The sequence below is a fragment of the Microbacterium deferens genome (assembly GCF_045517775.1).
Taxonomy (GTDB): domain Bacteria; phylum Actinomycetota; class Actinomycetes; order Actinomycetales; family Microbacteriaceae; genus Microbacterium.
Genome location: NZ_JBEUWT010000002.1, coordinates 1 through 57,671 on the forward strand (window position 1 = coordinate 1; position 57,671 = coordinate 57,671).

At 70.4% G+C, this 57,671-nt stretch carries 49 protein-coding genes and 1 rRNA gene (1 of these 50 running past the window's edge); 32 read left to right on the forward strand and 18 right to left on the reverse strand.

Translation table 11 applies throughout. The annotated features are described in order from the left end of the window. Window positions 1-85, forward strand: a 5S ribosomal RNA gene (rrf, locus tag ABTU82_RS10240); the annotation flags it as partial. A gap of 112 nt (window positions 86-197) precedes the next feature. Here the strand turns inward: rrf and ABTU82_RS10245 are convergent. Further along, window positions 198-944, reverse strand: coding sequence for a GNAT family N-acetyltransferase (locus ABTU82_RS10245; protein ID WP_240606882.1), 747 nt, complete (start codon window positions 942-944; stop codon window positions 198-200). A 187-nt stretch (window positions 945-1,131) separates the two neighbouring features. Between ABTU82_RS10245 and ABTU82_RS10250 the strand changes: the two genes are divergently transcribed. The 7 genes from ABTU82_RS10250 (at window position 1,132) to ABTU82_RS10280 (ending at window position 6,780) form a co-directional block, all read left to right on the forward strand. Beyond that, entirely contained in the window at window positions 1,132-1,965 is an 834-nt protein-coding gene (locus ABTU82_RS10250; protein WP_116647661.1) for a DUF4397 domain-containing protein, read from the forward strand. 227 nt (window positions 1,966-2,192) lie between these two features. After that, window positions 2,193-2,630 (forward strand): class F sortase, encoded by a 438-nt coding sequence (locus tag ABTU82_RS10255; RefSeq protein ID WP_240606883.1) that lies wholly within the window; start codon window positions 2,193-2,195, stop codon window positions 2,628-2,630. A gap of 23 nt (window positions 2,631-2,653) precedes the next feature. Further along, on the forward strand, window positions 2,654-3,217 hold the full coding sequence (locus ABTU82_RS10260; RefSeq protein ID WP_240606884.1) for an RNA polymerase sigma factor: 564 nt from the start codon (window positions 2,654-2,656) through the stop codon (window positions 3,215-3,217). Beyond that, window positions 3,198-3,953, forward strand: a complete 756-nt coding sequence (locus tag ABTU82_RS10265; RefSeq protein ID WP_407173337.1) for an anti-sigma factor — start codon at window positions 3,198-3,200, stop codon at window positions 3,951-3,953. The genes ABTU82_RS10260 and ABTU82_RS10265 overlap by 20 nt, the downstream gene beginning before the upstream one ends. 193 nt (window positions 3,954-4,146) lie before the next feature. After that, window positions 4,147-5,850 (forward strand): long-chain-fatty-acid--CoA ligase, encoded by a 1,704-nt coding sequence (locus ABTU82_RS10270; protein ID WP_407173338.1) that lies wholly within the window; start codon window positions 4,147-4,149, stop codon window positions 5,848-5,850. A 56-nt stretch (window positions 5,851-5,906) separates the two neighbouring features. Next, the gene (locus tag ABTU82_RS10275; protein ID WP_407173340.1) at window positions 5,907-6,443 is read left to right on the forward strand and encodes a MarR family winged helix-turn-helix transcriptional regulator; all 537 of its coding nucleotides are present in this window, start codon (window positions 5,907-5,909) and stop codon (window positions 6,441-6,443) included. A gap of 85 nt (window positions 6,444-6,528) precedes the next feature. Next, a complete protein-coding gene (locus tag ABTU82_RS10280) occupies window positions 6,529-6,780 on the forward strand; it encodes a hypothetical protein (RefSeq protein WP_116647667.1) in 252 nt (83 codons plus the stop codon). A 9-nt stretch (window positions 6,781-6,789) separates the two neighbouring features. On the opposite strand, the gene ABTU82_RS10285 is transcribed toward ABTU82_RS10280, so the two are convergent. Further along, a complete protein-coding gene (locus ABTU82_RS10285; protein ID WP_116647668.1) occupies window positions 6,790-7,110 on the reverse strand; it encodes a DUF7882 family protein in 321 nt (106 codons plus the stop codon). Between the two features lie 100 nt (window positions 7,111-7,210). Here ABTU82_RS10285 and ABTU82_RS10290 point away from each other — a divergent pair, with 100 nt between their 5' ends. After that, a complete protein-coding gene (locus tag ABTU82_RS10290; protein WP_116647669.1) occupies window positions 7,211-7,528 on the forward strand; it encodes a DUF7882 family protein in 318 nt (105 codons plus the stop codon). Between the two features lie 14 nt (window positions 7,529-7,542). Here the strand turns inward: ABTU82_RS10290 and ABTU82_RS10295 are convergent, their stop codons facing one another. Beyond that, window positions 7,543-7,884: a DUF7882 family protein gene (locus ABTU82_RS10295; RefSeq protein ID WP_407173344.1), complete on the reverse strand. Its 342-nt coding sequence runs from the start codon at window positions 7,882-7,884 to the stop codon at window positions 7,543-7,545. 120 nt (window positions 7,885-8,004) lie between these two features. Here ABTU82_RS10295 and ABTU82_RS10300 point away from each other — a divergent pair, with 120 nt between their 5' ends. After that, the gene (locus tag ABTU82_RS10300; RefSeq protein WP_165817959.1) at window positions 8,005-8,151 is read left to right on the forward strand and encodes a hypothetical protein; all 147 of its coding nucleotides are present in this window, start codon (window positions 8,005-8,007) and stop codon (window positions 8,149-8,151) included. A 9-nt stretch (window positions 8,152-8,160) separates the two neighbouring features. On the opposite strand, the gene ABTU82_RS10305 is transcribed toward ABTU82_RS10300, so the two are convergent. Then, window positions 8,161-9,186, reverse strand: a complete 1,026-nt coding sequence (locus ABTU82_RS10305) for a LacI family DNA-binding transcriptional regulator (RefSeq protein ID WP_116647671.1) — start codon at window positions 9,184-9,186, stop codon at window positions 8,161-8,163. 170 nt (window positions 9,187-9,356) lie between these two features. On the opposite strand from ABTU82_RS10305, the gene ABTU82_RS10310 reads away from it, so the two are divergent. Genes ABTU82_RS10310 through ABTU82_RS10325 form a run of 4 tightly spaced genes read left to right on the forward strand, consistent with a single transcriptional unit; the run spans window position 9,357 to window position 14,860 of the window. Beyond that, on the forward strand, window positions 9,357-10,643 hold the full coding sequence (locus tag ABTU82_RS10310) for an ABC transporter substrate-binding protein (RefSeq protein WP_116647672.1): 1,287 nt from the start codon (window positions 9,357-9,359) through the stop codon (window positions 10,641-10,643). 10 nt (window positions 10,644-10,653) lie between these two features. Then, the gene (locus ABTU82_RS10315; protein ID WP_116647673.1) at window positions 10,654-11,673 is read left to right on the forward strand and encodes a carbohydrate ABC transporter permease; all 1,020 of its coding nucleotides are present in this window, start codon (window positions 10,654-10,656) and stop codon (window positions 11,671-11,673) included. Further along, complete coding sequence (locus ABTU82_RS10320; protein WP_116647674.1) at window positions 11,670-12,551, forward strand: carbohydrate ABC transporter permease; 882 nt, start codon at window positions 11,670-11,672, stop codon at window positions 12,549-12,551. Before ABTU82_RS10315 ends, ABTU82_RS10320 begins: the two co-directional genes overlap by 4 nt. An 11-nt stretch (window positions 12,552-12,562) precedes the next feature. Then, a complete protein-coding gene (locus ABTU82_RS10325) occupies window positions 12,563-14,860 on the forward strand; it encodes a beta-xylosidase/alpha-l-arabinosidase (RefSeq protein ID WP_479724361.1) in 2,298 nt (765 codons plus the stop codon). A 7-nt stretch (window positions 14,861-14,867) separates the two neighbouring features. Here ABTU82_RS10325 and ABTU82_RS10330 read toward each other — a convergent pair whose 3' ends face one another. Further along, on the reverse strand, window positions 14,868-16,028 hold the full coding sequence (locus tag ABTU82_RS10330; RefSeq protein ID WP_116647675.1) for an ROK family transcriptional regulator: 1,161 nt from the start codon (window positions 16,026-16,028) through the stop codon (window positions 14,868-14,870). Window positions 16,029-16,137: 109 nt separating this feature from the next. Here ABTU82_RS10330 and xylA point away from each other — a divergent pair, with 109 nt between their 5' ends. Beyond that, window positions 16,138-17,328, forward strand: a complete 1,191-nt coding sequence (xylA, locus tag ABTU82_RS10335; RefSeq protein WP_116647676.1) for a xylose isomerase — start codon at window positions 16,138-16,140, stop codon at window positions 17,326-17,328. A 112-nt stretch (window positions 17,329-17,440) separates the two neighbouring features. Continuing rightward, window positions 17,441-18,838, forward strand: a complete 1,398-nt coding sequence (gene xylB, locus ABTU82_RS10340; protein ID WP_407173349.1) for a xylulokinase — start codon at window positions 17,441-17,443, stop codon at window positions 18,836-18,838. Between the two features lie 100 nt (window positions 18,839-18,938). On the opposite strand, the gene ABTU82_RS10345 is transcribed toward xylB, so the two are convergent. Then, window positions 18,939-19,511 (reverse strand): TetR/AcrR family transcriptional regulator, encoded by a 573-nt coding sequence (locus tag ABTU82_RS10345; protein ID WP_407173351.1) that lies wholly within the window; start codon window positions 19,509-19,511, stop codon window positions 18,939-18,941. Window positions 19,512-19,619: 108 nt separating this feature from the next. Here ABTU82_RS10345 and ABTU82_RS10350 point away from each other — a divergent pair, with 108 nt between their 5' ends. From ABTU82_RS10350 to ABTU82_RS10395, 10 genes are all read left to right on the forward strand, one after another. Next, complete coding sequence (locus ABTU82_RS10350) at window positions 19,620-22,130, forward strand: MMPL family transporter (RefSeq protein ID WP_407173353.1); 2,511 nt, start codon at window positions 19,620-19,622, stop codon at window positions 22,128-22,130. Between the two features lie 131 nt (window positions 22,131-22,261). Further along, a complete protein-coding gene (locus tag ABTU82_RS10355) occupies window positions 22,262-22,936 on the forward strand; it encodes a GTP pyrophosphokinase (protein ID WP_116647931.1) in 675 nt (224 codons plus the stop codon). Window positions 22,937-22,974: 38 nt separating this feature from the next. Then, window positions 22,975-23,865, forward strand: coding sequence for a transposase (locus ABTU82_RS10360; RefSeq protein WP_240606885.1), 891 nt, complete (start codon window positions 22,975-22,977; stop codon window positions 23,863-23,865). Window positions 23,866-23,874: 9 nt separating this feature from the next. Beyond that, a complete protein-coding gene (locus ABTU82_RS10365; protein ID WP_407173355.1) occupies window positions 23,875-25,137 on the forward strand; it encodes a cation:proton antiporter in 1,263 nt (420 codons plus the stop codon). Next, a complete protein-coding gene (locus ABTU82_RS10370) occupies window positions 25,134-25,610 on the forward strand; it encodes a glutaminase (RefSeq protein ID WP_407173357.1) in 477 nt (158 codons plus the stop codon). Before ABTU82_RS10365 ends, ABTU82_RS10370 begins: the two co-directional genes overlap by 4 nt. An 80-nt stretch (window positions 25,611-25,690) precedes the next feature. After that, a complete protein-coding gene (gene glgX, locus ABTU82_RS10375) occupies window positions 25,691-27,904 on the forward strand; it encodes a glycogen debranching protein GlgX (protein ID WP_240606886.1) in 2,214 nt (737 codons plus the stop codon). Window positions 27,905-27,907: 3 nt separating this feature from the next. Further along, the gene (treY, locus tag ABTU82_RS10380) at window positions 27,908-30,343 is read left to right on the forward strand and encodes a malto-oligosyltrehalose synthase (protein WP_407173358.1); all 2,436 of its coding nucleotides are present in this window, start codon (window positions 27,908-27,910) and stop codon (window positions 30,341-30,343) included. Further along, on the forward strand, window positions 30,340-32,076 hold the full coding sequence (gene treZ, locus ABTU82_RS10385; protein WP_407173360.1) for a malto-oligosyltrehalose trehalohydrolase: 1,737 nt from the start codon (window positions 30,340-30,342) through the stop codon (window positions 32,074-32,076). The genes treY and treZ overlap by 4 nt, the downstream gene beginning before the upstream one ends. A gap of 138 nt (window positions 32,077-32,214) precedes the next feature. Further along, window positions 32,215-33,258 (forward strand): isopenicillin N synthase family dioxygenase, encoded by a 1,044-nt coding sequence (locus ABTU82_RS10390; protein WP_407173361.1) that lies wholly within the window; start codon window positions 32,215-32,217, stop codon window positions 33,256-33,258. Between the two features lie 63 nt (window positions 33,259-33,321). Next, on the forward strand, window positions 33,322-34,137 hold the full coding sequence (locus ABTU82_RS10395; protein WP_407173362.1) for a tryptophan-rich sensory protein: 816 nt from the start codon (window positions 33,322-33,324) through the stop codon (window positions 34,135-34,137). A 6-nt stretch (window positions 34,138-34,143) separates the two neighbouring features. On the opposite strand, the gene ABTU82_RS10400 is transcribed toward ABTU82_RS10395, so the two are convergent. Together ABTU82_RS10400 and ABTU82_RS10405 are read right to left on the reverse strand one after the other, a co-directional pair. Continuing rightward, window positions 34,144-34,878, reverse strand: coding sequence for a glutamine amidotransferase-related protein (locus tag ABTU82_RS10400; RefSeq protein WP_240606887.1), 735 nt, complete (start codon window positions 34,876-34,878; stop codon window positions 34,144-34,146). 60 nt (window positions 34,879-34,938) lie between these two features. Further along, window positions 34,939-35,673, reverse strand: coding sequence for a LysR substrate-binding domain-containing protein (locus tag ABTU82_RS10405; protein WP_407173364.1), 735 nt, complete (start codon window positions 35,671-35,673; stop codon window positions 34,939-34,941). Window positions 35,674-35,706: 33 nt separating this feature from the next. On the opposite strand from ABTU82_RS10405, the gene ABTU82_RS10410 reads away from it, so the two are divergent. Further along, complete coding sequence (locus ABTU82_RS10410) at window positions 35,707-36,105, forward strand: DUF1304 domain-containing protein (RefSeq protein WP_407173365.1); 399 nt, start codon at window positions 35,707-35,709, stop codon at window positions 36,103-36,105. Window positions 36,106-36,122: 17 nt separating this feature from the next. Here the strand turns inward: ABTU82_RS10410 and ABTU82_RS10415 are convergent, their stop codons facing one another. Continuing rightward, window positions 36,123-36,530 (reverse strand): transferase, encoded by a 408-nt coding sequence (locus ABTU82_RS10415; RefSeq protein ID WP_116647934.1) that lies wholly within the window; start codon window positions 36,528-36,530, stop codon window positions 36,123-36,125. Window positions 36,531-36,681: 151 nt separating this feature from the next. Here ABTU82_RS10415 and ABTU82_RS10420 point away from each other — a divergent pair, with 151 nt between their 5' ends. Further along, entirely contained in the window at window positions 36,682-37,359 is a 678-nt protein-coding gene (locus ABTU82_RS10420; RefSeq protein ID WP_116647689.1) for a YitT family protein, read from the forward strand. Between the two features lie 233 nt (window positions 37,360-37,592). Here the strand turns inward: ABTU82_RS10420 and ABTU82_RS10425 are convergent, their stop codons facing one another. From ABTU82_RS10425 to ABTU82_RS10435, 3 genes are all read right to left on the reverse strand, one after another. Beyond that, window positions 37,593-38,369: a DNA-formamidopyrimidine glycosylase family protein gene (locus ABTU82_RS10425; protein ID WP_407173366.1), complete on the reverse strand. Its 777-nt coding sequence runs from the start codon at window positions 38,367-38,369 to the stop codon at window positions 37,593-37,595. Continuing rightward, on the reverse strand, window positions 38,362-43,131 hold the full coding sequence (locus ABTU82_RS10430; protein WP_407173368.1) for an ATP-dependent helicase: 4,770 nt from the start codon (window positions 43,129-43,131) through the stop codon (window positions 38,362-38,364). Before ABTU82_RS10430 ends, ABTU82_RS10425 begins: the two co-directional genes overlap by 8 nt. Window positions 43,132-43,225: 94 nt before the next feature. Further along, on the reverse strand, window positions 43,226-43,948 hold the full coding sequence (locus ABTU82_RS10435; protein WP_407173370.1) for an alpha/beta hydrolase: 723 nt from the start codon (window positions 43,946-43,948) through the stop codon (window positions 43,226-43,228). A gap of 89 nt (window positions 43,949-44,037) precedes the next feature. Here ABTU82_RS10435 and ABTU82_RS10440 point away from each other — a divergent pair, with 89 nt between their 5' ends. Further along, the gene (locus tag ABTU82_RS10440) at window positions 44,038-44,658 is read left to right on the forward strand and encodes an NUDIX hydrolase family protein (RefSeq protein WP_116647693.1); all 621 of its coding nucleotides are present in this window, start codon (window positions 44,038-44,040) and stop codon (window positions 44,656-44,658) included. Between the two features lie 3 nt (window positions 44,659-44,661). Here ABTU82_RS10440 and ABTU82_RS10445 read toward each other — a convergent pair whose 3' ends face one another. Beyond that, window positions 44,662-45,723: a threonine aldolase family protein gene (locus ABTU82_RS10445; protein ID WP_407173371.1), complete on the reverse strand. Its 1,062-nt coding sequence runs from the start codon at window positions 45,721-45,723 to the stop codon at window positions 44,662-44,664. Between the two features lie 85 nt (window positions 45,724-45,808). Here ABTU82_RS10445 and ABTU82_RS10450 point away from each other — a divergent pair, with 85 nt between their 5' ends. Beyond that, complete coding sequence (locus ABTU82_RS10450; protein ID WP_407173373.1) at window positions 45,809-47,272, forward strand: MFS transporter; 1,464 nt, start codon at window positions 45,809-45,811, stop codon at window positions 47,270-47,272. Here ABTU82_RS10450 and ABTU82_RS10455 read toward each other — a convergent pair whose 3' ends face one another. Then, window positions 47,273-47,989 (reverse strand): SDR family NAD(P)-dependent oxidoreductase, encoded by a 717-nt coding sequence (locus ABTU82_RS10455; RefSeq protein WP_407173374.1) that lies wholly within the window; start codon window positions 47,987-47,989, stop codon window positions 47,273-47,275. It abuts the gene before it with no gap. Window positions 47,990-48,044: 55 nt separating this feature from the next. Further along, window positions 48,045-48,764 (reverse strand): NRDE family protein, encoded by a 720-nt coding sequence (locus ABTU82_RS10460; protein WP_116647697.1) that lies wholly within the window; start codon window positions 48,762-48,764, stop codon window positions 48,045-48,047. 57 nt (window positions 48,765-48,821) lie between these two features. Between ABTU82_RS10460 and coaBC the strand changes: the two genes are divergently transcribed. Further along, window positions 48,822-50,036: a bifunctional phosphopantothenoylcysteine decarboxylase/phosphopantothenate--cysteine ligase CoaBC gene (coaBC, locus tag ABTU82_RS10465; RefSeq protein ID WP_407173376.1), complete on the forward strand. Its 1,215-nt coding sequence runs from the start codon at window positions 48,822-48,824 to the stop codon at window positions 50,034-50,036. A 54-nt stretch (window positions 50,037-50,090) separates the two neighbouring features. Here the strand turns inward: coaBC and ABTU82_RS10470 are convergent, their stop codons facing one another. Together ABTU82_RS10470 and ABTU82_RS10475 are read right to left on the reverse strand one after the other, a co-directional pair. Next, window positions 50,091-51,557 (reverse strand): DUF6421 family protein, encoded by a 1,467-nt coding sequence (locus ABTU82_RS10470; protein WP_407173378.1) that lies wholly within the window; start codon window positions 51,555-51,557, stop codon window positions 50,091-50,093. A gap of 109 nt (window positions 51,558-51,666) precedes the next feature. Next, on the reverse strand, window positions 51,667-52,107 hold the full coding sequence (locus ABTU82_RS10475) for a MarR family winged helix-turn-helix transcriptional regulator (RefSeq protein WP_116647700.1): 441 nt from the start codon (window positions 52,105-52,107) through the stop codon (window positions 51,667-51,669). 209 nt (window positions 52,108-52,316) lie between these two features. On the opposite strand from ABTU82_RS10475, the gene ABTU82_RS10480 reads away from it, so the two are divergent. Further along, window positions 52,317-57,509 (forward strand): lamin tail domain-containing protein, encoded by a 5,193-nt coding sequence (locus ABTU82_RS10480; RefSeq protein WP_407173380.1) that lies wholly within the window; start codon window positions 52,317-52,319, stop codon window positions 57,507-57,509. A 77-nt stretch (window positions 57,510-57,586) separates the two neighbouring features. Here ABTU82_RS10480 and ABTU82_RS10485 read toward each other — a convergent pair whose 3' ends face one another. Next, window positions 57,587-57,671 carry the final stretch of an HNH endonuclease signature motif containing protein gene (locus ABTU82_RS10485; protein WP_407173382.1) on the reverse strand. The gene runs 1,340 nt beyond the window's last position, so only the last 85 of its 1,425 coding nucleotides appear in the window; the start codon falls outside the window, past its right edge; the stop codon is at window positions 57,587-57,589.

A 57,671-nucleotide genomic window follows, 5' to 3' on the forward strand; every position in this document is an offset into this window, starting at 1 on the left:
TTACATTCCGAACCCGGAAGCTAAGCCTCACAGCGCCGATGGTACTGCAGGGGGGACCCTGTGGGAGAGTAGGACACCGCCGGACTTCTTTTCAGTGAAATGGCCACCCAAAGTTGGGTGGCCATTTCCATGTGCGGACTGCGTCGCAGTTCGTGAGAAAGGCCCCGCCGTTGGCGGGGCCTTTCTGCGTTAAGGCGCTACGTTCGCACGACCGATGAGTCGACGGGGGTACGAACGCCCGCGAAGGTGGTCGTGCGACGCAGCGCGAAACCCAATCGCTCGTACGTCGCGATGGCGTTCACGTTCGTCGCGGCGGCGTGCATCAGCGCACGGTCGCCGCGCTCGCGGATGTGGAACGCGACGTCGAGCACGAGACGCGACGCGAGCCCGCGCCGCCGGAATTCCGGGTCTGTCGACACGGCGCTGATCTCGGTCCACCCTGTGGGGTGCAGGCGTTCACCGGCCATCGCCACGAGGCGTCCTTCCCGTCGAATGCCGACGTAGCGGCCGAGTTCATACGTTCGAGGGCGGAAGGGGCCGGGCTGGTTCCGCTCCACGATCGCCAGCATCTCGTCGACGTCGGCAGTACCCAGCTCGACGGCCTCGTCATCGGGACGCGGGTCGAGTGCGGCTGTCTCGACCAGCTGCACCCCTTCGCCGCGCCAGAGCACGTCCCATCCCGGCGGGAGGTCGGGGTCGGCTCCCGAGAACCCGACCTCCCCACCCGGGCCGACCAGATCGATGAGCGCGTCCCATACCGCCGGGTCGTCCCACGAGCGCACCGCCAGAAAGGGCGCGACGTCGTCGGGGTACTTTCGGACGAGATCGTTGCCGATCGCGAAGTGCGCGTGGGGACCTGTGAGTGCGTGCCACGCCGGGTTGTCGAGGACGGTCGCGTCGGCGTCGGGGGATGCGTCGCCGGTTGCGGGAGAAGAATGTGTCACGGTCCCAGCATCCGTGCCCGCCGTGCGCCTGGCAAACCGGACGTGCTCGCCGCCGACCGCGACGCGATCGCGTCGAGCGTCCTCTCCTCCCCGGTCTGAGAAATCTTCTCCTTCCTGCATCCGCCGAGGCCCTTCGGACGGAAGAACTGGGTGCGGGTGTTCGGCCCGCTTCGACGAAGGAGGAAACGTGCGCAAGACACTCGCAACCGGCGCGATCGCCGGTCTCGCCCTCGCGGCGGGCTTCGCAGCCCCCGCGCAGGCCATCTCGGCCACGACGGCCGATCTCTCCGTACTCCACGCCATCCCCGACACACCCGTAGACGTGTACGTCAACGGTGCGTTGACACTCGATGACTTCCAGCCCGGCACCCTCGCGGGTCCGCTCGACCTCGCTGCGGGATCGTACGACATCGCCATCACGGCGCCGGATGCTGCGGACGCCAGCGCCCCGATCCTCGAGGCCGCCGTCGACCTGGCCGCCAACACGAGCTACACCGCCGTCGCTCACCTCAGCGAGGCCGGTGCTCCCACGGTCACCCCGTTCGTCAACGACACCAAGACGACGGCGGCGGGCGAAGGGCGCCTCACGGTGCGCCACGTCGCCGCAGCCCCCGCGGTGGACATCCTCGCCGGTGGATCGCCGGTCGTGGAAGGCCTCGTGAACCCAAAGGAGGCGACCCTCGACCTGCCCGTCGGAACCGTCTCGGCGGCGGTCGCCCTCGCCGGCACCACCGACCCCGTGATCGGCCCGGCAGACGTCGCCATTCAGGACGGCGTGCTGACGGTGGTCTACGCCTGGGGCAGCGCGGCGGACGGCAACCTCGCCCTCGCCACGCAGACCGTGACCGTCGGGCACACCGTCCCGGGCGCTGTCATCTCGGGTACCGCCGGGTATGCGGCACAGCGCGACGCGGGCACACAGGGTCTGTGGGCGATCGGATTCGCAGCGATCGCGGGTGCCGCAGTGGTGGCAACCACCGCGGTCGTCCGACGTTCGCGCGGTGCGAAGCACACCGTCTGACCAGCCATCGAGACCGGAGAGCCCTTCTTATGAACCTGCGACGTACAGCTCCCCTCGCAGTGGTTCTCGTGCTCTCCGCCTGTGCGCCCGCCCCGACCCCCCTCGGGGCGGGCGCACCCACTGCCTCCACGTCGACCCCGTCCGCAACTCCCCCAGCCCCGGTCGTCGACGTCCCCCGCGTCGACAGCTCACTGCACGCCCCTCGCGCTGCTGTGCCCCCGGTGCGGGTGAGCATCGCGGACGCGCGAGTCGACGTGGAGGTGGTCCCCGTCGGCATCGAGACCGGCGGCTTCATGGAGTTGCCCGTCGACCCGGCGATCGCCGGGTGGTACCGGTTCGGCTCAGACCCGTGGAGCCCGGACGGCAACACCGTGATCTCGGCGCACATCGATGCGCCGGACTATCCGATCGGTCCGTTCGCGGTGCTGCGCGACCTCGCGCCGGCGACGCAGATCGAGGTCGTCGGGCAGGACGGCCGGAGCGCTCTGTACGCCGTCGAGTCGGTGACCTACTATCCGAAGGACGCGCTTCCCACAGAGGACCTCTTCGCGCGGCGAGGCGCGAACGATCTCGTACTGATCACGTGCGGTGGAGAGTTCGACAGCCGGACGGGCCATTACGACGACAACGTCGTGGTCGTCGCCGCACCGGTGGCTGCAGGATGAACCGACAGGGAGGCCGGGACCCCGTGGCAGACCCCGAGGGCGAACTCTCGACAGAGGAGGCGTTCGTCGCGGGCGACGAAATCGCTCTGGCTCATGCCTACCGGCGGTGGTCACCCGTGGTCTACACCCTCGCGCTTCGCTCGCTCGGCGACCGCACCGATGCCGAGGACGTCACGCAGAAGACCTTCGTCTCGGCCTGGACGTCGAGAACCTCGTACGACCCGGCGCGAGCACGGCTGTCGACCTGGATCATCGCGATCGCCAAGCGTCGTATCGCCGACATGCATGAGGCCCGGCGCCGCATCCGTGCGCTGCAGGAGGAACTGCAGCGAGTGACGATCCCGGACGACCTGAGAGCGTCAGCGCCGGTCGATCTCGGAGACACGCTCTTGGTGGCACAGGAGATCGATCGTCTCGAACCCGATGCGCGGAAAGTCATGAGGTTGGCGTTCTTCGACGACCTCACCCACGACGAGATCTCACGCCGCATCGGCATGCCGCTGGGAACCGTCAAGAGCCATATCCGTCGCAGCCTGGAACGCATGCGCACTCGACTGGAGGTGACACATGGAGCACATCGATCCTGAGCTGCTCGCGCTCATAGCGCTCGGCGAGCCTGTCGCGACATCGGAGACCGAACGGCATCTCGACGAGTGCGACGAGTGCGCCGACAGCCTCGCCGGGCTCCGCCGTGCGGCGCTCGCCGGTAGAGCGACCCTCGACGCCGGCGATCTCGAGCGTCCGCGCGAGGTGGTCTGGGAGCGCATCGCCTCGGAGCTCGCGCTCGGGAGATCCGCTGCGCCGGCTGCGCCCGTCCCCGACGCGGTGCCTGCCACCTCCGCCCCGTTGTCGTCCCGTGCCGCTGCGCGCAGGCACGCTGCCAGGCGCCGGCGCCCCGGTCGCAGGTGGGGTCTCGCTGCCGCTGCACTCCTCGTCGCCGGCGCGGGCCTCGGAACCTGGGCGTGGACGAGTTCCACCACGCCCACGGAGATCGCGCAAGCATCCCTCGGGGCGTTCCCCGATCATCCCGGCGCCCAGGGCACCGCGGTCGTGGAGGAGAATTCGGACGGCTCACGGTTCGTGCGCGTCGAGGTCTCCGCGGATGCGGCGCCCGACACGTATCGGGAGGTGTGGCTCATCGCCGCCGACGCGTCGGAGCTGGTGAGCCTCGGCGTCCTCGACGACGACACGGGCACCCTGACCGTTCCCGCGGGTGTGGACCTCGCTCGTTTCCCGTTGGTCGACGTCTCGCAGGAACCCGTGGACGGCGGCCCCGACCATTCGGGCGACTCGATCGTGCGGGGCGAGCTTTCCTTCTCCTGAGGTCGCCCCCGCGGGAGCGACGTCAGGGGGCCTGCGGAGAGGATCCGCACCCGCCTCCTCCACGGTGTAGGTGCCGACCTCGGTCACGTGTGCGCCCGCACCCTGCACGTGTGAGCGCGAAGCGCAAGCGAATGCGACGTGCATCCGGGCCGCTTACCCTGGAAATCCGCTGCTATCCCAGGGAGGCCCGCCCGTGGCGACGTCCAATCCGCACGAGTCGAAGGTCTGGCTCTCCGCATATGCCCCGGGGGTTTCCCACGACATCGACGAGGTCGTCGAAACGCTCCCCGACATGATCGAGGCGAGCGTGAAGATGCACGGCAAGGCTCCGGCCCTGGAGTTCTTCGGTGCCGTCACCTCGTACCGCGATCTGGGCGAACAGATCGAACGGGCCGCCGAGGGGCTCTGTCGCCTGGGCGTCGTCGCGGGCGATCGGGTCGCCCTCATCCTCCCGAACTGCCCCCAGCACGTCGTCGCGTTCTACGCGGTGCTGCGCCTGGGCGCCATTGTCGTCGAGCACAATCCGCTCTACACCCCGCGGGAGCTGCGTCACCAGTTCGAGGATCACGAGGCGAAATTTGCCATCGTCTGGGACAAGGTCTACGACGTCGTCGATGACTTCCCGCAGGACGTCCGGCCGGAGCAGATCGTCGCCGTCGACATGACCGACGCCTTCCCCTGGTCCAAGCGCGTGGCGCTCCGCCTCCCGGTGGCGAAGGCCCGCGCGGCGCGAGCGAAGCTCACCGCGAAGCCGCGGGCGAAGCATCCGATCTCGTGGGACTCGCTCGTCGCGGGCCGTCGCCTTCCGCGGCGCACACCGCGCCCGTCCGTCGACGACATCGCGCTGCTGCAGTACACCAGCGGCACGACGGGATCGCCGAAGGGGGCGATCCTCACGCACGGCAACCTGCGGGCGAACGCCATGCAGGGGCGGGCGTGGGTGCCGGGCCTGCGCGAGGGCGAGGAGACCTTCTACGGCGTACTGCCGCTGTTCCACGCGTACGGCATGACGCTCTGCCTCACGTTCGCGATGAGCATCGGGGCCCGTCTCGTCCTGTTCCCCACCTTCGACGTGTCGTTGGTGTCGGATGCGGCGAAGAAGAGCCCGCCCACGTTCCTGCCCGCCGTGCCGCCCATCTACGACCAGCTCTCCCGGGCCTCCGCGCAGGGCTCGATCGACCTGACATCGGTGAGGTTCGCCATCTCGGGGGCGATGAGCCTGCCGGTCGCGACCGTCGAGAGGTGGGAGGAGGCCACCGGCGGTCTGCTCGTCGAGGGCTACGGCATGACCGAGACCTCGCCCGTCGCGCTCGGCAACCCCATAGGCCCCTCCCGACGCCCGGGGACGGTGGGGGTCCCGTTCCCGAGCACCGAGATCCGGGTGGTCGACCCCGACGATCCGTCGGTCGACGTGGAGCCCGGCGAACCGGGCGAACTGCTCATTCGGGGACCCCAGGTGTTCCAGGGCTACTGGCGTCGTCCGGGGGAGTCGGCAGACTCTCTCCTCGAGGGCGGGTGGGTGCGCTCCGGCGACATCGTCACCGTCGCGCCCGACGGTTTCGTCACGATCGTCGACCGCCTCAAGGAGCTGATCATCACGGGGGGCTTCAACGTGTCGCCGACCGAAGTCGAGGAGACGCTGCAACAGCACCCCGACGTCGCCGACGCCGCCGTTGTCGCCCTCCCGCGACCTGACGGCGGAGAGATCGTCGCTGCGGCGGTCGTGCTGCGACCCGGTGCGACGATCGACGTCACCACCCTGCGTGAGTTCTGCCGCACGCGCCTGGCGGCCTACAAGGTGCCCAAGCGCGTCTTCGTCGTCGAGGACCTGCCGCGTTCGCTCATCGGCAAGGTGCTGCGGCGCGAGGTGCGCACGCGACTGCTCGGCGAGGCCTAGGGCGGCGTCGGACTGCACCCGGCCCCGTCCGCGAGCGCTGACATAGGATTTCCTGCGTGGAACAGCGACAGACCGACTCGCGCTACTGGTACGGCGCGACCGAAGCGGAGCAGCGCCAGCGCGCCGTCGAGGTGCTCCAGGCCTTCCGCCTGTATCGCGCCGCCGAGGTCGCGATGCGTCGTCGCACCCGCGACTCGATGTCGATGGGCGAGAACGAACTGCTCGTCCTTCGATACCTCCTGAAAGCAGCACGCGAGGACCGCCAGGTCTCCCCGAGCGAACTGACCCGCTACCTCGGCGTCTCGACCGCCTCCACGACCGCCATCGTCGATCGCCTGGAGCGGTCGAACCACGTCGTCCGGGTGCCGCACCCCACCGATCGCCGCAGCGTCCGCGTCGTGGCCACAGCCCGCTCCGACGAAGAGGTGCGTGCGACGCTCGGCGACATGCACGAGCGCATGATGGCCGCCGTCATCGACATGACGCCGGAGGAGAGTGCCGCCGTGGTGTCGTGCCTCACCCGTCTGCAGGACGCCGTCGACCGTGTAGACGCGCACCCGGCCGGCGACGACGCATCCGACGTTCTGCCCTGAGGTCGTGAGGCGGGCAAGAAGCTTGCTTGACTAGGTATCGACATAACATTCGACCGCCCGGTTGCGCCGTGGAACCATGGCTCGTATGGAGACCAGGAGAGCGGATGCGGCGACGTCGGCCCCCTCGGACGACGACGGCCACGTCATCATCGAGGGCGTCGAGGTCATACCGTTCGCGACGGTCGTCTCACGCCTGTGCGTCGACTACCCGAACGTGTCGGTCACGAGGATCGAGACGATCCTCTTGCGCGAGTGGGAGGCGTTCACGGCCGGTCGGCCGCTCGTCGTGCCGGCAGCGCTCGAGGACGGCGTGCGCGAGATGCTCGACGAGCGCTGACGGCTCAACTCACGAGGAGCGGCTGCTGTCGTCGGTGGGTTCGGCGACGAGCATGAGGCCGCCGGAGGAGTTCGCCGATGCGGCGAGTTCCTCGATCCACGCCCGGCTCAGGAGCGCGGGTTCGGGGTCGTCGAAGACGAAGCGCAGGGGAATCGACGGGTGCAGCCAGACCGTGCTGCGCCCGGGCTCGGCGTCGTCGGCGTGCGTCCACGAGAGAGTGAAGCTCTCGCCCCTGCGCAGCTTGGTCGCGATGACCACCTTGAGGTGCGCGAGAGCGCGGTCCTCGATCTCGACCGGCGCCGAGGAGTCTCCGTAGTAGATCGTTCCCACCCCGCCACGCTACCTCGTCGTCTCCTCCTCGAAGGGGGCCTTGCGAGCGGTGCGTCGGGATGGCAAGGGGGACGCTCTCCGTGACGGGTAGGCTCGCCACATGGGCAGATTCATCTACGACACGATGGCGAACTCGGTCGACATCGATGACCGCACGCTGGCGCACCTCCGCATCGTGGTGATGAACAAGCTGCGTCGCTCGGAGTCGTTCATGTTCGACATCGAGGTGGGCGACGGCAGCGGGAGGCGGAGCTTCTGGATGCACCCTTCGGTGCCGATCCAGTTCCACTTCTTCGGCAGCCGCAGCCCGCGGATCAACCGGGCGTGGGTCGAGGAGCTGATGCTCGTCGCCAGCGGTCCCAACGGACTGGCGATCGTGCCGGAGCCGTCGGAAGACGCCTTCGTAGAAGAAGGCTGACGCCGCGGTCGCCCTCAGCTCGCCGTGGGCTCTGGCGCGGTCTCCGGCGTCGCGACATCGAAGAGCTCGGCGACGAGCATGATCCCGCCCGAAGAGCTGGCGGAATTGGCGAGCTCCTCCACCCATTCCCGACTCAGGAGCGCGGGTTCGGGGTCGTCGAAGACGAAGCGCAGGGGGATCGACGGGTGCAGCCACACTGTGCTGCGGCCGTGCGGCTGGTCATCGGGATGGCGCCACGAGACCGTGAAGCTCTCGCCACGGCGGAGCTTCGTGGCGATGACGACCTTCAGATGAGCGAGCGCACGATCTTCGATCTGGATGGGAGTCGCCGACCCGCCGTAGTAGATGGTGCCCATACGCCTCACCCTAACGGGCCATGTGGGCGGATGCGTATCGCCTCCGTGCTTGTCAAGGGGACCGGACGTGCGGGGGGCGGCTGTCATTGTGGGGTGATGACCGGAAGGGAGAACCTGGCTGTGACCACACATCCTGGCCCCACGGCGTCCGACAACGACGGACACCCGAACGACGCGACCGACCCCGCAGACGTCTTCGCGGGCCTGTTGGCCATCGACGTCATCGACGGCGAGCTCGTTCCCCGTCGCGCACGCGTACCCCGCTGAACCCGTCGATCAGACGATCGTCCGCGAAGCGATGGCGCCGCGCGGAGGCGCGGTCGTCGCGCGCGGAACCAAACGCGTCGGTAGCTCGACGTGCGTCTGCTCAGGGGCCTGTCCCGACATGAGTGCGACCAACATGGAGGCAGCCGTGGCGCCGAGCCGTTGCATCGGCTGGCGAACGGTCGTGAGGGGGATCGCGGACTGCGACGCGTCGGGGATGTCATCGAATCCGATCACCGACAGGTCGTCGGGAACGCGGATGCCGAGCTGCTCCGCCACGCGGATGAGCCCGAGTGCCGACACGTCGTTCGCTGCGAAGACGGCGGTCGGCGGCCGTGCGGTCTCCAGGAGAATGCGTGCCTCGACGGCCACCGCGTCGGCGAGGTAGCTGCCGACCCGCGTGAGACGTGGATCGTGGGGGAGACCGGCATCGGAGAGCGCTCGACGATACCCGGCTTCGCGCAGGATCGACGAGCGCAGGTCGGGGCGCCCGGCGAGGAATCCGATGCGCGTGTGGCCGAGCTCGGCGAGATAGCTGGTCGCCTGGTGGGCGCCGGCGAAGCTGTCGGACTCGACCGTCGGGAGATCGGCGTGACCGGTGTGCGGGTCGACCGCGACGATCGGCACCTCTGTGTTCACCTCGAGCACGGTGGGGGTGACCATGATCACGCCGTCGATCAGCGTGCCGCTGAGGCGGCTGAGCGAACGCCGCTCCCACCCCTGGTCGGAGTGCTGTCGGGAGCCGCTGTAGGCGAGGAGGTCGTAATGCGTCTCGCGCAGGCCCCAGCCCACACCTTTGAGGATCTCGGCGCTGAAGGGCTCGAAGTCGGCGACGAGGACCCCGATGACCCCGGTGCGCCTCGATCTCATGCTGCTGGCCACGAGGCTCGACTCGTATCCGAGATCGGACACAGCCTGGAGCACGCGCGCGGCGGTCTCTTCGGCGACGCCGTACCGGCCGTTCACAGCCTTCGACACCGTCGCGACCGACACGCCGGCCGCCGCGGCCACGTCGTGGATCGTCGCTCGTCTTGCCATGAGACCTGATCCTAGGACCTTTGAAAATGATTTCGAAAACGTTTGACGGTCTGGAGTTGCTGGGTGACACTGGACGCGTCCGCAGGCCCTCGCACCGCATCATCGGCCCGGATAGGACCCGGCGGCTCGTCGACAGAGCCCGCACTCAACGAAGAGAACAGGTGGATCACATGAAGCTCAGCAGAATCGGGGCAGGCGTCGCCGTCGCCCTCACCGGAGCGCTCGCGCTCGCCGGATGCTCCGGAGGCGGCTCGGAGTCCGCCGACGGCAGCGTCTCGATGACCCTCTGGCACAACTCCTCGACCGGCCCCGGCCAGGAGTTCTGGGAAACGACGGTCGCCGATTTCGAAGCGGCCAACCCCGGCGTGACGATCGAGATCCAGGCACTGCAGAACGAGGAGCTCGACGGCAAACTGCAGACGGCCCTCAACTCGGGCGATGCGCCCGACCTGTTCCTCCAGCGCGGCGGCGGGAAGATGGCGGCCATGGTCGAGGCCGGTCAGGTCAAGGACCTCACCGATCTGCTCTCGGACACCGCCACCAGCGAGATCCCCGAGGCATCCTTCGGGGCCAACACGCTCGACGGCAAGGTCTACGCCATGCCGGTCGCCGTTCTCCCCGGCGGCATCTTCTACAGCCAAGACCTCTTCGACGCCGCGGGAATCGAGGGCACGCCGGAGACGATCGACGACCTCGAAGCCGACGTCGAGGCACTCAAGGCCACCGGCGTCTCCCCGATCGCCCTCGGTGGGAAGGACGCCTGGCCGGCGGCGCACTGGTACTACTTCTTCGCGCTGCGTGCCTGCAGCCCTGAGGCAATGGCCGATGCGGCTTCGGAGATGAACTTCGACGACCCGTGCTGGCTGGATGCTGCGGAGAACCTCCAGAGCTTCGCCGACACCTCGCCGTACAACGAGGGCTTCCTCTCCACCTCCGCTCAGCAGGGCGCGGGCTCGTCGGCCGGTCTGCTGGCGAACCGCCAGGCGGGCATGGAGCTCATGGGCGCCTGGAACCCGGGTGTCATCAGCTCGCTCACGCCCGACCAGCAGCCGCTCGCGGACCTCGCCTGGTTCCCGTTCCCCGAGGTCTCCGGTGGTGACGGGGAACCCGGCTCGATCATGGGTGGTGTCGACGGGTACTCCTGCTCGGTCGATGCTCCCGACGCGTGCGTCGACTTCCTGAACTACCTCGCGACCTCCGACGTGCAGGAGGCCTACTACAAGGCCTTCAACGCCCCGCCGGTCAACACCGTCGCCCAGGAAGCGGTCACCGAGCCCTACCTGCAGCAGATCATCGAGGCCTACAGCGCCGCGCCGTACGTGTCGCAGTGGCTCGACACGGTCTACGGGCTGAACGTGGGTAACGCTCTCAACGTCGCCGTGGTCGACCTGCTGGCCGGACAGAGCGGACCGCAGGAGCTCGTCGACGCGGTCAACGCCGCCGCGGCGAAGGGCTAGGACGCGGCGAATGTACGTCCGCGACGCATCGACCACGGAGCCCCCGGCTCCCGTCGAGGTCGCGGGGCACGGCGGGGGCGACGTCACAACGTCGCTCCCGCCGGTCGGCCGACGCCGTAAGGGCATCGGCTGGGCGGGGCGCATCGAGATCGCGCTCCTCGTCGGTCCCGCGCTCCTCGTCTTCCTCGGCTTCGTCATCTTCCCCGTCGTCGCCGCCGCCTACTACGGCTTCTTCAACTGGAAGGGCTACGGGGCGCCGACCGACTTCGTCGGTTTCGACAACTACCTGATCATCCTGCAGGACACGAACTTCCACGAAGCCCTGGGGCACAACGCCTTCATCGTGGTCGCCTCCCTCGTCCTGCAGGGGCCGGTGGCGCTCATCCTCGCGCTTCTGCTGAACCGCCGGATGCGCGGGCAGTCCATCATCCGCGTGCTCATCTTCGTCCCCTACGTCATCGCTGAAGTCGTGGTCGGGGTCGGGTGGAGCCTCATGCTCCAGCAGAACGGCGCGTTGAACGGTCTGCTCGAGAACCTCGGTCTGAGCAGCCTGGAGCAGGACTGGCTCGCCAACCCGTCGATCGCCATCTGGACGCTGATGGTCATCATCACGTGGAAGTACGTCGGCTTCGCCGTCATCCTCTTCCTCGCCGGCCTCCAGGGCATCCCCGAGGAACTGTCGGAGGCGGCCGCGATCGACGGCGCGTCGTACTGGCAGATCCAGTGGCGCATCACGCTGCCGCTTCTCGGACCGACACTGCGCATCTGGGCGTTCCTGTCGATCATCGGCTCACTGCAGCTGTTCGATCTCGTCTACATCATCTGGGGCCAGTACGTGGCCTCCACGGCGGGCACGTCCACGATGGCGACCTACATGGTCTCCGAGGGGCGCAACGCCGGCAACTACGGCTACGGCAACGCCGTCGCCGTCGTCATCTTCGTGATCTCGCTCGTCGTCGCGCTGATCTATCAGCGCTTCGTACTGCGGCGCGACACGCAGGGCGCACTGACCGGAGGGAAACGCCGATGAGCACTGCGACAGCCGTTGTGACAACGCGCACCGGCGCGCGGAAGACCCGCGACCGCCCGAAGCTCCCCTGGGGAAACCCGCTCGTCTACTTCCTCGCGCTCGCGGTGATCGCGCTGCTCCTGGCACCCGTCGCCTACATCGTGCTCGGCGGATTCCGCTCGAACTCGCAGATCACCACCGACCCGGCGGGATTCCCCGGGCCGTGGCTCGTGGAGAACTATCTCAGCGTGCTGCAGGGCGGGATCTTCTGGCGACAGGTGCTCAACTCCGCCATCGCCGCGCTGGCGACGACGGCCGGCGCGGTGATCCTCGGCCTCATGGCGAGTTACGTGCTCGCACGGTACCGATTCCGCGGGCGCGGAGTGCTCTACGCGCTCTTCGCCGCCGGCCTGATGTTCCCGATCACGGTGGCGATCACGCCGCTGTACATCGTGGTGCGCAACCTCGGACTGATGAATTCGCTGCCCGGGGTGATCCTGCCGCAGATCGCGTTCGCGCTGCCGACGACGATCATCATCCTCGTGCCGTTCCTCCGGGCCATCCCCGACGAGATCGAGGAGGCCGCCTTCATCGACGGAGCGAGCCGCATCGGATTCTTCTGGCGCATGGTCATCCCGCTGTCGATGCCGGGCGTCATCACCACCGGCATCCTCGCGTTCATCGGCAGCTGGAACAGCTACCTGCTGCCGCTGTTCATCTTGAACAACGAGGCGACATTCACCCTGCCGTTGGGGGTACAGGCGTTCTCGTCGCAGTACTCCGTCGACACCGCCCGAGTGCTCGCCTTCACCTCGCTGTCGATGATCCCGGCGCTGGTGTTCTTCAGCCTGTTCGAGCGCCGCATCGTCGGCGGACTGACCGGCGCGGTCAAGGGCTGAGAGGGCTCGCAGTGATAGATCCGACGAATTCCGGCCCTTCGCCGCGCGTGCGCGCGCTGTGGGCGCAGATGACACTCGATGAGAAGCTCGCCCAGCTGGTGGGATTCTGGGTCGACCAGGGCGACGAGGTCGTCGCGCCGATGGCGGGCGAGATGGCCACGGCCACGACATACGCCGATGCCACCGTGCACGGCCTGGGGCACCTCACACGCGTCTACGGCACACGACCGGTCGACCCGGTCGAGCGCGCCGCGTGGCTGTGGGGGGAGCAGAGGCGGCTGAAGACCGAGACGCGCCTGGGGATCCCCGCACTCGTGCACGAGGAGTGCCTGACGGGGCTCGCGGCGTGGAAGGCCGCGACCTTCCCGACGCCGCTCGCGTGGGGTGCCGCGTTCGACCCCGACCTCGTCGAGGAGATGGGGCGCGCGATCGGTGAATCTATGCGGGAGCTGGGGATCCACCAGGGCCTCGCGCCCGTGCTCGACGTCGTGCGCGATCCCCGGTGGGGGCGGGTAGACGAGTGCATCGGCGAAGACCCCTACCTCGTCGGAACGGTGGGATCCGCGTACGTGCGCGGGCTGCAGAGCACCGGTGTGCATGCCACGCTCAAGCACTTCGTGGGGTACTCGGCGTCGCAGGCGGGGCGCAATCATGCCCCGGTGCACGCCGGTGCTCGGGAGATCGCCGACGTCTTCCTCCCGCCGTTCGAGATGGCGATCCGCGACGGCGGGGCGCGGTCGGTCATGAACTCCTACGCCGAGATCGATGGCGAGCCCGTCGGAGCCACCCCTCGTTACCTCGAGGGAATCCTTCGCGAGCAGTGGGGTTTCGACGGCGTCGTCGTGTCGGACTACTTCTCGGTGGCATTCCTGCACTCGATGCACGCGGTCGCCGCCGACCTCGGCGCTGCCGCCGAGCTCGCCCTCCGGGCCGGCATCGACGTCGAGCTGCCCACCGGCGACGCGTTCCTCGCGCCGCTCGCGGAGGGCGTGCGCTCGGGGCGGATCGATGAGGCGCTCGTCGACCGGGCGGTGATGCGCGTACTCACGCAGAAGGAGCAGCTCGGCCTGCTCGACGAGACCTTCGCCGATCCTCCGAGCTTTGTCGACCTCGACACCCCGGATCACCGCGACATCGCCCGACGCCTCGCCGAGGAGTCGGTCGTGCTGCTCGCCAATGACGGCACGCTACCCGTGACCGGGCCGCGGCGGGTCGCCGTCATCGGCCCGAACGCGGCAGCATCCGAACCCCTGATGGGCTGCTACTCGTTCGTCAACCACGTGCTCGCCCATCACCCGGGCACCCCTCTCGGCATCGAGATCCCGACCGTGCTCGACGCCCTGCGGCTCGAGTTCGCCGGCGCGGAGATCGCCTCGGCGGTCGGATGCGATGTCGAGGGCACCGATCGAGCGGGCTTCGCCGAGGCCGAGAAGATCGCGCGCGAGGCCGACATCGCGATCGTCGTCGTCGGCGACCGGGCCGGGCTCTTCGGCCGCGGAACCGTCGGTGAGGGCAACGATCGCGAGAGCCTCGACCTGCCGGGGCTGCAGCGAGAGCTGGTCGAGACGCTCGTCGCCACCGGAACGCCGGTGGTCGCGGTGCTGCTCACCGGCCGCCCGTATGCCATCGACTGGGCGTTCAGCGGCGACCGCCGCCCTGCCGCCGTGCTGCAGGCGTTCTTCCCCGGGGAGGCAGGAGGCGAGGCCATCGCCGCGGTTCTGTCGGGGCGTGTGAACCCGTCGGGGCATCTGCCGGTGTCGCTGCCGCGCTCAGCCGGTGCGCAGCCGTTCAGCTACCTGCATCCGATCCTCGGCGGAGACTCGGAGATCACCAGCGCCGCCAGCTCGCCGACGCTGCCGTTCGGTCACGGCCTCGGCTACACCACGTTCGAGCGACGCGATCTCAGCGTCGACGACGAGGTGCGGGCCGGGGCGTCGTTCTCGGCCGCGGTGACGGTGCGCAACACGGGGTCCGTCACGGGCACCGAGCTGGTGCAGCTCTACGCGCGCGATCTGTTCGCGAGCGTCACCCGTCCCGTGGCGCAGCTCATCGGCTACCGGCGCGTGGAGCTCGCCCCGGGAGAGGAGGTGCGGGTCGTGTTCGAGGTTCCCACGACGCGTCTCGCCTTCAGCGATGCGTCGATGCGCCGCATCGTCGAGCCCGGTGAGGTCGAGCTGTGGGTCGGGCCCTCGTGCGTCGAGAAGGAGGCGACCGCCCTGCTGGCCATCGTCGGCGACGTGCACGAGGTCGCGCCGACCGATGCGCGGCTGGTGGTCGCCCGCGTCGATCGGGTGTCGGTGTCGGTCTGAGCCGGATTCAGGCGGGCGAGGGGGCGCGCAGGAGCTCGGCGAAGGCGATCTCGGCGGCGCCGATGAGCAGGCGGTCCTCGGCGAGCACCGCGAGCCGCAGCTCGAGCGCATCGGCCACGCCGGGCATCGACTGCGCCCGCACACCCTCGACGAGGGAAGGAATCGCGTCGGCGGCGATCGTCGCCAGGAACCCGCCGAGCACCACCACGGCCGGGTTCAAGACGTTGACGGCGTTGGCGAGGGCGGTGACGAGGATGCGGCGTTGCCGCGCGACCTCTTCGGCCACGCCGGGCTCCGTCGCCGAGGCGAGGGCAGCGGCGAGCGTCGGCTCATCGGAGCTCTCCAGGCCCACCGCGGCGAGCAGCCGCGAACGGCTGACCTCGTCTTCGAGCACACCCTCCGTCGCGCGGCGGTCGGCACCGGCGGCGGGACGGTTCTGGCCGAACTCTCCCGCATAGCCGCCGGCGCCGCCGACGGGAACCCCGTGGACGATCAGGCCGCCGCCGATGCCGCTCGCTCCGCCGTTGAGGTAGATGACGTCGTCGGCCCCTCGGGCGGCGCCGAAGAGGTGCTCGGCCAGTGCTCCGAGGCTCGCGTCGTTGCCGACCGCGGTGTGCAGGCCCGTCGCTTCGGCGACGAGGTCGCGCAGCGGCGCGTCGGTCCAGCCGAGGTGCGGGGCGATCCGCACGAGTCCGTCGGCGGAGCGCACGAGCCCCGGCACGGCGAGCCCGATGCCCTCGATACGGCTGTCGCGGAGTGCGCCGGTGCGCCACCCGCCGAGGTGCGTGGCGACGAGGGCGGCGGTCTCCTCGGGCGTGGGAGGCCCCGCGGTCTCGATACGGTCGCGCGCGACGACGCGGCGGTCGAGACCGACGGCGGCGATCGTCGTCGCGTCGACCTCGGGGTGGACCGCGATCGCGACGACGCGGCCGTCGGGGGCCACGACGGGGGAGGGGCGCCCGACACGGCCGAGCGAGTCGGGAGCGCGCTCCTCGACGAGGCCCGCATCGACGAGTTCGCCGACGAGCGCGGCGATCGTGGAGCGGTTCAGCCCGGTCGCCTCGGTGAGCGCGGCACGCGATCGCGGCCCGTCGACGTGCACGAGGCGGAGGATGCGGGACAGATTGGCGCGCCGAACGCCGTCGCCCCTCGCTGCCGCTTCGCTCACGTCTCTACTGTGCCAGAGGACAGACGCCGCGCCGGCACTGGACGCGGTCGGTCGTATGGATTAGGTTGTTAAGGCCAACATATTTGTTCGAGGTCGAGCAGGAGCCCCCATGACCACCCCCACCCGCGCTGACAAGTTCTCCTTCGGTCTCTGGACCGTCGGCTACAACGGAACCGACCCCTTCGGCGGTCCCACCCGCCCTGCCCTCGACGTGGTGCACGCCGTGGAGAAGCTCGCCGAACTGGGCGCCTACGGCCTCACGTTCCACGACGACGACCTGTTCGCGTTCGGATCGACCGACGCCGAGCGCCAGACGCAGATCGACCGCCTCAAGGGCGCGCTCTCCGACACCGGCCTCATCGTCCCGATGGTCACGACCAACCTCTTCAGCGCCCCGGTCTTCAAGGACGGCGGCTTCACCTCCAACGACCGCGACGTGCGTCGCTACGCCCTGCGCAAGGTCTTCCGCCAGCTCGACCTCGGCGCCGAGCTCGGCGCGAAGACGTTCGTCATGTGGGGCGGCCGCGAGGGCGCCGAGTACGACTCGGCCAAGGACATCCGTGCCGCTCTCGAGCGCTACCGCGAGGCCGTGAACCTCCTCGGCGACTACGTCACCGACAAGGGGTACGACATCCGGTTCGCGATCGAGCCCAAGCCCAACGAGCCCCGCGGAGACATCCTTCTGCCGACGCTCGGCCACGCGATCGCCTTCATCGACTCGCTCGAGCGCCCCGAGCTGGTCGGCGTCAACCCCGAGGTCGGCCACGAGCAGATGGCCGGGCTCAACTTCTCCGCCGGCATCGCTCAGGCGCTGTACCACGGCAAGCTCTTCCACATCGACCTCAACGGCCAGCGCGGCATCAAGTACGACCAGGACCTCGTCTTCGGCCACGGCGACCTGCACAACGCGTTCGCGCTGGTCGACCTGCTCGAGAACGGCGGCCCGGGCGGCGTCCCCGCCTACGACGGCCCGCGCCACTTCGACTACAAGCCCAGCCGCACCGAGGACGAGACGGGCGTGTGGGACTCGGCCAAGGCGAACATGCACACCTACCTGCTGCTGAAGGAGCGCGCCGCGGCCTTCCGCGCCGACCCCGAAGTGCAGGAGGCGCTCGCCGCCGCGAAGGTCGCCGAGCTGTCGCAGCCCACCCTCAACGAGGGCGAGACCTACGACGACTTCCTCGCCGACCGCTCGGCGTACGAGGACTTCGACGCCGATGCGTACCTCGGCGGACACGGCTTCGGCTTCGTGCGCCTGCAGCAGCTCGCGACCGAGCACCTGCTCGGCGCCCGCGGCTGACGCAGCATCCGCCACCCATCGAGAGTCCAAGACACCCGGGCGCGACCATCGCGCCGCCCGGGTGTCTTGGACTTTCACTTGAGACGTTCGACATGAACAGAAGGAGAGCGCGATGACGCTCGTGGCAGGAGTCGATTCGTCGACGCAGTCGTGCAAGGTCGTCGTGGTGGATGCTGCCACCGGACTCATCGTGCGGGAGGGGCGGGCGTCTCACCCCGAGGGCACCGAGGTCGATCCCGAGGCGTGGTGGACGGCCCTGCAGTCGGCGATCGCGGTCGCCGGCGGCTTCGCCGACGTCGCTGCGGTGTCGGTCGCAGGACAGCAGCACGGCATGGTCGTGCTCGATGCGGACGGTCGGGTGATCCGGCCCGCGCTGCTGTGGAACGACACGCGTTCGGGGCAGGCGGCCGCCGACCTCGTCGCAGAGGTGGGCGCCGATGCGTACGCGCGCCGCACCGGGGTGGTGCCGGTGGCCTCGTTCACCGCAACGAAGCTCCGCTGGCTGCGCGACGCCGAGCCCGAGGCGGCCGCCCGGGTGGCCGCCGTCGCCCTGCCGCACGACTGGCTGACCTGGCGCCTCCGGGGCTACGGTCCCGAGCGACCCGACCTCGAGGCGCTGACGACCGACAGGTCGGATGCGTCGGGCACGGCCTACTGGGGAGCCGCGGGCTACGACCGCGATCTGCTCGTGCGGGCTCTCGGCCACGACGCGGTGCTGCCGCGCGTGCTCGACGCGCAGGAGAGCGCGGGGACCACCGCCGCGGGCGCCGTCGTCGCCGCGGGCGCCGGCGACAACGCGGGAGCTGCCCTCGGGCTCGACGCGAAGCCCGGCGACGTGGTCGTCTCGCTCGGCACGTCGGGCACGGTGTTCGCCGTGACCGAGGATCCGGTGATGGACGCGTCGGGCACCGTCGCCGGGTTCGCCGACGCCGCCGGTGGGTATCTGCCGCTGGTCGCCACGCTCAACGCGGCTCGCGTGCTCGACGCCACGTCGCGCCTGCTCGGCGTCACGCACGAGGAGCTGGGCGCCCTCGCCTTGGAGGCCCAGCCCGGCGCGGGGGGAATGGTGCTCGTCCCGTGGTTCGAGGGCGAGCGCACGCCGAACCTGCCGGGGGCGCGGGCGTCGATCTCGGGGCTGTCGCTGGCGAACACCACGCGATCCGACCTCGCGCGCGCGGCGATCGAGGGCATGCTCGCGGGACTGGCGACCGGGCTCGACGCGATCCGCTCGCTCGGCGTCGAGGCGCGACGCGTGCTGCTCGTGGGCGGCGCGGCGCGCAACGAGGGCGTCGCCGTGATCGCCGGGCAGGTCTTCGACGCGCCCGTGGCGGTGCCGTCGCCGGGGGAGTACGTGGCGCTCGGGGCCGCGCGTCAGGCGGCGTGGGCGCTCACGGGAGCACGCCCGGGCTGGCCGGTCGCCATCGACCGCGAACCTCCGCACGACACGCGTCGCAGCATCCGTTCCCGCTACGACGAGATCGCCGCACTGCGCGCCGCAGAGTCGCGCTGACGCTCCTTCGCCGCCGACGGTGCCCGTTTCGGCCGAACGTGCCCGCTTTTTCGGGCGCGGATGGCAGGAACGGGCACTCTCGGCGACGGCGCGCTGAGGCTCAGCGCCCGAGCACCGCGACAAGGAGGCGCTCGGCGTCGCCGGGGGCGACCGGCTCGCGGCTCAGGGCGCGCAGCAGTACCGCACCGATGAGCGCCTCGGCGAGCTCTTCGACGGGGGCGTCGGGTGGCAGGTTCGAGGTCGTGCCGATCGCCGCCGTGAGGCGCGCCGAGAGCGAGTCGGCGCGGAAGAGCGCGTCGCGAAGACGTCGACCGACGTCGGCGTTCTCGGCGGCGGCGCCGATCAGCGAGCGCAGGATGCTCTCGCCCTGCTCGCTGCCGAGATAGCCGAAGATCTCTCCCAGCCAGCTCGCGAGGTCGCGTCGGACGTCACCGGTGTGCGGCAGCTGGAATCGCCCGGGAGCGAGCATCCCCTCGAGGAGGCACTCCGCCGTCACGGCGCCCTTCGAGGGCCACCAGCGGTAGATCGTCTGCTTGCCGACACCCGCGCGAGCGGCGATGCCCTCCATCGTGAGGTGGTCGTAGCCGCGCTCGGCGATGAGGGCGGCGGTCGCCTCGAGGATCGACAGGCGCGCGGCTTCGCTGCGCACGGGTCCGCTGCGGGGAAGGGGCATACGGGCTCCTCTCACTGAAGACGAGACGGTCCGTGTTATCTTAGCCACGCTTATCGGAGTCGAGGCGCCTCCTCCGTGGGGTCTGCCCCGCGGATCTAGAGGATGACAATGGCCGAGCTGCTGCACCGTCTGGGAACCTTCGCCGCGCGCCGCGCGTGGACGGTGATCGTCGCGTGGGTCGTGATCCTCGGGATCGCCGGGGGCGGATTCCTCATCGGATACAAGGGCCTCAGTTCGAGCTTCGACATCCCCGGCACCGCATCGGGAGACGTCATCACGCAGCTCCAGGACGAGCTCCCCGGCTTCAGCGGCGCCTCCGGCCAGGTCGTCTTCCACGCCGCCGACGGGTCGGCGTTCACCGACGCGCAGCGCGCCGAGATCACGGCGCTCGCCGAGTCGGCCAGAGACCTCCCCGACGTCGCCGACGTCATCGATCCGTTCGCCGCCGCGCAGCAGCTCGCCGACCAGGCCGCCCAGGTCACCGACGGTCAGGCGCAGATCGACGACGCCCGCGCGCAAGCCGAGAACGGTCAGACCCAGCTCGATGCCGGCCGCGCCCAGCTCGAGGCCGGCCAGGCCCAGCTCGACGCGGCGAGGGCGCAGGCCGAAGCGGCCGGGTTCCCCACGACCGAGATCGACGCGCAGCAGGCGGCGCTCGACGCGCAGCGTGCGCAGCTCGACGCCCAGCAGCAGCAGTTGACCGACGGGCTCGCCACGATCGATGAGAACGAGGCCGCGCTCCAGCGCGGCGCGGAGCTGCTCTCTCTCGCCGACGGCATCGGCGTGTTGTCGGCCGACGGCGCCACGGCGCTGGTGAACGTCTCGTTCACCGAACCCCGGCTCGAGCTCTCCCAGGAGTCGAAGGATGCTGTGGTCGACCACTTCGCGTCCGCGCCCATCGACGGGGTCGAGGTCGCCTTCTCGACCGACATCTCGCAGGGCGTGCCGGAGATCCTCGGCGTCGGCGAGGTCGTCGGCGTCGCGATCGCCGCGATCGTGCTCGTCGTCGTGCTGGGCTCGCTCCTGGCGGCCGCCTTCCCGCTCGTCACTGCGATCGTGGGCGTGGCGATCGGCGCGATGGCGACGCTGGCGTTCTCCGGCGTCGTGCAGATGGCATCGGTCACCCCGATCCTCGGGGTGATGCTCGGCCTCGCGGTCGGCATCGACTACTCGCTGTTCATCCTCTACCGCCACCGCAAGCAGCTGCTGCAGGGTGCCCGCGTCGACGAGTCCATCGGCCTCGCCAACGGCACCGCCGGCAACGCCGTCGTGTTCGCCGGCACGACCGTCATCGTGGCGCTCCTGGCGCTCAACATCACGGGGGTCCCCTTCCTCGGACTCATGGGGACGGCTGGCGCGCTCAGCGTCGCGATCGCCGTTCTCATCGCGGTCTCGCTCACCCCCGCGCTCCTGAGCCTCGCCGGAACCCGTGTGCTGAGCCGCCGTGCGCGGGCCCGCGCTGCAGCCGCCGCCGCAGCATCCGACGCCGGTGAGGCCGAGACCACCCACACCCGCGTGCGCCCGATGTCGACCCTGCGGGCGGTCTTGACCTCCGTCGTCGCCGTCGTCGTGCTCCTGGTCGTCGCGATCCCCGCGCTGTCGATGCGCCTCGGTCTTCCCGATGGCGGCTCGGAGGCCGAGGACTCCACCGCGTACCGCGCCTACACGCTCACGCAGGACGCCTTCGGCGAGGGCGTGAACGGACCGCTGCTCGTGGTCGCGACCTTCCCCGACGGACTCGACGCCGACCAGGTGCTCGACGCTCAGCTGAGTGTCGCGCGCGAGCTCGGCGCACAGACCGACGTCGTCGCGGTCGCCCCGGTTGCCGTGTCGGACGATAACGGCCTCGGCGTCTTCCAGGTCGTGCCCGCCGAAGGCCCGAGCAGCGTCTCGACGGAGACGCTCGTACGCGACCTTCGCGAACTGCCCCCGATCGGCGGCGACATCACCCTCGGTGTCACGGGTCAGGCGGCTATCAACATCGACATCTCCGAGGGACTCGCCGACGCGCTGCCGGTCTACCTCGTCGTCGTGGTCGGCCTGTCGTTCCTCATCATGGTGATGGTGTTCCGTTCGCTCCTCGTGCCGCTCATCGCGACGGCGGGCTTCGTGCTCTCGCTGTTCGCGACGTATGGGGCGGTCACCGCCGTCTTCCAGTGGGGCTGGTTCGGTTCGCTCCTCGGGGTGCACAACCCCGGGCCGATCCTGAGCTTCCTGCCGGTGATCCTCGTCGGCATTCTCTTCGGGCTGGCGATGGACTACCAGCTCTTCCTCGCCACCGGCATGCGGGAGGCGTACGCCCACGGTGCACCCGCGAGGCTCGCGGTCGCCCAGGGGTTCCGTGCCGGGCGCACCGTCGTGATCGCCGCGGCGTTGATCATGATCGCGGTGTTCGGCGGCTTCATCACGAGCGAGTCGGTGATGATCAAGTCGATCGGCTTCGGCCTCGCACTCGGCGTCCTGTTCGACGCCTTCATCGTGCGGATGCTGCTGATGCCCGCGCTCATGCACCTGCTCGGCCGCTCGGCGTGGTGGCTGCCCCGCTGGCTCGACAGGATCACCCCGAACGTCGACGTCGAGGGCTCGGCGCTGGAGCGCCGCCACCCCGTGCACCACTGACCTGCGCGCCGAGAGTGCCCGTTTCCGCCGAGGGTGCCGCCGTTTTCGGGCACGAATGGCCGAAACGGGCACCCTCGGCGGTGGACGCATCTCACAGCCCCCTCGTAGCCCTCATCGATACCGTGGAGACCATGCCCGAGCGCGACGAGCAGCAGATCACCGTCTCGGCCACGGCTCTGCGCGCGATGCGCGACGAGTTCCAGCGCTTCCTCATGGAGTACCGCTTCGGACTCCAGGAGATCGAGACGAAGATCTCGATCCTCCGCGAGGAGTTCGAGGAGGTGCACGACTACAACCCGATCGAGCACGTCTCGGGCCGCGTGAAGTCGCCCGACAGCCTGGCGGAGAAGGTGCGGCGAAAGGGCGTCGACGCCGATTTCGAGAGCATCCGCGCATCGATCACCGACATCGCCGGCGTGCGCATCACGTGCAGCTTCACCACCGACGCCTACCGGTTGTTCGATCTCCTCACGCAGCAGGACGACATCACGGTCATCAGCGTCAAGGACTACATCGCAGAGCCCAAACCCAACGGATACAAGAGCCTGCACGCGATCGTCACGGTGCCGGTCTTCCTGTCGACGGGCCGCGTCGACGTTCCGGTGGAGGTGCAGTTCCGCACGATCGCGATGGATTTCTGGGCGAGCCTCGAGCACAAGATCTACTACAAGTACGACCGCCTCGTGCCCGACGAACTGCTCGCCGGACTCAAGGATGCTGCCGACACAGCCGCCGAGCTCGACCAGCGCATGGAGCGGCTGCATCGTGAGATCCGCGGCGGCGCACCCGGGGTCGTCTCGATCTGACCCGGCCGGCCCGGGCCGGGTGGGCGCACAATGGGGGCATGGTGAGCACCGCCGCGCCCGGCGACGTCGACGCGGTCGCCGATGACCTCTACGCCGTCACGCCCGGCGAGTTCACCTCCGCGCGCAACGCGCGGGCGGCCGCTGCCACCGGCCCGCTGGCCGCGCAGATCAAGGCCCTGCGCAAGCCCACGGTCGCCGCGTGGGCGGTGAACCTCCTCGTCCGCGACGGCCAGCTGGGGCAGGCGGTCGAGCTCTCGCAGGCGCTGCGCGAGGCACAGGACGACCTCGACGCCGCAGAACTCGCCCGCCTCGGGAAGCAGCGGCGGGCGCTCGTCGCAGGGCTCGCCCGGCGCGCGGCCGAGCTCGCCGGCGACGCCGGGACGACCCTCAGCCCGGCCGCGCGCGATGACGTGGAGAAGACGGTGAACGCAGCGGTGGTGGATGCTGCCGCCGCGGCCGTCGTGCTGACGGGCCGGCTCGTGCGCACCCTCGAGGCGAACGGGTTCGGCGGGGCGTCGCCGCCCGACGACCTGGTCGCAGGATCGGTGCCGGGCCTCGCGCCCGCGGCTCCGGCGCGCTCGCGCGACGACCTCGCCGAGCGCCGGCGGCGCAAGGCCGCGGAGGCTGCCGCGCGAGAGGCGCAGCGCGCCGCCGCCGACGCCGACCGCGAGCTCGCGCGGGCGCAGGAGCGCCGGGCGAAGCGGCGCGAGCGAGCCGACCGCCTGCACGAGCGCGTGGAGGATCTGCGCGGCGAACTGGCGCGGATGACCGAGGACGCACGGGCCGCCGACGAGGAGGTCGCCCGCATCGACGAAGAGCACGCCCGGCTCCTGGAGCGCTCGAAGAAGGCCGCGAAGGAGGCCGAGCGGGCGGCAGCGGCCGTTCCCGACGCGGACGGAACACGTGTCCGGCGCTCGCGCCCTCGCTAAGGTGTGCCCATGGCGCTCCTCGACGCGGGATTCTTCCTCCTCCCGCTGCTCGCGGTGCTCGCCCCGCTCGCCGCACGGGGTCTCGGCCGATGGGTGCGCGTACCCATCGTCGTGTTCGAACTGGCCCTCGGCATCATCGTCGGACCGAGCGTGCTCGGGTGGATCGCGCCCTCCGACATCGTGGGCATCTTCGCGTCGTTCGGCCTCGCCATGCTCTTCTTCATGGCCGGGAACGAGATCGACTTCGCCGCCCTCCGCGGACGGTCGGGGGCACGCGCCGGTGCGGGATGGGTGCTGAGCCTGGCGGCGGGCCTCGGTGTCGGGTGGCTCGTCGCGCCCGGCGAACCCGCCGTCTTCATCGGGATCGCACTGGCGTCGACCGCGCTCGGCGCGCTCATGCCGATCCTCCGCGATGCCGGGGAGCTCGGCACTCCCTGGGGGCGCGCGGTCACCGCGGTGGGGGCCGTGGGAGAGTTCGGTCCGCTGGTCGCGATCTCGCTCTTCCTCGGCACGCGCGACGTCGGCGCCGCGTCGATCGTGCTGGGCGTCTTCGTCGTCGTCGCGGCGGGGGCGGTCTTCGTCGCCGCGCGCTTCGAGCACGGACGCATCCACCGTCTCGTGAACGCCACCCTCCACACATCGGGGCAGATGGCCGTGCGGATCGTCTTCCTCATCGTCGGCGCGCTCGTCGCGCTGAGTATCGCGCTGCAGCTCGACATGCTCCTCGGCGCCTTCGTCGCAGGCGTCCTGTGGAAACTCGTCATGCGCAACGCCCGTCCGCCGTTGCGCGAGGCGGTCGACAGCAAGGTGGAGGCCGTGGCCTTCGGATTCCTGGTGCCGGTCTTCTTCCTGTACACCGGCATCACCTTCGACCTGCAGGCGATGGTGTCCTCGCCGCGCACGATCGCCCTGGTCCCGCTGTTCCTCGTCGCCCTCCTCGTCGTGAGGGGCATCCCGGCCTCGTTCGTCGCGCCCGCCGGCTCCTCGCAGCGTGATCGTGTCGCGCTCGGGATGCTGGGGGCCACGGCCCTTCCCATCGTGGTCGCCGTCACCGGCATCGGCGTGGCCGACGGGACCCTGGATGCGGGTACGGCCGCAGCTCTCGTCGGAGCCGCGATGCTGTCGGTTCTGCTCTACCCCTTCCTCGGCATGGCGATCCGCGGAGACCGATCGGTCGTGACGAAGCCCGCGTTCGACCCCGTCGTGCTCGCCGCCCGTCCCGCCACGCGCACCCGCCGCGCCGACGACGCCGACGAGGAGGGCGGCCGGTGATCGCCGACATCCTGCATGCCGCTCGCCGCCGTCTCGACGGTGCGCCGAAGGAGGCCCTCGGCGAGCTGAAGGCCCCGCGGCCGATCCTCGGCATCGCCCGCGCCCCGCGCATCGTGCCGGCGGGGGAGGCGTGGCACCTCGGCGTGCTGCTCCTCGCCGACGAGCATCTCGCCGCGACCGGTCAGATCGTGCGGGCCCGGGAGGAGGCCCGCCGCGGGTACACGGCCGAGTCGCAACGCGAGCGCGCGGCGCTCGCCGCCGCGGCGTTCCGCGGTGGTTTCGGCGAGGGGAGCACCGTGCACGTCGGCTGGCGCCTCATCGATGTCGACGACCTGGATGCTGCGAGTTCGCCCGTCGCCGTCGTCGACGGGCAGCCGATGGTGCGCTGGAGCGCGACCGGCGGCTTCATGCCGCTCGAGCGCTACCTCCACGAACGCATCGAGCTGCTGCAGCATCCGCCCGAGCGCGCCTGATGCCTACTCGACGACCCCCGTCCCGTCAACGGCCCGCCCCGGCAGTGGCAGGGTCGCATCCCTCGGCTATCTTTAGCCACGTGCAGCAGGTATGGCCGGGATCCAGTTATCCCCTTGGAGCGACCTTTGACGGCAACGGGACGAACTTCGCCCTGTTCAGCGAAGGGGCGGAACGCGTAGAGCTCTGCCTCTTCGGCGAGCGGGGGCATGAGACCCGCATCGAACTCGTAGACGTGGATGCGTACGTCTGGCATGCCTACCTGCCGAACGTGCAGCCCGGGCAGCACTACGGCTATCGCGTGCACGGCCCGTACGACCCGGCGAACGGCCAGCGGTTCAACCCGAACAAGCTGCTGCTCGACCCGTACGCGAAGGCCGTCGACGGCGACATCCGCTGGGGCCAGTCGGTCTTCTCCTACAACTTCGGCGATCCCGACTCGCGCAACGACGAGGATTCGGCCGCCGACATGATGAAGGGCGTCGTCATCAACCCGTTCTTCGACTGGTCGGGCGACCGCCAGCCGAAGACGCCGTACGCCGAGTCGTTCATCTACGAGGCGCATGTGAAGGGCCTCACTCAGCTCTACGACCTCGTGCCCGAAGAACTCCGCGGCACCTACAGCGGCATCGCCCACCCCGCCGTGATCGACCACCTCACCAAGCTCGGCGTCACGGCCATCGAACTCATGCCGGTGCATCAGTTCGTCAACGACTCGACCCTTCAGGAGAAGGGGCTGTCGAACTATTGGGGCTACAACACCATCGCGTTCTTCGCGCCGCAGAACAGCTACGCCTCCGCGGGCCACCACGGGCAGCAGGTGCAGGAGTTCAAGGGCATGGTGCGCGCCCTCCACGAGGCGAACATCGAGGTCATCCTCGACGTGGTCTACAACCACACCGCCGAGGGCAACCACATGGGCCCGATGTTGTCGATGCGCGGCATCGACAACGAGGCCTACTACCGTCTCGAAGACGACGACAAGCGCTACTACACCGACTACACCGGCACCGGCAACAGCATGAACGTGGGCAACCCCCACACGCTGCAGCTGATCATGGACTCCCTGCGCTACTGGGTGCTCGACATGCACGTCGACGGTTTCCGCTTCGACCTCGCCTCCACTCTCGCTCGCGAGTTCTACGAGGTCGACCGGCTGTCGGCGTTCTTCGAGCTCGTGCAGCAGGACCCGGTGGTCTCGCAGGTCAAGCTCATCGCCGAGCCCTGGGACATCGGCCCCGGCGGCTACCAGGTCGGCAACTTCCCGCCCCAGTGGACGGAGTGGAACGGAAAGTACCGCGACACGGTCCGCGACTTCTGGCGCGGCGAGCCCCAGGCCCTCGGCGAGTTCGCGTCGCGCCTGACCGGCTCGGCCGACCTGTACGAGCACTCCGGTCGGCGTCCGGTCGCCTCCATCAACTTCGTCACGGCGCACGACGGCTTCACGATCCGCGACCTCGTGTCGTACAACGAGAAGCACAACGAGGCCAACGGCGAGGACAACAACGACGGGGAATCGCACAACCGCTCGAACAACCTCGGCGTGGAAGGTCCGACCGACGATCCCGACGTCCTGACCATGCGCGCCCGTCAGCAGCGCAACTTCATCGCCACGCTCATGCTCTCGCAGGGCGTGCCGATGCTGCTGCACGGCGACGAGCTCGGCCGCACCCAGGGCGGCAACAACAACGGCTACGCGCAGGACAACGAGATCACGTGGGTCGACTGGTCTACCGCCGATCACCCGCTCATCGAGTTCACCGCCGCCCTCGCGCGGTTGCGCAAGGAGCACCCGATCTTCCGTCGCAGTCGGTTCTTCGACGGCCGCCCGGTGAAGATGGAGGAGGGCGCTCCCGTACCCGATGTGGTGTGGCTGCGTCCCGACGGTTCGGTGATGGAGCCCGACGACTGGGACTCCGGCTTCGGACGGGCGATCGGTGTCTTCCTCAACGGCCGCGGCATCCGCGAGCGCGACCGACGCGGCGAGCAGATCACCGACCGGCACTTCATCGTGCTTTTCAACGCCGGTGACGAGTCCGTCGACTTCCAGGTGCCCGACGTGAAGTACAGCCCCGAGTGGGACGTCATGGTCGACACCGCGGGTGAGCGGGCGAACACCGACCCGATCGAGCCCGGGTCGATCCTGCCGATCGCCGCCAAGTCGATCATGGTGCTGTGCGAGCACGATCTGCCCGACCCCGAGGTCGATCACTCGGTGGCGGCGTCGCTCACGGCCAATGCCGCGAGCTCGGGCCCCGACGACCTGCCCGGCAAAGCGCCGAAGTCGGAGCTCTGACCGGTGGCCGCGCATCCGCTGTCGACCTACCGTCTGCAGATCCGCAAGGGTTTCGATCTGGATGCTGCGGCCGCCGTCACCGGCTACCTCCGCGATCTGGGGGTCTCGTGGGCGTACCTGTCGCCGATCCTGACGGCGACGCCGGGTTCCGACCACGGCTACGACGTCGTCGACGTCACCCGGATCGATCCCGACCGCGGAGGCGCTGAGGGTCTCGACCGCTTCGCGGCCGCGGCCCGCGCCGACGGCCTCGGCATCCTGATCGACATCGTGCCGAACCACATGGGGGTCGCCGAGCCGCGAGAGAACCCGTGGTGGTGGGACGTGCTGCGTCAGGGCCGGGCCTCCACCCGCGCCGACGCGTTCGACATCGACTGGGAGTTCGGCGACGGGCGCGTGCGCGTGCCCGTTCTCGGCGCGTCGCTCGACGAGGTCACCGCGGCGGGCGAGCTGAGCGTCGACCTCGAACCCGCCCCCGATGCGCCCGACGGAGTGCTCCGCTACTTCGACCACGTGTTCCCGCTGGCCCCGGGTTCGGTGACCGAGGTCGAGCGCGCCTCCGGCGACGTCGACGCCCGCACCGTGCACGACCGTCAGCACTACGAGCTGCGCTTCTGGAAGGACGAAGCGGCCGAGCTCAACTACCGCCGCTTCTTCGCCGTGACGACGCTCGCCGGTGTGCGGGTCGAGATCCCCGAGGTGTTCGCCGACACCCACGCCGAGATCCTGCGCTGGATCTCCGAGGGACTCGCCGACGGTCTGCGCGTCGATCACCCCGACGGGCTGCTCGATCCGGGTGGCTACCTCGAGCAGCTCGGCGCGGCGCTGCGATCCACGGGTCGCGGGTCGTACGTGCTGATCGAGAAGATCCTCGAGCACGGCGAGCTGCTTCCGTCGTGGTGGGAGACCGATGGCACGACCGGGTACGACGCGCTGGCCGAGTTCGGCCGTGTGCTCGTCGACCCCGACGGCGAGGCGCCCCTCGACGCCCTCGACGTGCGGCTGCGTACCGAAACCGGAACGCTCCCCGCCCAGGACTGGCACGACCTCATCCACGACACCAAGCGGATGATCGCCGAGACGATTCAGATCGCCGAGATCCGTCGGCTCGTCCGAGGCCTCCGCCCGGCCGCGCCCGATGTCGCCTCGGACTTCACCGACGAGGTGCTGCACGATGCGCTCGCCGAACTGCTCGTGTGCTTCCCGGTCTATCGCTCCTACCTCCCCGCGGGCCGGGAGGAGCTCGATCGCGCGGCGGTGGAAGCATCCGATCGTCGTCTCGAGCTCTTCGACGCGATAGCCGCGCTCGTGCCCGTGCTCGCCGACCCCGCGCACGAGGTGTCGCGACGGTTCCAGCAGACCACCGGGCCCGTGATGGCCAAGGGCGTGGAAGACACGGCGTTCTACCGCTACAACCGGCTCGGTGCCCTCACCGAGGTCGGCGGGGATCCGTCGGAGTTCGCCCTCCCCGTCGCCGACTTCCACGTCGCGCAGGCGGCGCGTCAGGCATCGTGGCCCCGCGCCATGACGGCGCTGTCGACACACGACACGAAGCGCGGCGAAGACGTGCGCGCCCGCCTCACCGTGCTCGCCGAGATACCCGATCGGTGGGAAGCCGCGCTCGAAGAGTTCCGCGGGATCGCCTCCACCGGTCACGGGCCGTTCGACACACTCCTCTGGCAGGCGATCGTCGGCGCGTGGCCCACGGCCTCGGCCCCGCTCCCCGAGGACTTCGCCGAGCGCCTCCACGCCTACGCCGAGAAGGCCGCGCGCGAGGCCGCGGACGCCACGGGGTGGTGGGAGCCCAACGAGGCGTTCGAGAAGCGCATGCACGCTCTCGTCGATGCCGCCACCGGCGCCGCCGCGGCACGCGTGGCGGCCTTCGTCGCCGAGATCGAGCCGTTCGGCTGGACCAACGCGCTGTCGCAGAAGCTGCTGCAGCTGGCCGGCCCCGGCGTCCCCGACGTGTACCAGGGATCGGAGTCGTGGGAGCAGTCGCTCGTCGACCCCGACAACCGCCGTCCGATCGATTTCGCCGCGCGGACGGCGACGCTCGCGGCCATCGACGCCGGGTTCGCCCGCGGCGACGTCCCTCCGGTCGACGCGACGGGTGAGGCCAAGGTGCTCGTCACCTCGCGGGCCCTGCGCGCACGGCGCGACCGCCCCGAGCTGTTCTCGGCGTATCTGCCGGCCACGGTGGTCGGCGAGGCCGCCGCGCACGCGATCGCGTTCGACCGCGGCGGAGCGCTCGCCATCGCCACGCGCCTGCCGGTCGGTCTCCAGGAGCGCGGTGGATGGGGCGACACTGTGCTCCTGCGCCGCCCCGGCACCTCCGTCGACGTCTTCACCGGTCGGCGGTACGAGGGATCGGAGATCCTCGTCGCCGACCTCCTCTCGACCTACCCCGTTGCCCTGCTCGTCTCGGAGGAAGAATCATGACGATCGACGTCTGGGCGCCGAAGGCGCGACGCGTCCGGCTGCGCCGCCCCGGTCAGCAGCCCGATCTCGACCTCGCCGTGCGTGACGGCGGCTGGTGGAGCGCCGACATCGCGCTCGCCGACGGCGAGGAGTACGGGTTCGTGCTCGACGAGTCCGACGACCTGCGCCCCGATCCCCGATCGCGTCGCCAGCCGCGCGGGGTGCACGACGTATCCGCCTCCTTCGACCCGTCGGCGCACGAATGGCAGGACTCCGCGTGGACCGGCCGCCCGCTCGCGGGCGGCGTGATCTACGAACTGCACCTGGGCACCTTCACGCCGGAGGGCACCCTGGATGCTGCGGTCGGCAAGCTCGACCACCTCGTAGAGCTCGGTGTCACCCACATCGAGCTGCTGCCGGTGAACGGTTTCAACGGCGTGTGGAACTGGGGCTACGACGGAGTGCTCTGGTACACGGTGCATGAGGCCTATGGCGGGCCCGCGGCCTACCAGCGGTTCGTCGACGCCGCGCACGCGGCGGGCCTCGCCGTGATCCAGGACGTCGTCTACAACCACCTGGGTCCGAGCGGGAACTACCTCCCCGAGTACGGTCCCTACCTCCGCGAGGGAAGCCGCAACACCTGGGGCGACTCGGTGAACCTCGACGAGGACGCCGTCCGCGACTACATCGTCGACAACGCGCTGATGTGGCTGCGCGACTACCACGTCGACGGTCTGCGCCTCGACGCCGTGCACGCCCTCCACGACGAGCGCCCCGTGCACATCCTGCAGGAGCTCGCCGAAGCATCCGACGCCCTCTCGGCCCACCTCCAACGCCCGCTCACCCTCATCGCCGAGTCGGACCTCAACGACCCGACGCTGATCCTCCCGCGCGAAGCGGGCGGCTACGGCCTCACGGCGCAGTGGTCAGACGACTGGCACCACGCCGTGCATGTCGCCGTCAGCGGCGAGACGGTCGGCTACTACGAAGACTTCGCCGACCTCGGCGCGTTCGGCAAGGTCACGACCGAGGGGTTCTTCCACAACGGCACGTTCTCGTCGTTCCGCGGCGAAGACCACGGCTTCCCGATCCCCGATGCCGTACCGACGTGGCGCCTGGTGACGTTCGCCCAGGACCACGATCAGATCGGCAACCGTGCAGCCGGCGACCGGCTCTCGCAGACCCTGTCGTACGGACGCCTCGCGGTCACCGCCGTGCTGACGCTCACCGCGCCCGGTACGCCGATGCTGTTCATGGGCGAGGAGTGGGGGGCCACCACCCCGTGGCAGTTCTTCACCTCGCACCCCGAGCCCGAGCTCGGCGAGGCGACGGCCAAGGGGCGCATCGAGGAGTTCGCGAAGATGGGGTGGGACCCGGCGACGGTTCCCGACCCGCAGGATCCCGCGACATTCGAGCGATCGAAGCTCGACTGGAGCGAGGCGTCCGACGGCGATCACGCCCGCCTGCTGCAGCTCTACCGCGACCTCGCGCACCTGCGCCGGGAGCTTCCGGAGCTCACCGATCCGACGTTCGCCGACCGGGCGGCCGGAGCGACCGAGGCGCCCGGCGGCCGGGTGTACGGCCTGTGGTCGGGTGCCGTCGCCGTGCTCGCCAACCTGTCGGCCGAGCCCGCGGTCTTCGACGTCGACTCCGACGTCGTCGTGCTCCTCGCCACGGATGCTGCGGTGTCGCTCGACGGCGGGCGCGTCACCCTCCCGGCCGAGACGGCGGTGATCGTCGGACCCGCGCTCTGAGGCGTAACGCGGGTGAAACGCGCACCGGGTACGGTGAGCGGGACGCTCATGAAAGCAGAGCACCCGTCCGGGTGGGGAAAGCGTGAAGCGGCTGCCTGACCCGGCCGCCGACCGGCGGCCTCCGACAGAGGAGTTGCCATGACCTTCCACGTCCCACTCGTCGACATCGCGCCGTACGTCGGCGACGGTTCCCCCGAGGCCCGATCCGAGGTGGCGCGCCGTATCGACGACGCGTGCCGCACGGTCGGATTCATCCAGATCACCGGCCACGGCATCCCCGAGGCCGTGATCGACGGGTTGACCGGGGCGATCGACGCGTTCTTCGCGCTCGACCTCGAGGAGAAGAAGCGGTACCGCACGCCGCCGCAGATCAACCGCGGATACAGCCCGCCGAAGTCCGAATCGCTCAGCCTCTCGCTGGGGGTCGAGTCGGCCAACCGCATGAACGACTTCTTCGAGGCCTTCAACGTCGGGGCCACGCAGGAGAGCTACCCCGACTCGCCCGGCCTCCCGCAGCCCGACTACGCCGACAACGTCTGGCCCGCCGTCGACGGCTTCGAGGCGGGGGTCTCGATGTACTTCGCCGAGGCCGCTCGGGTCGCGCGAGTCATGACGCGCATCTTCGCCGACGCGTTGGACCTGCCCGCCGACTTCTTCGCCGCGCGCACGGGCCATTCCCTCGACGTGATGCGCATGAACAACTACGCCCTGCCGCGCGGAACCGACGTCACCCTGGACGGCGACCTCGTCGGGATGGGGGAGCACACCGACTACGGGATCGTCACGATCCTGTGGGCGGATCGCGTGCGCGGACTGCAGGTGCTCGGATCGGACGGATCCTGGAACGACGTGGCGCCGGCAGACGGCGCCCTGCTCATCAACCTGGGCGACGTCACGGCGCGCTGGACGAACGAGCGGTGGATGTCGACGCTGCACCGGGTGAAGCCGCCCGTGATCGACGGCACGATCGAGCGGCGCCGGTCGGTGGCGTTCTTCCACGACGGCGACGTGGACGCTCTGATCGAGACGCTTCCGTCGTGCATCGATGCGCAGCATCCCGACCTGTACGACCCCGTCACCGTGGGCGACCACATCGCCGCCAAGCTCGCCGGTTCTCGGGCGGGCGTGAGCAACGCCGCCGCGGAGCGCGAATCGGCGCGCGTGCTCGCCAGTCGGCGCTGAACCGAGGTCGGCGGACTGTCAACCTGTTGCCGAAAAGTCGCTAGATTATCTAGTGTTCTCTTCATGAGCACCGTGACGACCCGTCAGCCCGCCGACCTCGTACGACAGATCGCGGTGATCTCCGCCGTCACGTTCATGCTCATCGCCGCGATGGTCGGCGTGGGCCTGTTCGGCGGAACCGCGGTGCAGGATCTGCAGGGCGGTGCGCTCGATTCGGATGCGTCGTACCTGGCTCCGGCGTCGAGCGCGTTCTCGATATGGTCGGTCATCTACATCGGTCTGATCGCCTACGCGATCTGGCAGGCGCCGCCCGGCCAGCGGACGAACGACCGGCAGCGCGCCCTGGGGTGGCTCGTGGCCGTCACCGCGGTGCTGAACGGCGTCTGGCTCGTCGTCGCCCAGTACGCGACGCTGCCACTGACGGTCGTCGCGATCGTCGCGCTGCTGGTGGCGTTGGCCGTCACCTTCCGGCGGGCGGTGCTCACTCGCAGCCGCGGCGACGGAGCGATCGACGCCATCCTCCTCGACGGAGTCACCGGGCTGCACCTCGGGTGGGTGACGGTGGCGACCGTCGCGAACACGGCGGCGCTGCTCACCCAGTCGGGGCCGGAGTCGTGGGCGACGGCCGCCGATGTTCTCGGCGTCGTCGTGCTGATCGTCGTCGGGGCCATCGGGCTCGGCATCGCCTTCGCGAGCAGGTGGCGCGTGACGCCGACCTTCGCAATCGGCTGGGGAGTGTTCTGGCTCGGGATCGGCCGCCTGGGGGGCGAGCCGGCGAGCACCGTCATCGGGGTGACCGCCATGATCGTCGCGGCGATCGTGGTGATCGTGCCGCTGGTCGTCGCTGGTCTGCGACTGATCCGCCCGACGACCGACTGAGCCGCCTCAGGCGGCGAAGCGATCGGCGAACGCCTCGAGCAGGCGCGGCGGTTCGGTGACGGACACCCGCAGCACGCGTGCCGCGATGGCGTCGTAGTCCTTCGCGGGGAAGTAGCCGCCGTCGCGGTAGACGGCCATCCGCTCGGTGAACGCGAGGGGAGTCGATTCGGGGTGGAACTGCGTCGCGTAGAGGCGCTCGCCGACGCGATAGGCCTGCACGGGGCACCCATCGTTCGTCGCCAGGAGAACGGCGCCCGGGGGCACGTCGGCGGCTCCCTCCTTGTGCGCGGTGAGAGCGGCGAACCGCAGAGCCAGGTCGCCCAGCAGCGCATCGGTGCGGCCGTCGGCGGTGAGTTCGATCGTGGTGGCGCCGGTGGGCTCCGGGTGTTCGCGGGTCACGGAGCCTCCGAGCAGACGCGTGACGACGCCGATGCCGTAGCAGGTGAACAGCGCCGCCGTGCGCGACTCGACGGCAGCCGCGGCGATCTTCTCGAGGTCGGATTCAAGCCGCAACTGCGCCTCGGACTTCGACGACGCGGGGTCGGTGACGTTGAATGGGCTGCCGCCGACGACGAAGCCGCTGAACCGCTCGAAGGCATCGGCCGGCAGTGCCTCGCGCACGAGGTCGTGGCGAGCCAGGGCGTCGGGGCCCAGCCGCATGCCCGAGAGGAACGACGCGTACTCGGCATCGGCCGCATCACGCTGCGGCCGGGCCGAGACATAGAGCAGCGGGGCGGGCACCCGGGAAGTCTAAAGCGGATGCTGCGCGTCGATGACCGGGCTTGTCATGCGGCGAAACGGTCACCGTGAGGAGTTCGCCGTCCGACCACGGACGATGCCGACGAAGGCATCCACGTCGGCGGTGGTCGCTTCGCGAGGCCACGCGAGGGCGACGGTGGAGACCGGTGCGTCGCGCACGGGCCGGGCGGCGACGTCTTTGCGTGCGTGCAGGCGCGCCAATGACATCGGAACGAGCACGACCCCGACGCCGGCGGCCACCGTCTCCACGGCCTGCTCGGTCACGGCCGGGGGCGCGAAGGCGGGTGCGACCGCTCCGGGCACCGAGGCGGAGAGCACGTCGTCGCCCGGCACGATGACGATCTCTCCGGCGAGGTCGGCCAGCTCGAGCTCGTCCGCCGCGGTGAGGTGCGAGTCGGCCGGCACGATCGCGACCGGAACCTCGTCGTACAGCCGCACGATGTGGAGGTCATCGTCATCGAGCGGGAGGCGCACCAGGGCGGCGTCGACGCGGTGCTCGCGAAGGGCGTCGTGCTGATCAGCCACAGCGAGGGGGAGGAGGGCGAGCTCGACCCGCGGCATCCGTTCCCGCCACGCCGAGATCCACTTCCCCGGCGTCGTCCCGGGGACGAGGCCGAGGGTGAAGGTGCGCGGGGCCTCGTCTGCCTGAGAAACCGGTCCCGGCGCGGGCGGCTTCTTCTTCGCCGCGACGGTCTTCTTCGCGCCGGGGGCCCTCTTCACCCCGGACGCGGCCCTCCGGGGAGCCGGACGGCGGCGCGACCCACCGTTGCCTGCCATGACGACAGCGTAGCGGGGCGCTATGGTTCGACCATGGTCGCCATCGTCGCAACCGTGTTCGCAGCGCTCGCCGCGCTGCTGCACGTCTACATCTTCCTGCTCGAGAGCGTGCAGTGGCAGCGCCCTCGCGTGTGGCAGCGTTTCGGTGTCGCGAGCCAGGAGGACGCCGACACGACGAAGCCGATGGCCTACAACCAGGGGTTCTACAACCTGTTCCTGGCGGTCGGCGCCACGATCGGCATCGTGCTGTTCTGGGTGGACGGCTCAGGCACCGTGGCGGACGTCGCCGGACGCACCCTGGTGCTGTTCAGCCTCGGCTCGATGGTCGCCGCATCGCTCGTGCTGCTGACGTCGGGTCGGAAAAACCTCGTACCCGCACTCACACAGGGGACGCTCCCGCTGATCGGGTTCGTCTTCTTCCTGCTCGCCTGATCCGGATGACCTCGCCGTCAGGCGGCGAGGTGCAGCCCGCGCGGGTCGGTGGCCACGGCGTCGCCGTCGGCGATGTTCTCGTCGTCGCGGATGAGCGAGCCCACCGCGACGCGCGCGTTCGTGCCGACGTGCGCACGTACGCCGATCTTCGCCTTCGCGCCGATGGCCGCGCCCGAACCGATGTGTGCGTGCGGGGCGATGCGAGCCTCCGGCCCGATCACCGCGTCGCTCTCGATCCACGCGCCGCGCCCGACTTCGGCGCCCGCGGCGATCTGCACGCCCGGTTCGACGTACGCGCCCGCTTCGACCACCGCGGTCGGGTGCACCTTGGCGCCGTTCGCGATGAGTCCTCGGCCGTTGGTGTGCTTGCGGTAGCGCAGCGTCTCACCACGGTCGTTCTCGATGTCGATGTAGTTTTTACCCACGATCCCCTCCGGCGGCACCGTCGGTGCCGACAGTGGTTGCAACGGCACCTTCTCGATATTCATTCCCCCGCATGTTCTCTTCGGAGCCGCGACCGCGCCGGATGTCTCGACGTCGAGATGAGACGATGGAGGCTCCTACCCGGAGACCGTGATGAACGCTGCCGACACCACCCCCGACGACGCGCCCGATGCCGATCCGCCCTCGACCACCCCGACGCTCGTCTTCGACGACCGCGCGACGGCCCACAGCATCCCTGAAGACGTCCTCGGACTCCTCACCGGCACGTTCACGGCGGCCTTCGGCTTGTACCTGCTCGCATCGAGCGACGCGGTCACCGGAGGTACGGCAGGCCTCGCCCTCCTCGTGACCTACGCCTCACCGCTGCCGTTCTGGCTCGTCTACGCGCTGGTCAATCTCCCCTTCGCCGCGCTCGCGCTGTGGAAGAAGGGGCTGAGCTTCACGATCCGCACCGTGGTCTCGATCGCCCTGGTCTCGGGCTTCACCGTGCTGGATGCGGCGATGCTCCCCATCGATCGGGTCGAGCCGGTCTTCGGGGTGCTCGCCGGGAACCTCTTCGCGGGCGTGGGCCTGCTGATCCTGTTCCGCCATCGCGCCAGCCTCGGCGGGATCAACATCATCGCGCTGATCGTGCAGGACAAGACCGGGTTCCGCGCCGGATGGACGCAGATGGTGTTCGACGTGGCGATCATCGCGGTGTCGTTCGCGCTGCTGCCCTGGGAGGTCGTGCTCCTCAGCGCCGGCGGCGCAGTGGTGCTGAACCTCGTGCTCGCGATGAACCACCGGCCCGGCCGGTACATCGGGCACTGACCCCCCCGCGTCCCCCCCGCGTTCCCCCACGCTCGCGCCTTCCCCTGTCGCATTCGGTGGGCTCGACTCGCCATTCGCGCCAGGGGAGCGAGAAAGAGACCGCTCCCCTGTCACGAGTTGTGGGTGTAACGCACCGGATGCGGCAGGGGAGCGAGTGTGGGGAGCGGAGCGGATCCGCGTGCGAAGGCACCGGGCGACGAAAGCGCGCACGCGAAGCGATGCGCCGCGGGGGCTCACCCCGCCTGGCACCTCGGGCACCAGAACACGTTGCGCTCGCTCGTGGCGTTCGCGCCGAGAGACCCGCCCCGCACGAGCGTGCCGCACCGACGGCACGCTTTGCCGTCGCGCCCGTACACCCAGAACCGCCGTCCGGGACGGGTGTCGCCGGTGAAGGTGCGCTCGGGGCGAGGCAGATTGGCGCGGATCATCCGCGCGCCCAGATCGATGAGGGCGGCGACATCGATCTCGGTGGCGGGGGTCGTGGGCGCGAGGCCGCGCACGAACAGCATCTCGTTGGCGTAGACATTGCCGAAGCCGGCGACGTTGCGCTGGTCGAGAAGAGCGACGTGGGCCGCGCGCGAATCGGCGCTCACGCGCCGCACCGCCTCGGCGGCATCCCAGTCGTCGGCCAGGGGATCGGGGCCGAGGTGTCCGATGATGCGGTGCTCGTCGTCGGTGCGCAGCACCTCGACCATCGCCAGGTCGAAGCCGACCGTCTCCCATCGGGCGTTGCCGACGATCGCGCGAGCCGTGTAGGCCGGGCGCCGCCATCGTCCGCCTGCCGGGTAGACGTCCCACCGGCCCTCCATCTTGAGGTGCGAATGGAGGGTGTAGCCGCCGATGCGTTCGAGCAGGTGTTTGCCACGCGGGATGACGCTGTGCACGGTCTCGCCGCGCAGGTCGGCCGTGGCGCTGCCGGGCACGCGGATGTCGAACCGGGTCACGACCGTGCCGGTGAGCGCCTCGGCCAGCTTCGAGGCTGCCCGGTGGACGGTATCGCCCTCAGGCACGCGTCGCCTCTCGCAGTGCGTCGCCGGCGGTCACGCGGCGGAGCGTGAGGCCCCGCGGCGACTCGACGAAGCCGGCGTCGCGCAGTGCCCGCCCCACGGCGGTGCCGTAGACGAAGGCTCCGTTGACCTGCTCGATCGTGAGCGTGTCGAGCCGCCGTGCTTTCGTCGTGCCCGCCAGATCGCGGGTCGCCGCCTGCAGCACGGCCTCGTCATCGGTGAAGACGAGGGCCGTGCGCCCGCCGCGCTCGAGGTAGAGCACGAGAGCGCCGTCGACGAGCACGACGAGGCCGCCGGCCTTCCGCCCCGGCCGGTGGGTGATCCCGTCGAGCGCGGGCCACGCGAGAGCGGCGCCGTAGGGGTTGGCGGGGTCGGTCGCGGCGAGGGTGACCGCCCGTAGCGGCGCGGGGTCGGGGAGGGCGGCGAACTCGCGCAGCCGGTCGACCGTCGCGGAGGCGGCGAACTGCGCGGCACCGAGCTTCTCGATGACGTACCCGCGACGGCAGTGCCCGGCCTCCTCGAAGCCGGCGAGCACGCGGTACACCTGCGCGAATCCGCCCGACACGCCCTCCACCTGCACCGCGCCCCGGGTGACCACGCCGTAGCGGTCGAGCAGCAGGCTGCCCGTCGCCGTCGCCCGCACCGCGGGGTCGGCCTCGCGGCCGGGCAGCAGCGACCACCGGCCGCCCAGTGCGGGCGGGCGCGGCGGCGCCGACGGGCGCGGGATCGATGCGCCGCGGTACATCCGCGCGCGCGGGGCCTTCCGAGCCACCCGGTGGGCCTGCCCGCCCCCGCCGACGAGGGTGCGGATCGGCGCGAACGTGTCGTTCGTCACCCGCCCCGCCCACGTCAGCGACCAGAGTGCGTCGACGATCGACTGTTCGTTGTCGGCGCCCGCGGCCTGCCGCAGTTGGGCGGCGAAGTAGGCGCCGCCGCCGGTGAGGGCCTCGATCACCCGTGCTTCGAGCGAATCGGCGGCGACGTCCTCCTCCGGCTCGGCGAGGGTGAGGGCGGCCGCGTCGGCGGGGTGCAGCGCGACCCAGCCGTCGCGCCCGGGGAGCGTGCCCGTGCCCGACCAGACGACCTCGCCCGTCGCCGTCAGCTCGTCGAGCATGGCCGGCGTGTAGTCGCGCACCCGCGACGGCAGGATCAGCGACTCCCACGCGCTCGCCGGGATCGGCACGCCCGCGAGCTGCTCGACGACCGCTGCCACCCCGTCGATCCCTTCGAGCGGGCGCTGCAGGTGCTGCCAGACGGGGAGGAACCGGGCGTATGCGGTCGGCGGCACCGGCTCGACGCTTCCGCGGATCGCCGCGAGCGAGCGCATCCGGAGTCGCCGCAGCACCTCGGTGTCGCACCACTCGGTCTCGTCGCCGCGCCCTTCGGCGCCGCCGGACTCTGACGAGGGCAGGAAGAAACCGCTCGACACGCGACCCTGCGACTCGAGACGCTGGAGCGTGTGCCGGGCGACCGCGATGCCGACGCCCAGCCGGCGGGCGACGGCGTCGGCGGTGAACGGACCGTGGGTGCGCGCGTGCCGGGCGACGAGGTCGCCGAGCGGATCGGGCATCGGCTCGAGGAACGCGTTCGGGAGTCCGACCGGGAGCGCGGCACCGAGCGCGTCGCGCAGGCGGGCGGCGTCTTCGATCGCGGCCACCCTCGCTTCCCCGGCGATCGTCACGCGGATCGCGCGGCGCTCGTCGACGAGAGCGTCGAGGTGGGCGGATGCTTCGGCCGCGGTGGCGGGGGGCGTCGCCGTGTCGTCGTCGACCGACGGGGCGTCGGCGGGTGCGAGGCGCAGCGCCACCTCGTCGGCACCCAGCGGTCCGAGGATGCGGATCAGGTCGGCGACCCCCTCGATCCCGCGGGCGCGGCGCTCGGGGTCGAGCCGCTGCGCCTCGCGCTCGAACTGCGCGATGACGTCGGGGTCGAGGAGCTCGCGCATCTCGACGCGGCCCAGCAGCTCGCTCAGAAGCGCCGGGTCGACCGAGAGGGCGGCGGCCCGACGCTCGGCGAGCGGTGAGTCGCCCTCGTACATGAACGCGCCGACGTAGCCGAAGAGCAGGTCGCGGGCGTAGGGCGACGGCTGCGAGGTGGTGATCTCGACCAGCCGGATGCGTCGATCGGCGATGCTGCGCGAGATGCGCAGCAGCGCCGGGAGGTCGTAGACGTCTTGCAGCACCTCGCGGAGGGTCTCGAGGATGATCGGGAACGTCGGATGCCGACGGGCGACCTCGAGAAGCTGCGCCGAGCGCTGACGCTGCTGCCACAGCGGCGAGCGTCGGTTGGGGTTGATGCGGGGGAGCAGCAGCGCGCGCGCCGCGCACTCGCGGAAGCGGGAGGCGAACAGCGCCGAGCCGCCGACCTCGTCGGTGACGATCTGCTCGAGCTCGGCCGCGTCGAAGACGAAGAGCTCGGCCCCCGGCGGCTCGGCCGTCGCATCCGGGATGCGCGCGATGATGCCGTCGTCGCTTGCCACGGCCGATCCTTCGACTCCGAGCCGCTCGCGGATGCGGGCGTTGACCGCCAGTGCCCAGGGCGAGTGCACCTGCATGCCGTACGGGGAATGCAGGATCACGCGCCAGTCGCCGACCTCGTCGCGACTGCGCTCGACCGTGAGCGTCTTGTCGGTCGGCAGGGTGCCGGTCGCCTCGCGCTGCTCGGCGATATAGGAGAGGAGGTTCGTGATCGCGTTGTCGTCGAGACCCGATTCGCGCAGACGCGCCTCGGCCTTCGAGTGCTCGGCGGCGGAGACCTCCCGCGAGAAGGTGCCCAGCGCCTCGCCGAGCTCGGCGGGCCGGCCGATGCCGTCGCCGTGCCAGAAAGGGAGTTTCCCGGGCTGCCCGAAAGCGGGCAGCACGTTCACGCGATCGTGCGTGATCTCGACGATGCGCCAGCTCGTGGTGCCCAGGGTGAAGACGTCGTTCACGCGCGACTCGTAGACCATCTCCTCGTCGAGTTCGCCGACGCGGGCGTTCTGCGACTCGCCCGCGATGAACACGCCGAACAGGCCGCGGTCGGGGATCGTGCCGCCGCTGGTCACCGCGATGCGCTGCGCTCCGGGGCGCCCGGTGAGGGTGCCCGCGTCGCGGTCCCAGACGACTCGCGGACGGAGCTCGGCGAACTCGTCGGACGGGTAGCGGCCGGCGAGCAGGTCGAGGGTCGCCTCGTACGCCGAGCGGGGGAGCGAGCGGAACGGCGCGCTGCGCTTGACGGTCTCGAACCACTCCTCGACGTCGATCGCGCCCAGCGCGCAGGCGGCGACGGTCTGCTGCGCGAGGATGTCGAGCGGATTCTGCGGCACCGAGATCGCCTCGATCTGGCCCGCCAGCATCCGTTCCGTCACGACCGCCGTGTGGAGCACGTCGCTGCGGTGCTTGGGGAAGAGAGCGGCACGGCTGACCTCGCCGACCTGGTGCCCCGCGCGTCCGATGCGCTGCAGCCCCGAGGCCGCGCTCGGCGGTGCCTCGACCTGGATCACGAGGTCGACCGCGCCCATGTCGATGCCCAGCTCGAGGCTGCTGGTCGCGACGACGCAGCGCAGCACGCCCGACTTCAGCTCGTCTTCGACCTGGGCGCGCTGCTCTTTCGAGACCGAGCCGTGGTGCGCCTTGGCGAGCACGGGATCGGCTCCGGCCGACGAACCGGCCTGCGCCATCGTGGCGGCAGGCACCGTGGGGTCGGGCAGGTCGAGCCCCAGCCTCTCGGCGTAGATCTCGTTCAGCCGACCCGTCAGCCGCTCGGCGAGACGGCGGGAGTTGGAGAAGACGATGGTCGAGCGGTGCGTCAGGATGCGGTCGACGATCGCCTCTTCGACGTGGGGCCACACCGACCCGGTGACCTCGGTGTTCTCGCTCGGCGACCCCTCGGCGAACCAGTCCTCCCCGCCCGGCGCGGGCGCGTCGGAGCCGGGGGGCGGCGGCGGGTTCATCATGTCGTCGACGGGGACGACGACCGACAGGTCGAAGGCCTTGGTGGCGCGCGGCGCGACGATGTCGACGGGCGCGGCGCCGCCGAGGAAGCGGGCCACCTCGTCGATCGGGCGCACGGTGGCGGAGAGCCCGATGCGCTGGGCGGGCGCGACGTCGGGGTCGTACGAGCGCCGCAGCGCGTCGAGGCGTTCGAGGCTCACCGCGAGGTGGGCTCCGCGCTTGGTGGCGGCAACGGCGTGCACCTCATCGATGATGACGGTGTGCACCCCGCGGAGAGTGTCGCCCGCCTGGCTCGTGAGCATCAGGTACAGAGACTCGGGCGTCGTGATGAGGATGTCGGGCGGATCGGAGACGAGCTTTCGGCGATCGCTCGACGTCGTGTCGCCCGAGCGCACCCCGACGGTGACGGCGGGGGCCTCGAGACCCAGCCGTCGGGCGGACTGGCCGATGCCCACGAGCGGGGAGCGGAGGTTGCGCTCGACGTCGACGCCCAGCGCCTTCAGCGGCGAGATGTAGAGCACGCGGGTGCGGGGTTCGGCGGGCGTCTTCGCATCGCGCGCGGTCGACGCGCCGCGGCGTCGGCCGTTCGCGGTGGCGGCGGCAGCTGTCTTCTTCTCGCGCCGGTCGGCCGCGACGCGGTCACGGAACACCCGGTCGATCGCCCAGAGGAACGCCGACAGCGTCTTACCTGATCCGGTCGGGGCAACCACGAGTGCGCTCCGGCCCGCGGAGATGGCCTCCCACGCGCCGGTCTGGGCGCTCGTGGGCGCGGGGAACGCGCCCCGGAACCAGTCTTGCGTCGCGGGGCTGAAACGCTCGAGCACGTCGCTCATTCGTCCATCTTCTCCCGCCCCTCCGACATCGGCTCGGGCTTGACGGTTCTGACGGCACCGGGGGAGGAGGCGGCGACGGACCGCGCCTCCGACATCAGCCGAGCGGATGCTGCGGCGCACCCTCTTCGGCCGAGGGCGGCACCGGCTCGGCGGCGGCGCCCGACCCCGCGGCATCCGCCAACCGCTTCACGAGGAACCCGTGCACGTCGTCGAGCTCGGGGCCGGAGACCCCGTGGGTGAGCCCCGGGTAGACCCGGCCGCTGAGGTCGGAGTGCCGGGGGAGCCAGTCGATCGTGTGCTCGACGAGCGCACCCGGGATGACGTCGTCGTGCGTGCCTCGTCCCCAGAAGACGGGCGGTCGCCGCTCAGCGAGGGCGGCGTCGCCGGGCAGCTCGCCCGGGGAGGCGTAGCCGGAGAGGTTGACGGCGAAGGCGAAGCGGTCGGGAGCGACCCGCAGTGCCTGCAGCGACACCGCACCGCCCTGCGAGAAGCCCAGGAGGCCCACGGTCGCGGCGTCGGTCGACGCGTCGATCCACTCGATGAGCCGCTCGGCCGCGGCGGTGACGTGGGCGGAATCGCGGCCGTTCAGTCCCTCGATCGGGTACCACGAGAACCCGGGTGCGGGGAAGGGTGGGGTCAGCGGCGCGCGCACCGCGGCGACGACGAACTCGGACGGCAGGTGCGCCGCGAGGGCGAACAGGTCGGCCTCGTCGGCACCGTAGCCGTGCAGCACGACCAGCAGCGGGCGGCCGCGACGCTCGGCCGGTTCGGTGGACCAGAGCACGACGGACGGGTCGAGAGGCGCGATCTCGCTCATGTCTCCAGTGTCGCAGGGCGCTCCGACATCCGCCTCGGCGATGGAGCGTGCCCTCGGCGGATGCGCGCCGGTGTTGATATACAAGGAGCATGCCCGTGCGCACCCCCGACCCCGAACCCGACGACAGCGGCGACGAGAGCCCCCGCGATCCGCTGGGGTCGACGTTCGGTACGCCGTCGACGCAGAGCAACGGCAACCCCGGGTGGCTGAGCGACATCGAGCTCACCGAGGCCCGCCGCCGGCTGCCGATGATCTACGTCGAAGCCCTCCCCGTGCGCACCGACGGCATGGGTACGGTCGTGCAGGTCGGCATCCTCCTGCGCGCGACCCCGATCGGCGAGATGACCCGCACGCTCGTCTCGGGCCGCATCCGCTACGGCGAGACCGTGCGCGACGCGCTCTTCCGTCACCTCGAGAACGACCTCGGGCCGATGGCCTTCCCTCTGCTGCCGCCGTCGCCGACGCCCTTCACGGTCGCCGAGTACTTCCCGATGCCGGGGCTCAGCCCCTTCCACGACGATCGGCAGCACGCCGTCTCGCTCGCGTTCGTCGTGCCCGTGACCGGCACGTGCGAGCCGCGTCAGGACGCCCTCGAGGTCACGTGGCTCTCGCCCGAGGAAGCAGCATCCGATGCCCTCGCCGATGAGATGGAGGGCGGGCGCGGAACCCTCATCCGCCTGGCCCTGGCGAGCGTGGGCGCCCTGCGCTGACCCTCAGGTGAGCTCGGCCACCGCGGCGACGAACGCGTCGACGTCGTGCTCGGTCGTGTCGAAGCTGCACATCCAGCGCACCTCGCGACGCTTCTCGTCCCAGTCGTAGAAACGGAAACGCTCGCGCAGGCGGTCGGCGACGCCCTCGGGGAGCACGGCGAACACGCCGTTCGCCTGCGTGGGCTGCGTGAACGACACCCCGGTGATGGATCCGTCGGCGATGCCGGCCTCGACGCCGGCGCGCAGGCGCTGCGCCATCGCGTTCGAATGCCGGGCGTTCTGCAGCCAGAGATCGCCCTCGAGCAGCGCGATGAGCTGCGCCGAGACGAAGCGCATCTTGCTCGAGAGCTGCATGTTGAGTTTGCGCAGGAAGGGGAGACCCTCGGATGCCGCGGGATCGAGCACGACCACGGCCTCGCCGATCATGGCGCCGTTCTTCGTGCCCCCGAAGCTCAGCACGTCGACGCCGGCGTCGCGCGTGAAGGCGTGCAGCGGCAGGTCGAGCGCGGCGGCGGCGTTGGCGATGCGCGCACCGTCGAGGTGCAGGCGCATCCCGAGCGGGTGGATGTGGTCGGCGATCGCGCGGATCTCGTCGGGAGTGTAGAGCGTGCCGAGCTCGGTCGTCTGGGTGAGGGAGACGACCAGGGGCTGCGCGCGGTGCTCGTCGCCCCACCCCCACGCCTCCCGGTCGATCAGCTCGGGGGTGAGCTTGCCGTCGTCGGTCGGGACGGTGAGGAGCTTGATCCCGGCGACCCGCTCGGGCGCGCCGCCCTCGTCGACGTTGATGTGGGCGGTCGTCGCGGTGACCACGGCGCCCCAGCGGGGGAGCATGGACTGCAGGCCCACGACGTTGGCGCCCGTGCCGTTGAACACCGGGAACGCCTCGACGCCCTCGCCGAGGTGGCCGACGAACACCTCCTGCAGGCGTCTCGTGTAGACGTCCTCGCCGTAGGCGACCTGGTGGCCGTCGTTGGCTGCGGCGATCGCCGCCAGCACCTCGGGATGCACTCCGGAATAGTTGTCGGAGGCGAAGCCGCGCACGGCCGGATCGTGGATGGTGGTCACGGCAACCCAGCCTAGGCGCGCCGCCCCGACGAATGCGCGCGCATGGACGCTCGCCGATGTCGGAGCCCGTCGATACCCTTCCCTCATGTCCGCCCGCCCCGACGACCCCGACGCGCCGCTCACGGCACCGGCGTCGGTCGTGCCGCCGGCGAGCGGGCCGCGCACCTTCGCGCAGATCCTCGTCAATACCGCGGTGGCGAACGTCACCACGAGCTACCTCTGGTTCGCGCTGACGTTCTGGGTCTACATCGAGACCGAGTCGGTGCTGGCGACCGGCATCATCGGCGGCGCCTACATGCTGCTGCTCGCCGTGTTCGCCATGCTCTTCGGGTCGATCGTCGACCGCAACCGCAAGCACCGGGTGATGGTGTTCTCGAGCGTCGTGACCCTCGTGGCGTTCGTCGTCGGGGGCGCGCTCTACCTCCTCTTCCCCGAGAGCGCGCTGCTCGACCTCACCGGTCCGTGGTTCTGGCTCTTCTCCGGCATCATCCTGTTCGGCGCGGTCATCGAGAACATGCGCAACATCGCGCTGGCGACCACGGTGACCCTGCTCATGCCCGTCGAACGTCACGCCAACGCCAATGGGCTCGTGGGCACGGTGCAGGGCATCGCCTTCGTGGTCACGAGCGTGTTCAGCGGTCTGTCGATCGGACTCCTCGGCATGGGGTGGACGCTGGCGATCGCCGTGACGATGACGCTCGTCGCGCTCGTGCACCTGCTGACGCTGCGCATCCCCGAAGAGAAGCCCTCGCTCGACGGCCAGAAGCGGTCGGGGATCGATCTGCGCGGCAGCATCACGGCCGTGATGGCCGCGTCGGGGCTGTTCGCGCTCATCATCTTCTCGACGTTCAACAACCTCATCGGCGGCGTCTACATGGCGCTGATGGACCCGTACGGTCTCGAGATGTTCAGCGTCGAGGTGTGGGGCGCGGTGCTCGGCGTCTCGGCGACCGGCTTCATCGCGGGCGGGCTCTTCATCGCCAAGTTCGGGCTCGGCAAGAACCCGATCCGCACGATGCTGCTGGTCGTCATCGGCATGGGCGTGCTCGGGATGGTGTTCACGATCCGCGAGTGGTGGTGGCTCTACGCCGTGGGCATCTTCGTCTACATGGCCCTCGTCCCCGCCGTCGAAGCGGCGGAGCAGACGGTGATCCAGCGGGTCGTGCCGTTCCGTCAGCAGGGCCGCGTGTTCGGATTCGCGGCGGCCTTCGAGTCGGCCGCGGCTCCCGTGACGGCGTTCCTCATCGCCCCGCTCGCGGAGTTCCTGATCATCCCGTACATGAACGACGACAGCGGGCGCGCCACGTGGGGATGGCTGCTCGGAGGCGGCGAGGCGCGAGGGATCGCGCTCGTCTTCGTCGGCGCGGGTCTCGTGATGGTCGTGCTCGGGGTGCTGGCTTTCCTCACCCGGTCGTACCGCATCCTGTCGGTGCAGTATCAGCAGGCGCCCGATCCGGTCGAGGGCGACAGTGCCGACGCCGCCGGGGCGAGCCCGAAGACGGCGAAGGCTGAGACCACTCCGGTCGCTCCGACGGCCGAGAAGCCCTGATCAGCCGCCGTCGCCGAGTTCGACGATGACGTCGTTCCAGTCCTCGGCGTCGTCCGACCACAGGGCGATGAACGCGTCGGCAAGTGCGCCTTCGAGTCCGTCCAGGCTCTTCGCCCGGAAGATCACCGCGGCCGCGCTCAGCTCGCGCGCGTCGTCGCGGGCCGCTCTGGCGAACCCCTGCCCGACGGCGCGGGTCCACGCTTCGCTCGCGGCCTTGACCGCGGCGTAGTTCGCGCCGCCGGCGAGGGGTCGCGCGACGGCCGTGGACGAGACGATCGCCAGGCGACCGGCCGATGACTCCCGCAGGTCGGCGTCGAAGGCGCGCGAGACGTATCGGAGCGCGGTCAGCGAGCGCTCGAGGAAGCGGAAGTCGCTCTCGCTCTGTGCGGCGAGCCCGCCGCCGCCGCGCCATCCGCCGACGAGGTGCAGCACGCCGTCGACGGCGCCGATCTCGTCGTGCACGGTGCGGGCGAGGTCGGCGACGGCGTCTTCGTCGGTGAGGTCGGCGGCGATCGTGAGGGTTCCGGGGGCCTGGGCGACCACGGTCGCGAGTTTCTCCGGATCGCGACCCGCCACGACCACGCGCGCGTCGGCGCGGGTCAGCGCGACCGCCGCCGCCCTGCCGGCCGCGCTCGTCCCGCCGGCGAGCAGGATCGTTCGTCCGGCGACGCCGGACGCGGGAGCGGATGCTGCGGAGGGAGCGACGTCGTTGTCCATCGCCCCAGTCTCCCAGTGCGGCACTCCGGCTGCACCCCCTGCCGGCGCGGACGCGTCAGGCGGACACGTGGTGGAGGGCGGGGCGGTTCCACGCGCCCGGTGCGTCGAGCTCGCCGTAGACGATGTCGACCCCGCTTCCGTCGATCGTCGCGGCGCACATCAGCAGCGACAGCGTCGGGATCCCGTGCGGGCGGTTGTCGCGCACGATCGCGCGGTCATCGGTCGGCGGCAGCGCAGCGCTCCGTTCGAGCACCGCGAGCCACTCGGCGTACCAGGGGCCGTCGGCGGCGTCGCTGGGCGCGGCGTCGAACGCGCTCAGCCACTCCGCGATCCGCGGGGTCTGTGCGTCGTCGACCTCGTCGTGGGCGATCATGTGCACGCCCGGCTCGAGCCGGGTGGAGCGCACCGCATCGCCGTCCCACGACGTCACCCGCGCTCCGTTCGCGTCGATGTCGACCAGGTTGAACCCGTGTGTGGGCGGGACGGCGACGGGGGCCTGCCCGGCGACGGCGTCGAGCACGACGGCGCCCCGCGAACCGGTGGCACCCTCGACCTCGTGGCGGTTCAGGATCACCGACACGCGCGAGCGGGCGGGGTCGGCGGCGAGCCAGGCGCCCCCGGCGCGCGCGTCACGCACGCCGACGACCCCGGGGTGCGAATCGGGCCACCACGGGCCGAGCGGATCCCACGCTCGACGGGGGTCCTCATCGCGGATCGCGAGCATCCGCACGGGCTCGTCGGTGTGCGCGGGCACGCGCACGATCACCGTGCACACGGGGGCTCCGGCGTCATGTCTGGCTCCTCATCGGGGTGGGCGTGGAAGGATGGGCGGGTGTTCATCGTCGTGGGGGTCACCGGCGGTATCGCCGCGTACAAGACCGTGCACCTCGTGCGTCTGCTCGTCACGCGCGGTCACGACGTGCACGTCGTCCCCACGGACGACGCCCTGCGTTTCGTCGGGCTCACGACGTGGGAGGCGATCAGCCGCCACCCCGTCACCACCAGTGTGCACGACGACGTCGCCGAGGTGCGTCACGTCGCGCTCGGCCGCTCGGCCGACCTCGTGATCGTCGCGCCGGCGACCGCGAACACCCTGGCCGGCATGGCCGCGGGCCTCGCGAAAGACCTCCTGGGCACGACGCTCCTGGCAACGTCCGCCCCGGTGCTGGTGGCTCCGGCCATGCACACGGAGATGTGGAACCATCCCGCGACCCGAGCCAACGTCGACACGCTCCGCTCTCGAGGGGTGCACGTGATCGGCCCGGAGAGCGGACCGTTGACCGGGGGAGACTCCGGCCCCGGGCGCATGACGGAGCCCGACGCGATCGCCGGCGCCGCCCTCGCGCTCCTCGCGCCCCGCTGCGATCTCGACGGTCTCGCCGTCGCCGTCTCCACGGGCGGCACCCGCGAGCCGATCGATCCGGTGCGGTTCCTCGGGAACCGATCGAGCGGCCGCCAGGGAGCGGCCATCGCCCTCGCCGCAGCCGACCGCGGCGCACGGGTGGTGCTCGTCGCCGCCCACGTCGACGACGGGGCGCTCGCCGAGGCGGCGCTGCACCCCCGCATCCGCATCGAACGGGTCGGCACCGCCGCCGAGCTCGACGCGGCCATGGAGCGCGAGGCCGACACCGCCGACGCGGTCGTGATGGTCGCCGCCGTCGCGGACTATCGCGCCGCGCACGTGCCCGACCGCAAGCTCAGCAAGGAAGACGCCGCGGGCCCCGGCCTGACCCTCGAACTCGTGCGCACGCGGGACGTCCTCGCCGGGCTCGCCGAGCGCCGGCGCGAGGGGCAGACGATCGTCGGGTTCGCCGCCGAGACTGCCGCGGACGACGACGACCTCCTCGCTCGCGCCCGCCGCAAGGCGGCGCGCAAGGGCGTCGACCTGCTCGTCGCGAACGACGTCGCGGGCGAGACAGGATTCGGCACCGCCGACAACGACGTGGTCGTGGTCGATGGTGCCGGCGAGGTGGTCGCGCGGGCACGCGGCACCAAGCGCGAGGTCGCCGATGCCGTCTGGGACGCCGTGCTGACGCGGCGCGGCTGAGCGTCCGCAGCATCCGTCATCCGAGAAGGCGAGGATGCCGCGGACGCCCGCCCGTCAGGCGTCGTCGGCGCGGATCCCGGCGGTCGACTCGATCACCGGGCGCATCTTCTTCTCGAGCGCTTCGTAGAACATCGACAGCGGGAACTCGTCATCACGCACGGCGTCGGTGAACCCCTTCGGGGGGCCGGCCAGCACCTCGTCGGGGAGCCCGCGCGCCCAGGCCGACGCGGGGTGAGGCTCGAGCGTGCCGCGGACGAGCTCGTAGGCGGCGAGCCAGTGCGTCGTTTTCGGGCGGTCGATCGAACGCCAGTACAGCTCGTCGATCGCATCGCCGAGGGCGACGACGGCGGCCGGCACCTCGTGCCAGTCGAACGCGAGCGACGTGTCGGTCCAGTGCAGCACGCCGCGCTGGTGCAACCAGGCGAACAGCAGCTGTCCGCCGACGCCGTCGTAGTTGCGCACGCGTGTGCCCGTGATCGCGAAGCGGAAGATCCGATCGAAGATCACGGCGTACTGCACGAGGGCGGCGTGCTCGAGCATCGACTGCTCCGCCGCGTCCAACGGGAGCGCCGGCTCGCCGACGGCGAGCGCGTCGACGCGGTCCTGCAGCCGCCGTTGGATCGCCACGCATTCGCGGAACGCGGTGAGATCGCACCGCAGCTCCTCGAGCGAGTAGAGGAAGTACGGCATCCGCTGCTTGATCATGAACGGGTCGAACGGCAGGTCGCCGCGCATGTGCGTGCGGTCGTGGATGAGGTCCCACATCACGAACGTCTGCTCGGTGAGCGCGCTGTCTTCCAGCATCCGTGCGGCGGCGTCGGGCAGGTCGAGCTTCGTGATCTCGGCGGCGGCGCGCACCACACGGCGGTATCTGGCGGCCTCGCGGTCTTGGAAGATCGCGCCCCACGTGAACGGCGGCACCTCGCGCATCGACACGGTCTCGGGGAACAGCACGGCGGAGTTCGTGTCGTACCCCGGCGTGAAGTCCACCAGACGCAACGAGACGAAGAGGCGGTTGGTGTACTCCGTCTCGAGGCGCGCGATGAAGTCCGGCCAGATCGCTTCGACGAGCACCGCCTCCACGAGGCGGCGCGACGAACCGTTCTGCGTGTACATGGGGAAGACGACGAGGTGGCGCGCGCCGTCGACCCGGTGCTGTTGCGGCTGGAAGGCGACGAGCGAATCGAGGAAGTCGGGTATCCCGAACCCCCCAGCACGCCACGTGTCGAAATCGGCGACGGACGCCGCGAGGTAGGCCGCGTCGGTGGGGAACCGCGGTGCGAGCTTCTCGATCGCCGTCGTGATCGTCGCGACGTGGGCGCTCGCCGACGGGTGGTGCGACGCATCCGGGATCGAGCCGTCGTCGGCCTGCAGGCCCTGCAGCGCGATCGCCGCGGCCTTCAGCGAAAGCCACTCGGCGCTGTCTTCGACGGCGTCGGCTCCGACCGTGGAGGCGTCCTCGACGACCTCGGGTTCGCCGATGATGACCTTCTCAGTGCGGAGAGGGTGCGTGATGGACATGGAACCTCCGATCCTCGGACTCGAGTCGGGGCAGCGCGGGCGGCTCCGACATCGTCGACGGTGTGCCCTCTCAGGCTACTCGTCGGCGTTGATCAGAAGCGGGGGGCGTTCAGGAGCGGGGGCGCGGGGCGCGCAGCTTCGAGGCGAGATCGCGCAGCTGGGCGAGCTCGTCGTTCGAAAGGAGCGACATGCGCCGGGCGATCGATGCGCCGTGGATCGACGCGACGCGTCGGAACGACGAGACGCCGGCCTCGGTGGCACGAACCAGGGTGCCGCGGCCGTCGTCGGGGTCGGGGCATTTCGACAGCAGCCCGTTCGCGACCATGCGGTCGACCAGCCGCGAGACGCTCGGCTGGCTGATGAGCATGTTGGCGGTCACGTCGCGGAGCCGCGCAGTCATGTCGTCGCCGCGGGTGACCGTGAGCAGCACGTCGTACTCCGCCTGCGACATGTCGCTGTCGTCGAAATCGCCGCGCAGTTCGTCGAACACCTCGTGCTGGGCTCGGAACAGGCTCTCCCAGGCCTCCACAGCGAGGCGGCGATCTGTCATGTCTTCCAGATTACGGGTCGGACGCCGGCGAGGGGCGATGGCGGGGCGGTCGGATGCGGCGCGATATGCCGTCGGGCGTATCACACCGAGGTGACGCGGCGCGTCACCTCCCGGTCACCTTCTCCCCCTCCGTGGTTCACGGTCCAGCCTTGCTGCGTCCGTACCTTCGGTCGCGTTTGCACTCCTCCCCCCTGGAAGGCCTGGTCTTCGTGCCCTTTTCCCGTTCCCTCCCCGCAGTAGGCATCGTCGCCGCGCTGGTGTCCGTTCTCGCGCTGGCCCCGTCGGCGACAGCGGCTCCGGCTTCCGCGCCGTCGATCATCGTGACCGAGATCGTCGGCGACAACGTCGGTGTCGACAGCTATGAGTACATCGAGGTGCGCAACACGGCGGATGCCGCGATCGATCTCGCCGCATCCGGCATCGCGTTCGCCTACTCCTACGTCGACTCCGACGTGCGAGACCGCGATGTGCCGCTCACCGTCTCGGAGCCGCTCGTGCTGGACGGCGGCGAGACCGCCGTGCTGTGGCTGAGCTACACCAGCACGTCGGTCGACTCCTTCGCGCGCTCGATCGAGGAGTTCCGTGCGTACCACTCCGTGCCGGCCGACACCCAGGTGGTGCGGGTCACGGGGCAGGCAGGCATCGCGAACGCGGGGGACCGCGGCATCCGCGTCGTTCAGGGAGAGACGCTCATCTCGTGGTCGCACGTTCCCGCCGGTGGGTTCGGCGGCGACCTCGCAACGCACTTCCGGTTGCCCCAGGACGCGGCCGACCTCGGGCTCGAGGCGCTGAGCACCTCGGCACCGCGCTCGCCCGGTGTGGTCGCCCCCGAAGCACTCGTGCGCCCGGAGCCAGATCCGGAGCCTGAGCCCGAGCCCGGCGAAGAAAACCCGTGGCCGCTCGTGGTCACCGAGATCGCACCCGACAACGTCTCGTTCGACGACTACGAGTTCTTCGAGGTGCACAACACCACGGCAGCAGACATCGATCTGAACGCCGGGTACTCCTTCCGCTACGGTTCCGACCAGTCGGACGCCGTGGACGGCGGTGTCGAACTGATCGTCGGCGGTGACACCGTCGTGCGCGCGGGCGAGACGATCGTCTACTGGCTCAGCTACACGTCCGGCAACGTCGATTCGTTCAGCAAGACCGAGGAGCAGTTCCGCACGCAGTGGAGCGTGCCCGCCGAGACCCGCGTGGTGCGGGTGTCGGGTCAGCCCGGTATGGCCAACGGCGGAGACCGCGGCATCCGGATCATCCGTGACGGACAGCTCGTCAGTCGTTCGTTCTACCCCGCCGGCTCCGTCGGAGTCGACCTGACGGCGCACTTCGCCTTGCCCGCCACCCGGGGATCCAAGGCGCTCGACCTGTTCGCGTCGAAGGCGGCTCCCAGCCCCGGTGTCGTCGACCCGGCCGCTCTCGTCGTGCCCGCCGGGGAACCCATCCCGACTCCCGGCCCCACCGAGACGACGCCGCCGGTCGGCGAGCCGTTCGACTCGACGCCCGGGTTCGACCCGCAGCCCGATGCGGGGGTGACCACCGCATCGCTGCAGGTGACCGAGGTGCTGCCCGACTCCCGCATCAACCTCGCCGGGTCCGACGCGTACGAGTTCATCGAGGTCTACAACGCGAGCGACTCTGCCGTCGACTTCTCGGACTACTCGATCAACTACCTCTACCCCGACAACGGCACGTCGGTGCTGTGGCCGGCCGTCCCCGGCGACGTCGAGATCGCCCCGGGACAGACCCTGGTCTTCTGGATCAAGAACGGCGGCAACGCGGCGCTCGGCGCGGCGGACTTCAACGCAGCCTTCGGCACGTCGCTCACGATGGGCGAGAACCTCGTCGAGATCACCAGCGCAGGTATGGCCAACGGCAGCGCCCGCGGCATCGAGGTGGTCACCAACACCGGCCACATCGTGAGCCAAGCGCTGTACAACATGAACCTGCCGACCGACGATGTGCAGCCCGATCAGGGAATCCGCTACATCGCCGGTGAGGAAGACGCCGCGCAGGCCCGCCTGCTCGACCTCGCCCCCGCCACTCCCGGCACGGTGCAGGCCGACCAGGTGCCGGCCGGTCTGCAGATCGTTCCCGCCGACACCGTGGCGCCCACGATCACCGACCGCACCGCCGACTCGATCGCTCCCGGGGCCGACTTCACGCTGACCTTCGAGATCGCCGACGACGTCGACGCTCGCACGGCCACTCTGACGCTCTCGAACGACGTCGACTCCGGTTCACGCACCATCAACCTGCGTGACAGCGGCGAGGGTGTCTACACCTACGTCGTCCCCGCCGTCGACCTGACGGGCAAGGCCTGGTACGAGTACTCCGTGGTGGCGAGCGATGGCACCAACCAGACGACGCTCGAGACGACCCGCGTGGCCGTCGACGGGGTCGACACCTCGCCCGTGCGTCTGAACCTCGACGACGACCAGTTCGTCTCGGGGGTCACCGACGTGATCGCCGCCGGCGAGAGCTACCCCTCCGCCGTGCAGCTGTCGATCGGCGGTGAGCAGGTCGCGACCGAGCCGAGCCTGGAGCGCGCGCCCGTCTTCGCCTTCGAGGTGTCGGGGGTCAACTTCTACTTCAAGAACGGCGTGCTCGTCGGCGACGGCGAAGATCGCGATGTCCTGCGCATCTTCGATCACACGATCAACGACTGGGAGACCCTCACGACCGCCGTGCCGCTGGAGCACGTGCGTCAGGGCGACGAGCTCGTCGTCAGCGTGTGGGCCGGCACCAAGAAGGCGCCGGAGATCGACCTCGGCGAGAACAACGACGACTTCGACATCCGCGGCCTCCGGCTCATCCTCCCCGACGGTCGTACGCTCACCCCGAGCGGCTACGACGACCCGTCGAAGGTGCTCGGCATGGGCGACAGCGTCAACGGCTCGGGCGGGCCGACCGGCAAGCTCGACTACTTCGACGCGCGGTTCACGCTGCCCGCTGATGCGTTCTCGGCGGTGTCGACCGCATGGGACACCGCGTCTGGGGCGGACGGGCCGGTCGAGATCGTCGCGTCCGACGGTGGCGACACCGCGACTCGCACCGTGACGGTCGACAACACGGCGCCCGTGGTCACCTCCACGGTCGACGACGAGTACCGGGGCGAGTTCGTCCTCGACGCATCCATCACCGACGCGGGAGCGGGCGTCGCCTCGAGCACCGTCACCCTCGACGGTGAGCCGATCGAGCTTCCGTACACGACGTCGTCGGTGACGCTGAGCCCCGGCGACCACGTGATGCAGATCACGGCGGTCGACGCCCTCGGCAACTCCGCGACCTGGTCGGCGACCTTCCAGACCTTCGAGGAGCAGCCGTCCTCCGACGTCGTCGCGCCGACCGATGGCGCGGAGGTGAAGGCCGGCGACGTGACGCTGCGCGCCACGGTGGATGACCCGATGGGCGATGTGCTCGACGTGCAGTTCCTCGAGGGCGAGCGGTTCGATCTCTCCGACGCCGAGGTGACCGCGCAGTCGGGCACCGTCAACGATGCGCTCGACACTCGCCGTGAGGCGGTCGGGGTGTTGTCGGCCGATGAACTGCGGGCGCTCGCGCCGCTGGACGGCGTCGGGACCGACGTCTCGTCGGCCTCCGAGTTCCCGTACCAGTTGTTCGACATCGCGGTGGGCGACGACGTCGCCGGCTCTCAGGTGCGCACCACGTGGCAGGGGCGCGCGAACGCCGATGCGACCGTCTTCCTCTACGCGCTCCGCGGCGACGGCTCGGGCTGGGACGAGATCGACCGTCACGTCTCGACGACGGACGGCGAGCAGTTCGAGCTCTCGGGAAGCGTTCCGGCGGCGGACCACGTGCGCGACGGAAAGGTGCGGATGCTGGTGCAGCACTCCGAGGGGTTCGCGGGCGAGGACCTCAGCACACGCGACTCGGTGATCACGCCGAACAATCCCGACGACGTGGCGCGGTCGGACTACGACTTCACCCTCGCGTGGGAGTCGGACACCCAGTACTACAACGAGAACACGGTGCCCGGGAATCCCTTCAAGCACCAGGAGGCGATCCACTCGTACCTGCTCGACCAGCGTGACGAGCTCAACCTGCAGTACCTGTTCCACACCGGCGACATCGTCGACGACTGGAACCAGGAGTACCAGTGGAAGGACAACGCCGACCCGCAGTACGCGCGTCTGGACGAGGCGGGTCTGCCGTACGGCGTCCTCGCCGGCAACCACGACGTCGGCTCGGAACTGGCCGACTACAGCGAGTACGCGAAGTGGTTCGGCGCAGACCGGTTCGCGGGCAACCCCTGGTACGGCGAGAGCTACCAGGACAACCGAGGACACTACGACCTGATCTCGGCCGGCGGCATCGACTTCATCATGGTCTACCAGGGATGGGGACCCGGTGACGAAGAGATCGCGTGGATGAACGAGGTGCTCGCGCGGTACCCCGATCGCGTCGCGATCCTGGCGCAGCACGAGTTCATCCTCACCACGGGCGGTCTCGGGGACATCCCGCAGCGGATCCTCGACGAGGTCGTGGCGACGAACCCCAACGTGAAGATGGTGTTCTCCGGCCACTACCACGACGCCCTCACCCGTGAGGACTCGTTCGACGACGACGGCGACGGCGTGAACGACCGCACCGTCTACTCGATGCTGTTCGACTACCAGGGGCTGCCCGAGGGCGGCTTGGGGTACCTGCGTCTGCTGCACTTCGACAACGAGGGGGAGAAGATGATGGTACGCACCTACTCCCCGTCGCTGGACGACTACAACTCCGACGACCCGAACCTGCTCGACCCGGTCATCGATCCGAGTGACCCCTACGTGCACCAGCAGTTCGAGTTGACGTACGACCAGCTCGGCATCGTGCCGGGCGTGCGCACCCTGGGCACCGACTCGTTCACGGCCGAGGTGCTCTCCCCGACGCAGATCGCCTCGTTCGACAACGTCGAGAGCGGCACCACTGTGGAGGCGACGTGGTCGGTGACGCAGCTCGGCGAGCACGGATGGTACGTGCGCACGACCGATCCCTACGGCGCGGTCGACTACTCGCCGGTGTCGACGTTCACGGTGGTCGACGCCGCCGTCGAGCCTGAGCCGGAGGAGCCGGGAACGGGTGGACCCGGGACCGGTGAGCCGGGAACAGGTGAGCCGGGAACGGGTGGGCCGGGAACGGGTGGGCCCGGGACCGGTCAGCCGGGGACGGGAGGACCGGGGGCGGGTGAGCCGGGTTCGGGTGGTTCCGGATCGGGCGGCGCCGGCGGTTCGAGCGGTCCGGGTTCTGCGGCAGACACGGCGGGCGGCGGCGACCGCGATCTGGCGACCACGGGTTCCGACGCGGCCGATCTCGCACCGTGGGTGTTCGGGGCGTTCGGGCTCGCGCTCGCCGGCGCCCTTCTCCTCCTGCTGCGCCGTCGTCGGGTGATCTAGACGAGGTCGAGGAATCAAGCGGCGGATGCTGCGGGCTCACCAAGGCTCGCAGCATCCGCCGCTCTGCTGCCGTTCGGTCAGGCGCCGGGGGCTGCCCTCGACAGGGCGGACAGTCGGCGTTGTGGTGAGCCCTCGGTGGTGCGCCATCGTTGGGCGGGGTCG

Coding starts and splice junctions, on each gene's coding strand:
- ABTU82_RS10350 (WP_407173353.1), top strand. CDS start 19,620: ATGGCCGAGCTGCTGCACCGTCTGGGAACCTTCGCCGCGCGCCGCGCG.
- ABTU82_RS10470 (WP_407173378.1), bottom strand. CDS start 51,557: ATGTCCATCACGCACCCTCTCCGCACTGAGAAGGTCATCATCGGCGAA.
- xylB (WP_407173349.1), top strand. CDS start 17,441: ATGACGCTCGTGGCAGGAGTCGATTCGTCGACGCAGTCGTGCAAGGTC.
- ABTU82_RS10410 (WP_407173365.1), top strand. CDS start 35,707: ATGGTCGCCATCGTCGCAACCGTGTTCGCAGCGCTCGCCGCGCTGCTG.
- xylA (WP_116647676.1), top strand. CDS start 16,138: ATGACCACCCCCACCCGCGCTGACAAGTTCTCCTTCGGTCTCTGGACC.
- treZ (WP_407173360.1), top strand. CDS start 30,340: ATGACGATCGACGTCTGGGCGCCGAAGGCGCGACGCGTCCGGCTGCGC.
- ABTU82_RS10435 (WP_407173370.1), bottom strand. CDS start 43,948: ATGAGCGAGATCGCGCCTCTCGACCCGTCCGTCGTGCTCTGGTCCACC.
- ABTU82_RS10315 (WP_116647673.1), top strand. CDS start 10,654: ATGTACGTCCGCGACGCATCGACCACGGAGCCCCCGGCTCCCGTCGAG.
- ABTU82_RS10420 (WP_116647689.1), top strand. CDS start 36,682: ATGAACGCTGCCGACACCACCCCCGACGACGCGCCCGATGCCGATCCG.
- ABTU82_RS10310 (WP_116647672.1), top strand. CDS start 9,357: ATGAAGCTCAGCAGAATCGGGGCAGGCGTCGCCGTCGCCCTCACCGGA.
- ABTU82_RS10455 (WP_407173374.1), bottom strand. CDS start 47,989: ATGGACAACGACGTCGCTCCCTCCGCAGCATCCGCTCCCGCGTCCGGC.
- ABTU82_RS10405 (WP_407173364.1), bottom strand. CDS start 35,673: ATGGCAGGCAACGGTGGGTCGCGCCGCCGTCCGGCTCCCCGGAGGGCC.
- ABTU82_RS10280 (WP_116647667.1), top strand. CDS start 6,529: ATGGAGACCAGGAGAGCGGATGCGGCGACGTCGGCCCCCTCGGACGAC.
- ABTU82_RS10440 (WP_116647693.1), top strand. CDS start 44,038: ATGCCCGTGCGCACCCCCGACCCCGAACCCGACGACAGCGGCGACGAG.
- ABTU82_RS10355 (WP_116647931.1), top strand. CDS start 22,262: ATGCCCGAGCGCGACGAGCAGCAGATCACCGTCTCGGCCACGGCTCTG.
- ABTU82_RS10305 (WP_116647671.1), bottom strand. CDS start 9,186: ATGGCAAGACGAGCGACGATCCACGACGTGGCCGCGGCGGCCGGCGTG.
- ABTU82_RS10450 (WP_407173373.1), top strand. CDS start 45,809: ATGTCCGCCCGCCCCGACGACCCCGACGCGCCGCTCACGGCACCGGCG.
- ABTU82_RS10290 (WP_116647669.1), top strand. CDS start 7,211: ATGGGCAGATTCATCTACGACACGATGGCGAACTCGGTCGACATCGAT.
- ABTU82_RS10320 (WP_116647674.1), top strand. CDS start 11,670: ATGAGCACTGCGACAGCCGTTGTGACAACGCGCACCGGCGCGCGGAAG.
- ABTU82_RS10365 (WP_407173355.1), top strand. CDS start 23,875: ATGGCGCTCCTCGACGCGGGATTCTTCCTCCTCCCGCTGCTCGCGGTG.
- ABTU82_RS10345 (WP_407173351.1), bottom strand. CDS start 19,511: ATGCCCCTTCCCCGCAGCGGACCCGTGCGCAGCGAAGCCGCGCGCCTG.
- ABTU82_RS10265 (WP_407173337.1), top strand. CDS start 3,198: ATGGAGCACATCGATCCTGAGCTGCTCGCGCTCATAGCGCTCGGCGAG.
- ABTU82_RS10475 (WP_116647700.1), bottom strand. CDS start 52,107: ATGACAGATCGCCGCCTCGCTGTGGAGGCCTGGGAGAGCCTGTTCCGA.
- ABTU82_RS10395 (WP_407173362.1), top strand. CDS start 33,322: ATGAGCACCGTGACGACCCGTCAGCCCGCCGACCTCGTACGACAGATC.
- ABTU82_RS10295 (WP_407173344.1), bottom strand. CDS start 7,884: ATGGGCACCATCTACTACGGCGGGTCGGCGACTCCCATCCAGATCGAA.
- ABTU82_RS10390 (WP_407173361.1), top strand. CDS start 32,215: ATGACCTTCCACGTCCCACTCGTCGACATCGCGCCGTACGTCGGCGAC.
- ABTU82_RS10360 (WP_240606885.1), top strand. CDS start 22,975: ATGGTGAGCACCGCCGCGCCCGGCGACGTCGACGCGGTCGCCGATGAC.
- ABTU82_RS10430 (WP_407173368.1), bottom strand. CDS start 43,131: ATGAGCGACGTGCTCGAGCGTTTCAGCCCCGCGACGCAAGACTGGTTC.